Below are 57,671 nucleotides of genomic sequence, written 5' to 3'. Positions count from 1 at the left end.
TCCAGCCCGATGAGGGCAAAGATGTAGCGGGAGAAGCCATCTTTTGCGCCCGGTTGAAAGCGCCGGTAGTAGCGGTACTTGCGCCAGCCCTGATGCAACAGGGTGTGCAGGCGATGGTTGAAGAAGTTGAAGTACGCCGGACGCAGCCCGATGCCATGAGCGTGTTCGTAGGCAATGTCGTCGAGATAGTAGGTGGGCAGCGGCGAATCTGTGCCATGCAGCCCCAGGAAGCTGGCCTGAATCCGATAGCGATCGTCCTCCAGGCGGTCAGCGCGCAGTACGTCGGCAACCGGGAACGATAAACTGGGAGAAACCTCCAGCCGCAAGCGGCGCCGAGCCTCCCGGGACAGGGGGCGTTGTTCGAGATCGTCCCCGTGCAGCTGGTGCATCAGTTCCAGTAATTGGAAGTAGGTGTACTGGTGCGCGCTACGTAGAACAATATCGGCTCGTTCACGACGTGTTTCTTTATCGAGGTTGTCCATAGCGTATTGCATATCCCACTGTGTTTGATTATGCCTGTCGTGGCGCTATTTGATCTGTGTTGATGTAAGTCATGTTGTTGGATGATGGTTGTGTTCGATCGGTATATGTTTAAAAGTTTGTAGGAAAATTCGCTATCGCGTTCTTCTAAATTAAACGACTCGAACACTAGAGTGCATTCTTCCGGAAATCCACGATGTACTGGGTGATGGTTTCCTGTCGAGTATTTGGGTGTAAGAAAATGTGTGTTCGCTAGTCGTTTGCCGATCCAGCCTTTTTTGAATAAAGAGTGCATATGCCCATGAAATATAAATGCGCACGTTGAAGCGCCGACTTGCTGCCCGTGCCCGGACGACCCTCTGTCAGCAAGAAAACGAGTGTCGTTAGAGGGCGTAATAATAGGTAAACCATCCTCAGAAGGAGGGTTCTACCATGCGTAATCATCACTACGCCCTCGGTGCTGCGCTACTGCTCACCCTGGCCATGCCTTGGACGTTGGCGGCGGCTGCCGACCTCAATGCACCTATCGACATGCAGGCTGTCCAGCTGCAGCCGCAAGAGCAAAACGGCATCCGTTACCTGGAAGGCGGTATCGGCCAGGATGAAGCCAATGCCCTGCGCAAGACCAAAGGGTACGACTTGCATGTCGAACTCTCGGCAGGCCCGGGAAGCGAGTTCCAGAGTGGGGCCACAGTCGACATACAGAGCGCACAGGGCCAGCCCGTGCTGAGCGTTACCAATGTAGGCCCGCTGCTCTATGTGCAGTTGCCACCGGGCCATTACAAAGTCACCGGCAACGCCCAAGGTGAGACGGTACAACAACAGGTGGCCGTCGACGGCAAAGCGCCTGCCACGGTGAACCTGCACTGGCGTTGAATGGTACAGTCCGGGCAGGAGTACATCTGTACTCCTGCCGAATGGGAGCGCACCGCCATGAGCCTGGACCTTCAGCTGGAGATGTTGGACGAGCGGGGCTTTGTGTTGATCCCCGGTGTGCTCGAACCCCTGCGTATCGCTTTGCTGCGCTGCGCCATCGATGACTTGCAGCCCATTCACTGGGATTACCAAGGGCTGCTCGAACACTACAAGTGCGTGTTCAACCGCAACCCCCTGTGGTTGCCCTTTCTTGATCTGCCACCGCTTATCAACCTGGCCGAGGCCGCGCTCGGCGAGGACTGCCACGTGATCGGCCAGACCGCTTGGCGCAGCCACCCCGGCTACCCCGGCATGGCGCTGCACCTTGATCACCTGCCCATGCAACTGCCCGCGTGGATCAGCGAGCGAGGTGCCTTTACCCAGCCCATGCAGATCATCACTGCGCAGCTGTACCTCAGCGATATCGATCACAGCATCGGGCCGACCTGGATCGTGCCTGGTAGCCACCGGGCAGCACGCCCACCCGAGGCCGGCGAGTCCGAGTGGCAAGGGCGTGAAGCGCATCCGGTGTTGTGCAAGGCGGGGGATGCACTGGTGTTTCGCAGTGATGTCTGGCACAGCGGCGGCGCCAATTGCACGCAGTCGCGTGAGCGCGACATGCTGCAGGTGCATTACGGCCGACGCATGGTGGCGCAGAAGTTTTCGCCGTATTTGCACTGGCAATTCAACCCGCAGGTGTTGCAGGAGGCGACGCCGAGGCAGCGGCGGCTGTTGGGTGAGCATGAAGAGGCGGCCTACGACTGAATGGCGACAGGGCCCGTGATAAGGCGGTCGCCCTGGTATTAGCCAATGGTGGCAAACAGCTTTCAACTTTCTGATTATCTGGACAATAATCAGAGAAGTATTACTTGGTGTGACCGGTTTGGATGCGCCGGCCACCGCATAAGCTCGAGGGGCTCAAGCCCCCACTTTGCCCGTGTTGTAGACCATCAGGAGATGTCATTGATGAAAACCCGTCTCGCTGCTTCGCTGGCCGCTGCAGTGCTGGCCTTCGCGGGGGCCAACCTGGCCCAGGCCGCGCAGGTATCGGCTGCAGTTGGCGCCACCAGCCAAGGCGACATGACCTACCGTATCGGCCTGTCGTTCGACTGGGACAAGAAATGGCTGGAAAGCAGTACCGGTTATGTGACCGGTAACTGGGATGCGGCCTACACCTATTGGGAAGGCGGCGACGCCAGCGGCGCGCACTCGTTGTCGTTCAGCCCGGTATTCACCTACGAGTTCAGCGGTTTCACCTACACCCCCTACATCGAGGCCGGCATTGGCCTGGCGGCGTTTTCCAAGACAGAAGTGGGCGACCAGCGCCTAGGTTCGGCGGTCAACTTCGAAGACCGCATCGGTTTTGGCCTGAAGCTGCCGGGTGCGCAGAAGGTCGGCATCCGCGCGATGCATTACTCCAACGCGGGCATCAAACAGCCTAACGACGGGATCGAGTCGTACGCGCTGTTCTACAGCAAGGCGTTCTGAGTTTGATGCGCTTTTTGTAGGAGCAGCCTTGCGCTGCGAAGAGGCCGGTACTGGCACTGCATATATGTTGCCGGTACCGGCCTCTTCGCAGCACAAGGCTGCTCCTACAGTCAGCTAGAAGGTGTACGAAACCCCGGCCTGCACCGTTCGCGGTGCGCCCGGGTACACGTAGTTGTTGAACGCCCCTTCGTCATAACCCTTGTTGAAGACGTTCTTCACATCCAAGTTCAGCCGCACGTGTTCATTGACCTTGTAGAAGCTGAGCAGGTCAACCACGCTGTAGCGCTCCATGGTGTAGGTCGTCACGGCTGTCTGGCCGGCGCGATCATCCACGTATTTCAGGCCAACACCCAATCCAAGGCCTTTGACCGCGCCGTCCTGGAATTCGTAAGTGTTCAGCAGGCTGAAACTGTTGCGCGGGATGTTGGCCAGGTGGGTGCCGGTAGGCAAGCTGGTGTCCTTGGTCACTTCGGCATCGACATAGGCGTAGCCACCGATCACGCGCCACTCAGGGGTGATGTTGCCCGCAATGTTGATGTCCAGCCCGCGGCTGCGTACCTCACCTGCTGCGATGCTGTAGACCCCGGTGGGGTCGTTGGGGTCGCGTGCCAGCACGTTTTCCTTGACGATGTGGTACACCGCCGCATCGATGCTCAGTTGGCGATCGAGCGCTTCCCACTTCACGCCCAGCTCGTAGGATTTACCCTTCTCCGGGTCGAAGCTGCCGCCCCCCGGAGGGGCGCCACTGTTGGGCTTGAATGACCGCGCCGTGTTGGCATAGACCGCCACCGTGTCGGTCAGGTCGTAGATCAGGCCAACGCGCGGGGTGACGCCGTTCTCGCCTTTGCTGAAGTCACGGGTGTCGACCAGCTTGTCGTCATAGTCGTGCTCGAAGCGCTCGAAGCGGATGCCGGCCAACGCTTTGAGGCGCTCGGTCAACGCCACCTGGTCCTGAATGAAGAAGGCCCAGGTCTGCAGGTTTTCCTTGTCCCAGGTGGTGGTGCGTGTCAACGCGGGCCTTGGCTGGCCGAGCACCGGGTCGTAGATATCGATGGGGTAGGTGCCGACGGCTGCCGAGGAACGCTGGATGATCGAGTTGTAATCGTAGTTTTCGTACTCGATGCCGGTCAGCAGGGTGTGGCTGAAACCACCGGTGTCGAAATGCCCGGTAAGGTTCAACTGCCAGTCACGGTCAGTCCATTCCAGTTTGCGGTAGTTGAAGTTGCGCTGCAGGGTACGCCCGTCAGCGGGTGCGCCGTTTGCCTCCACCGCGTTGCCCTTGAGCGAGCCATCGAGAAACTGGAACCCGCCCCCCAACGTCCAGTTGTCATTGAGCAGGTGCTCGAAGCGCACCTGGGCCATGTTGTTGTCGTTGTGCAGCACGTTGTCGCTGCCTTTCTCCCAGATGTAGGTGTCGCGCGAGGCGCTGCCGGTTTGGGTGGCATAGCGGGTCAGGCCGCGGTCCAGTGGGTGGTTGTTGCGCATGAAGTCGCCTTCGAAGACGATTCTGGTGCTGTCGTTGACCTGCCAGCTGACCACGGGCGCCACGTCGTAGCGCTCGCTCTCGACATCATCGCGAAAGCTCTCGCCACCTTCGCCAAGCACGTTCAACCGGTAAGCGAGCGAGCCGTCCTCATTCAGCGGGCCGGTGGCATCGAGGGTGGCGCGGTGCATGCCTTGGTCGTCGATCTGGCTGCCCAGGGTGACCTTGCGCTCAGCCAGCGGCTGCTTGCTGACCACATTGAAGGTGCCACCAGGGTCGCCACGGCCATACAGGCTGGTGGCTGGGCCGCGGATCACTTCAAGGCGTTCGACGGTGTTGGCGTCGGGGGCGTTGGGGTAGCCGCGGTTGATCGGGAAGCCATTGCGGTAGAACTCGCCCGTGGTAAAGCCACGCACCGTGAACGTGGTCAGGCCCTGGCCGCCAAAGTTGTTGGCGCGGCCAACGCCGCCGGCGTAGTCCAGGCCATCTTGCAGCCGCGTGGCGCCGGTGTCTTCGAGCACGTCCTTGGGGACCACGCTGACCGATTGCGGGGTTTCGTGCAGGGCGGTGTCGGTGCGCGTGGCGCTTGCCGAACGGCTGGCCTTGTAGCCGACGACCGGGCCATCGGCGCGCTCACTGTCGGCAGTACCGGTGATACTCAAGGCCTGGAGTTCGATCCGGGCGGGGTCGCTGGGCGATTCGGGCTCAGCCCAGGCCAACGGGGAGACAGCATGAAGCACACAAAGCGAAACGAACGTGCGACGCATCGACGGTACGATCCTGGAGTAGGGCGCTGGGGGGAGGGGTAGAAAGCGTCGCGACACTACTACGAATCATTATCAAATGCATTCTTTTTAAATGGAGCGCGCGTGCCAAACTCCAAGCTCAGTCTCCGCCCATACGCGATCCCGGTAGAAGCAGCCTTGTGCTGCGAAGAGGCCGTAAACCCCAATACCTATCTGTTGCTGGAACAGGCCTCTTCGCAGCACAAGGCTGCTCCTACCGGGACAGGCAGTTCGCCGATTAATGCATCGCCTTGATCGCCAGCACATTGCACAGCGGATGCTCCAGCACATGTGCCGTGGTACCGCCCAGGAAGGTCTGCATGGCGTCGTGGCGGTGGCTGCCCATGACGATCACATCGACCCGGCTATGGCTGACGAACTGGGCAATCGCACGAATAGCTGGCCCCTCGACGAAATGCCTGCGCTCCAAGGGCACCTGGTGATGGTCGCCCAACCGGTTGAATGCTGACCGTTGCGCAGCTCGCACACTGCCATCGAAGCCAGGCATGGTGACGGTGCCGGCACCGAAGTCGGCGATGTGGGTCTTGGCCGCGTCGCACACATGCAGCAGGTGCAGTTCGGCATTGCACTGCAGCGCCAGCGCATGGGCGCTGTGAATAACCTGCTCGTCGAGGTGTTCACCGGCGCCATGGCTGTTCAGGTCCACTGCGGCGGCAATCTGCTTGGGCAGGGGCAGGCGGATATCACTGACCAGGTGCACGGCGATCGGGCTGTCCTTGAGCAACTGCCAATCCAGCGGTGTCACCAGCAAGCGTTTGAGCACCGGTTCGTGCTGCACGTCCTTGATCAGCAGGTCGCAGCCCAGGCGTTCGATGCGCTCGAGCACGCTGGCCAACGGGTCGCGGGTCAACAGCAGTTCGGTGGACACATCCAGGCCGGCGTCGGCCATCTGCTCGGCTTCATCGGCCAGCCACTGGCGATTGTCGCTGAGCAGCCGTTCACGCTCCCGGCCATCGCTCATCAAACCGAAAGTGTCGACATCGTCGACGAATACGTTGATATCGAGTAGCGCACCGCTTGACTCTGCCAACGCCGCCGCGCGCTGCAGAGCCGGCGTGTGGCGCATCTGCGGGCCGAGCATGACGAACAAACGCTTGAACTGGCTCATCTCACACCTCCGCGTGTGGAAGCCCCCCGGTTCATGCCTGGTGATCTGGCCCTGTTCAGTCTAGACCCACGTAGGCACCCTTGGGCGCCGCTTCGCTTGCGCTTGCCGCAGACGGAGCCTGGGTGTCAGCGGCCTCTTTCCACCCGCCACCCAACGCCGCGTACAGATTCACCTCTGCCACCAACTGCGCCAGGCGGTCATTGATCAGCCCCTGCTGGGCACTGAACAACGAGCGCTGCGCGTCGAGAAAGGTCAGGCTGCTGTCCACGCCGATCCGGTAGCGGTGTTCAGCAAGGTTGTAGTAACGCTGGTTGGAGGCCACCAAGTCGCGCTGCGCCTGCAATTGCCGCTGGTAAGTCGCCCGTGCCGCCAAGCCGTCGGCCACTTCCTGAAAGGCGCTTTGGATTGCTTTTTCGTACTGCGCTACCTGAATGTCCTTCTGCAACTGGGCATAGTCCAGGCTGGCACGCAGGCTGCCGGCGGTGAAGATCGGCAGGTTGATTTGTGGTTGGAACAGCCAGGTCCCTGACCCTGCATCGAACAGCCCACTGAGCGCCGGGCTGGTACTGCCGGCATTGGCGGTCAGGCTGATGCTCGGGAAAAACGCCGCACGCGCGGCGCCAATATCGGCGTTGGCCGCACGCAGCTGGTATTCGGCCTGGAGGATGTCGGGGCGGCGTTGCAGCAGGTCTGACGGCAGCCCGGCTTGCAAACCGGCGATCTGTTCGTCGGCCAGCGGCAAGGCGCCGAGGCCGTCGGCCACAGGGGCGCCCACCAGTACCGTCAGTTGGTTGAGGTCTTGGGCGACTTGGCGTTTGTAACGGGCGACGGCCGCCCGGGTACTGTCGACGCTGGTCCGCGCCTGGATCTGGTCCAGGGCCGACACTGTGCCGGCGCGGCGCTGGTTGGCGGTCAGGCGCAGGCTGCGCTCGTCCGCGGCCAGGGTTTCGTTGGCCAGCGTCAGCAGTTCCTGGTCGGCACGCCAGGTCAGGTACACGCTGGCGACACTGGCCACCAGGCTCAATTGGGTGCTGCGCCGGGCCTGGTCGCTGGCCAGGTAAGTCAACAGCGCTTGGTCACTGAGGCTGCGCAGGCGGCCGAACAGGTCCAGCTCATAAGCACTCACGCCTAGCGTCGCAGCAGTGGTGGAACTGATCATGCCCTGGTCGGTACCGGTCATGCGCCGCGGCAGGTACTGGCGTTGCCCCTGGCCATTGGCCGAGACCTTTGGCAACAGCTCGGCGCGCTGAATGCGGTATTGGGCGCGGTAGGCTTCGACATTGAGCGCCGCGCTGCGCAGGTCGCGGTTATTGGCCAGGGCGCTGTCGATCAGTTGGCGCAGGGTCGGGTCGTGGAACACCTGGCGCCAGTCCTCGACGGCCGGGTGCTTCTGCACATCGCCGGCGTAGGCCGGCCCCTGCGGGTACTGGGTGGCGACGGGGGTGTCCGGGCGCTGGTAGTCAGGGGCCAACGAACAGCCGCACAACAGCGCCGCGCACAGGATAAGGCTGGGTCGGGGCATCAGAGGGTCTCGCAGAGTCAGGCGCCTGCCATCCATTTGGTCAGCCCATGGCGGCCACTGACCCCCAGCTTGGCGGTGGCGCGCTTGAGGTAGGTTTCGATCGAGCTGTTCTTCACGTTAAGCCGCTGCGCCATTTCTGGCACCGTGCCGCCCGTCAGCAGGCCCAGGCAGACCTCCTGCTCACGCGTCGAAAGCCGCACGGCTTCCTGCACCAGCCGTTCGCCAAAGGAGTGGCGTAACGCGCCCGCCTGCAAATCGCACAGCGGCGAGCCGGCCTGCCGCGCGGCCCCTTGGTTGAGCAACTGGCCGTGATGCTCGACCAGGGGCAGCAAGGTGTCGGACAGGCTTTTCAACTGCGACAACTCACTCAACGAAAAGCCACGCTGGCTGGGCAGGCGGTGAAAGCAGATGACCCAGCGCCGGGCGCCGCTGCAAGACACCAGGTTGCACTGGTGGGCGCTGTGGCGCGGGTGGTCGGTGTCCGGGGGGGCCTTGAACTCGATCAGCAGCGGGTCCTTCATCTGCATGATGCTCTGCAGCAAAGGGTGGCGCAGAGGATCGACGCCGGGCAGTTCAGGGGCCGGGCCGGCGCTGCCGAGTACCCTGATGCGGCTGATGCTGGCGCCGCGTGGCTCGAGGGTCCATTCGCTGAGGTCGAGCCTGTGGATCGGCACTTGGGCATCGACCAGGTGCAACATCTGTTCGGCAAAGCCCTCGGCGCCGGTACTGGCGATCAGCTCGCCAAGTTGCAGATACAGCTGGGGGTCGGGGCGGTGTTCGAGGCTGTCGGTCAGCTTCATAGCGTTGTCATCCTTGATCCAAAGCGTTACGGCGGGTGGTGTCGCTGGCGAGTCCTCCGGGTGGCGAGTGGTTTGTGGCGGTATTCAAGCCCGGCCTGGGGGCCGCGTCTGTAATGGAAAACAGGGACAGAAAGTGCCACCGATTACGGATCAGTGGGGCAGGGCACTTACAGGCGAGACGCTGCACATGAACGGATCAGCCAGCCAATTGACGTCAGAAGGGTGGCGATCAACGCCTGATCCCGACCGATGGCCCCTGGCGTAGGCCAAACCGGGCAGCCGCTGTGGCAAATCTCCTACATGTTTTTCAGCAGCCATCGACAGGCCCGGTGCGTGTCCGGGTTTCGGGGGCCATACAGCCTGAAGGTGGGGTGCTTGAATCCGCGGATGATCAACCAGAAGGACCTGCCGAACCATGCCTGCCGCCCAAACCTTTGCCCTGACCGTTGCCCAGCGCGACATCTGGCTGGACCAGATCAGCCACGGCGACTCGCCGCTGTACAACATCGGCGCGTACGTCGAACTGGCCGGCGGGGTGGATGCCGAGCGGCTAAACCGGGCACTGGCGCACCTGGTCGCCCAGCATGATGGCCTGCGCACCGTGCTGGTGACGCACGCGGGCCAGGGTGGGGTAGCCCGCCAGTACTTTGCCGAGGCCCTCGATGTGCCGCTGGTGCAGCACGATGTCCGCAGCGCGGATGACCCGTTCGGCGCTGCCCAAGGCCTGTTGCAAACACAGATGCAGACACCGTACCGCCTGGATGCCAGCCCATTGTGGGGGGCGACATTGATCCGCCTGGGCGAGCAGCGGTACCTGTTTGCCGTGCAGGCCCATCACCTGATTCTCGATGGCTGGGGCGTGGACCAGTGGTTCAAGCAGATCGCCGACCATTATCGCCTGCTTGAACAAGGGCTGGCATTGCCAGACAGCGCCCCGTCTTACCGCGCGTTCATCGAGGACGATGCCCAGTACCAGGGTTCGCCACGCCATGACCGCGACCGCGATTACTGGCTGGCCAAGTACCAGCAGCTACCCGATGCCTTGCTGGCACCCCGCGAGCGCAATGCGCAGCACGTGTCGCCGCCCAGTGCGGTACTCGAACAGCCCTTCGATACCCGCTTGCTGGCACGTATGCGGGCCCTCGGCACCACGCTGCAGGCCTCGCCCTTCCATGTGCTGCTGGCGGCGTTGCATGTGTGCAGCGCACGTACCTGGCAGCGTGACGAGTGGGTAGTCGGCCTGCCGGTGCGCAACCGTGGCAACGCCCAGTTCAAGTCGACCCTGGGGCTGTTTACCCAAGTCAGCGCACTGCGCATGGACTTTGGCCGTGAACGCTCGTTCAGCGCGCTGGTACAGGGGATCCGCGATGCGCTCAAGCAAGACTTTCGCCATCAGCGTTTCGCCCTTAGCGAACTCAATCGCAGCCTTGGTGCATTGCGTGAAGAGCGGCCGCACCTGTTCGAGCTGATGGTGTCGTTCGAGGAGGATGGCAACGACCTGCGCTTCGGTGACGTGCCCGGCCACACGGTGATGGTCTGCAATGGCCACGAGCCCACGCCCTTGAGCATCCACCTGCGCTGCAACAGCCAACGCGACAGCGCGTGCCTGCACCTGGTGCACAACCGCGCCTGGTTCAGTGAAGAGGACGTGACAGCGTTGGCCGAGCGCCTGCTGCATGTGCTGGAGCAAGGCCTGGAGCAGCCCGAACAAAGCATCGCGGCGTTCGACCTGCTGACCGCCCGCGAGCACGCCCGCCTGCGGCAGTGGAATGCGACGGCGCAAGCAGCGCCTGAACAGGCTGAGGCGTTGATCCATCGTCGTATCCAAGCCCAGGCCAACGCCACGCCACACGCCGTGGCAGCGCTGCACGACGGCCAGCGCCTGAGCTATGGCGAACTCGACCGGCGTGCCGACGCGCTGGCCCGGCACCTGGCAGCCCTTGGCACCAAACCTGACCAGCGGGTTGCGGTGGTCGCCCAGCGCGGCCTGGACACCTTGGTCGGCCTGCTGGCCGTGCTCAAGGCCGGGGCCGCTTACGTGCCGATCGACCCAGCCCACCCGCAGGAGCGCCTGGCCTATCTGCTGCAAGACAGCGCGCCAGCCGTGGTGCTGACCCAGTCGCGGCTGCTCGACCGCCTTCCGCCCCATGGCCTGCCACAAATCGTGTTGGACCGCTGGGACTGGAACACGGCAACCGCCGCAATGCCAGCGCCTGTGCAGCCGCAAGCGAGCGACCTGGCCTATGTCATCTACACCTCCGGCTCCACCGGCCAGCCAAAGGGCGTGATGGTCGAGCACCACATGCTGGCCAACCTGGTCGACTGGCACTGCAACGCCTTCAACCTGGGCCCCGGGCGCCACCAGTCGAGCCTGGCCGGCTTCGGCTTTGACGCCATGGCTTGGGAGGTGTGGCCCGCGCTGTGCAGTGGCGCTACTTTGCACCTGGCACCGGTGCGTGACGGTGCTGAAGACATCGACGCCTTGCTCAGCTGGTGGCGCGCCCAGCCGCTGGATGTCAGCTTCCTGCCCACCCCGGTGGCTGAGCATGCCTTCGCCCAGGGCGAGCTGCACCCAACCTTGCAGACCCTGCTGATTGGCGGCGACCGCCTGCGGCGCCTGGCCCGCGAGCGGCGCTACCGGGTCATCAACAACTATGGCCCCACCGAAGCCACGGTGGTGGCGACGTCGGGCGAAGTAAACGCCGGCGGCCCGCTGCATATCGGCCGCCCGGTGGCCAACACCCAGGTGTACGTCCTCGATGAGCAGTGCCGCCTGCTGCCGATCGGCGCCCCAGGCGAATTGTATGTGGGCGGCAAGGGGGTGGCCCGGGGTTACCTCAACCGGCCGCAGATGACCGCCGAGCGTTTTCTCGACGACCCGTTCAGTGCGCTGCCAGGGGCACGCATGTACCGCACGGGCGACCTGGTGCGCTGGCTGCCCGATGGCACGCTGGAGTACCTCGGGCGCAATGACGACCAGGTGAAAATCCGCGGTGTGCGGGTTGAACTGGCCGAAATCGAAGCTGCCCTGGCCAGCCATGCGGCAGTGCGCGAGTGTGTGGTGATGCTGCGCGAAGGCCAGTTGCAGGCTTGGTTCATTGGCGGGGCGGCGGTGGAGCCCAGGGCGCTGCATGACCACTTGCGCGAACGCCTGCCAGTCGCTTTGTTGCCGGTGGCCTATGTCAACCTGGCCAGTTGGCCATTGACTGCCAATGGCAAACTCGACCGCCGTGCCTTGCCGACAGCGGACGACGCCGCCAAGGTGCGTCGCGAGCACGAGGCGCCGATCGGCGACGTCGAGCAACGCCTGGCCTTGCTGTGGGCCGAATTGCTGCAGGTCGAGCGGGTAGGGCGCCAGGACCACTTCTTCGAGCTGGGCGGCCACTCGCTGCTGGCCGTGCAACTGATCGAGCGCATGCGCCAGCAGGGCCTGCAAGCCGATGTACAGGTACTGTTCGGCCAATCGACCCTGGCCAGCCTTGCGGCCAGCGTAGTGGTCGGCGAAGCCGCGCGCGTGCCGGCCAACCGGGTTCCGCCAGGGTGCCAGCACATCACGCCGGGCATGCTCACCCTCAGCGAACTGTCGCAGGTTGATATCGACCGCATCGTTGCCACGGTGCCGGGCGGCGCAGGCAACGTGCAGGAAATCTATCCGCTGGCGCCCCTGCAACAAGGCCTGCTTTACCACCACGTCACCGATGCTCGCGACCCGTACCAGCAGCAGGCTTTGTTTACCTTTGCCAGCCGCATGCAGTTAGAGGCCTTCACCGAAGCGTTGCAGCAGGTGATAGACCGTCACGACATCTTGCGCACCAGCCTGGCCTGGGAGGGGCTTGAACAGCCCCAGCAGGTGGTCTGGCGCCAGGCCCTTCTGACGGTCGACAACTGGGTGGGGGAGGCACGCGCAGGCAACATTGCCGGGCAAATGCGCAGCCACTTCGACCCCCAGCAACGGCCCTTGGACCTGCGCCAGGCACCGATGATGGCGCTGGCCTGCGCCGAGGATGCCCAGCACGGGCGTTGGTTGGGCTTGCTGCGCTTCCACCACTTGGTCAACGATGCTGTTTCGCTACAGGTGCTGTTGGGCGAGCTGGACGCCTTCATGGCGGGGCGCGGCGAGCCGTTGCCGGCACCTGTGCCGTATCGTGACTACGTGGCGCTAAGCGCTGCCCCCGAGCGCCAGGCCCGGCACGAAGCCTTCTTCCGCGAGCAACTGGCTGGCATCGAACCGCCAGCGCCGATTGCCGGGCTGGGTGGCGAGCCGGTCGACGAGGGTGACCTGCACAGCCACAGCCAGGTGATCGATGCGCCGCTGGCAGGGCTGTTGCGCGCTCAGGCCCGGCACCATGGCGCGAGCCTGGCCAGCCTGCTGCACCTGGCCTGGGCTCAGGTGCTTGGCGCCCTCGGTGGGCGTGATGAGGTCACCCTGGGCACCGTGTTGCTGGGCCGCAGCATGGCTGGCAACGGGGCTGATCGTGCCCTGGGCATGTTCATCAACAGCGTGCCCTTGCGGGTAGGCCTGGCGAATCGCTCGGTCGACCAGGCGCTGAGCGAGACCCACGCGCGGCTGGCCGCCTTGCTTGGCCATGAAGATGCGCCGCTGATCCTCGCCCAGCAGTGCAGTGGCTTGCCCGCCGGCACGCCGCTGTTCAACAGCTTGATCAACTACCGCCAAGGGGCAGTAATGCTCGGTCCGGTATTGCCGGGCGTAGAGCTGGCCGAAGCCAGTGAAGTACACAGCCATGGCCTGGTCCTCACGGTGGACGACCATGCCGACGGGTTACAGTTCGCCCTGCGCGCGCCGCGTGCGATTGGCGCGCAGCGAGTGCTGAACTACCTGTTGACCACCTTGCGCCAACTGGGCAATGCCCTGGCCGAGCGCCGCAGCACGCGCCTGGATGCACTGTGCGCGGTGCCAGACGGCGAGCTGCACCGCTTGCTGCAGGGTTTCAACGCCACCGAAGACCCACAAAGCCCGGTCAGGCAGACCTTGCCGGCGCTGTTCCAGGCCCAGGTGCGGCGTACACCCCGTGCCATCGCGCTGCAGGCTGAGGACGGCTGCCTCGATTACCAGGCCCTCAACGCCCAGGCCAACCGCCTGGCCCACCACCTGATCGCCCTGGGTGTTAAGCCCGATGCGCGGGTGGCGGTTTGTGTCGAACGTGGCGCTGCACTGATGGTCGCCTTGCTGGGCGTGCTTAAGGCCGGCGGCGCCTACGTGCCACTCGACCCCGCTTACCCGGCCGAGCGGCTGCGCTTCATGCTGGAAGACAGCACGCCGTCGGTGGTGCTGGTGCACGGCGCTACCCTGGGCCTGTTCGAGCAAATGCCAGGCCCTGTGCTTGACCTTGACCGTGGCGATTGGCACGCCTGCTCGGCAGCCGACCCGCAAGTGCCGGGCCTGGGCCCGAGGCAGTTGGCCTATGTGATGTACACCTCGGGCTCCACCGGCACCCCGAAGGGGGTGATGGTCGAGCACCGTGGCCTGTGCAACCTGATGCACTGGGGTTCGCGCATCTGCCCGCCACGCCCGGGCGATGCCTTGCTGCAACGGGCGCCGTTCACCTTCGACGGTTCGGTCTGGGAGCTGTTCTGGCCGCTGACCGCCGGTTTGCGCCTGGTCCTGGCGCGCCCTGACGGGCACCGCGACCCGGCGTACCTGGTGCAGTTGGTGCAGGCCAGGCAGGTGACCACGATCAAATTCGTCCCGGCGCTGCTGCATCAGTTTCTGGAAGAGCCGGGGGTTGAGCGTTGCACTAGCCTGACGGACATCTTCTGCGGCGGCGGTGAACTGACATTGGCGCTGGTACAACGCCTGCGCGAATGTCTGCCCACGGTGCGCCTGCACAACGTCTATGGCCCGACCGAAGCGACGGTAGACAGCACCGCCTGGACCCTGCAGCCGCACGAACCGCTGCCGTTGATCGCGCCGCCGATCGGCCGGCCGATCGCCAATACCCGCCTGTATGTGCTCGATGCGCATGACCGCCCGGTGCCACTCGGCGCGGTGGGCCAGTTGCACATTGGCGGCGTCGGCGTGGCCCGCGGCTACCTCGGGTTGCCGGCATTGCAGGCTGAGCGCTTCATCGCCAGCCCGTTCGTCGAGGGCGACCGCCTGTATCGCACGGGGGACTTGGTGCGGTACCGCCTGGACGGTGAGCTGGACTTTGTCGGCCGCAACGATTTCCAGGTCAAGCTGCGTGGGTTGCGGGTCGAGCTGGGGGAAATCGAAGCGTCGCTGACGGCGCACCCGGCCATCGGGCAGGCCGTGGTGCTGATGCGCGAAGAGCGCCTGGTTGCCTACTTCACCTGCCGCGAGGGCAGCAGCGCACCCGCGCTTGAAGTGCTGCGCAGCCACGTGCTGGCGCGCATGCCCGATTACATGGTGCCGCAGGCGTTCGTTGCCCTGGGCGAGCTGCCGTTGAGCAACAACGGCAAGGTCGACCGCCAGGCCTTGCCAGCGCCTGGGGCCGAGTCGGTGATCAGCCGCCAGTACCAGGCCCCGCGCGGCGAGCTGGAAACGGCGCTGGCCGAGATCTGGACCGATGTGCTGAAGATCGAGCAGGTTGGGCGCGACGACAACTTCTTCGAACTGGGCGGCCACTCGCTGCTGGCGGTCAGCCTGGTGGCACGCATGCGCCAGGCCGGGTTGCATGTGGATGCCCGCACCTTGTTCAGCCAGCCGACCCTGGCTGCGCTGGCCGCCAGCACCCGCCTCGAGCAGGTCGAGGTGGTGATACCGCAGACCACCATTCCCAGCCTGGGTAAACGCAGGCGCATCTAAGATCGCCGGGGCCGCGTTGCGGCCCATCGCCGGCAAGCCCCACAGGTGCGGCGCTAGACTTGGAGGCTACACAGTTCAGGTGGGAGCGGGCTTGTCCCGCGAATGGGGCTACGCGGTGCATGGCACCGGCTTCGCCGGTGTTCGCGGGGCAAGCCCGCTCCCACGTAATGCGTTCCTTTTTCAGAAATTGCGCAAGACAGTTGCTCTCACCCGAACTGTTTAGCCTCCAAGGCTAGCGCCGCACCTGTGGGAGCCGTCTTGCCGGCGATGGCGCTTTCCGAAATTGTCCCCGCTTCCCATGTCAGACCGACCGGTCACGATCCTTTAGCGTGTCCACGATTCCCATTCCAGGCAAAGCAGGATGCTTACCGATGCACTTCAGCGAACTGATGGCTGCTCTTTCCACCCGTGCGATCCGACTCCAGCGTGAAGACCAGGACCTGATCGTCCTCGGCGATGACGATACCCTGGACGACAGCTTGTGGGAGGCGTTGTCACGGCACAAGCCGGCGTTGCTGGAGATGCTCGCCGAACGCGATGACGATTGGCTCAGCCCGGCCTTCCGGATCACCCCCGACATGCTGCCGCTGGTCACGCTGGACCAGGAAGCCATCGACCGCATCGTCGCCAGCGTGCCGGGCGGCGCAGCCAACGTTCAGGACATCTACCCGCTGGCCCCGCTGCAGCAGGGCATGCTGTACCATCACCTGTCCGCCACCGAGGGCGACCCGTACCTGTCGCAGGTGCAACTGCGCTTCGCCAGCAAAACCCACCTGGAAGCCTTCGCCGAGGCGCTGCAGTGGGTGATCCAACGCCATGACATCCTGCGCACCGCGCTGCACTGGGAATACCTCGACCAACCGGTGCAGGTGGTCTGGCACGAGGCGACGCTGGTCCGCGAAGCAGTGCCAGTCGCGGGCAGCACAGCCCTCGCCGAGCTGTGCGCGCGCTTCGACCCGCGCCAGTATCGTCTCGACCTGCGCCAGGCACCGTTGATGCAACTGATGCACGCGCAAGGCGAGGGCACTACGTGGGTGGCGCTGCTGATGTTCCACCACGTGGTGATGGACCATACCGCCCTGGATATCGTGCGCCGCGAAATCCAGGCGCACATCGCCGGCCAGTCCGACCGACTGGCGGCCCCCATGCCGTTTCGCAATGTGCTGGCCGCCGCTCGCCAGGCACTGGATGAGGACGCCCATGAGCGCTTCTTCCGCGAGATGCTGAGCGACATCGATGAGCCCACGCTTGCCTTCGGCCTGCAGGACAAAGGTGATGTGCAACTGGAGCAAGCACGCCTGACCCTGCCACCTACGCTCAGCCAGCGCCTGCGCAGCCAGGCCCGGCAACTCGGCGTGAGCCCGGCAAGCGTGTTGCACCTGGGCTTTGGCCGGTTGATCGGGCAACTGTCGGGCCGCCAGCAGGTGGTGTTCGGCAGCGTGCTGCTGGGCCGCATGACCACCGGCGACGGCAGCGAGCAGGCGCTGGGGATGTTCATCAACAGCCTGCCGTTGCGCATCGACCTGGGCCCAACCAGCGTGCGTGACGCCCTGCTGGCCACCCACCGACGGCTCAGCGCCTTGCTCGGCCACGAACAGGCGTCGCTGGCCCTGGCCCAGCGCTGCAGCGGTGTGGCCGCGCCGGCGCCGCTGTTCAATAGTCTGCTCAACTACCGGCACAGTGACGCCGGTGATGCCGCCGAGATCATCCCGGTGGCTGCTGGCATCGATATCGTCGGCGCCGAGGAACGCACCGATTACCCGCTGACTGTCAGCGTCGACGACCTGGGTGATGCGCTGCGCCTGACCGTGCAGAGCCTGCCGGCGTGGAGCGCGTCACGCCTGTGCGCGCAGTTCGAACAGGTGTTGGCAAGCCTGGTCGACGCCCTGGAACACACCCCCGCGGCAGCGCTGCAAGGGTTGCAGGTATTGCCGCCTGCCGAGCGTGATCAGGTGCTGCAACAGTTCAACCACACCGCTCAGCTTTACCCGCAGGGGCAGACCGTACACGCCATGGTCGAGGCCCGCGCCGCCACCGCGCCAGCAGCGGTGGCGCTGTTGCAGGATGGCCAGGCGCTGCGTTACGACGAACTCAACCGCCGTGCCAACCAACTGGCTCACCAGCTGATCGAACGCGGCGTTCACGTGGGGGACCGCGTGGCCCTGTGCCTGCCGCGCAACAGTGGGCGCGTGGTTGCGTTGCTGGCAGTGCTTAAAGCGGGCGCGGCCTATGTGCCGGTGGACCCGGCGTACCCAGCAGAGCGCATTGCCTACCTGCTGGCTGACAGTGCCCCGGCACTGGTCGTGAGCGAGACTGCGGTAAATGGGCTGCCGGCCGAGGTGCCGCGCCTGGACCTGGACCACATCAGCACCTGTACTGCGCACGACAGCAACCCACAGCGACCTGGGCTGGACGTGCAGCAACTGGCCTATGTGGTCTACACCTCCGGCTCCACCGGCCAGCCCAAGGGGGTGATGATCGAGCACCACACGCTCGCCAACCTGGTGCATTGGCACTGCCAGGCCTTTGCGCTGGACGCCGATGCGCACACGTCAAGCGTGGCTGGTTTCGGGTTTGACGCCATGGCCTGGGAGGTTTGGCCAGCCTTGTGCGCCGGGGCCACGTTGCACCTGCCACCCGCGCACATCGCCAACGAGCATGTCGATGAGTTGCTCGACTGGTGGCTGTTGCAGCCACTGAAGGTCAGCTTCCTGCCCACCCCGGTAGCGGAGCAGGCCCTGCGCCGCGAACATCAGCACCCGACCCTGCGCACCTTGCTGGTGGGCGGGGACCGCCTGCGCCAGTTCGAGCGAGCGCCAGGCTTTGCCCTGATCAACAACTATGGGCCGACCGAAACCACCGTGGTCGCCACCTCTGGGCAGGTCTTGCCCAACGGCGCACTGCACATCGGCCGGCCCATCGCCAATACCCGCGTCTATGTACTGGACGAAGGCTTGCAGCCAGTCCCGGTTGGCGTCGCGGGTGAGCTGTTCATCGGCGGCGCGCAAGTGGCGCGGGGCTACTTCAATCGCCCGGCGTTGACCGAACAGGCTTTTCTTGTCGACCCGTTCAGCGAGCAGCCCAACGCACGCATGTACCGCAGCGGTGATCGGGTGCGCTGGAATGCCGACGGCACCCTCGACTACCTCGGCCGCAACGACGACCAGGTGAAGATCCGCGGTGTGCGGGTTGAGCTGGGTGAAATCGAGGCCACCCTCGCGGCGCAGCCGGGTATCGACGCCGCCGTGGTGCTGGTGCGGGGCGAGCGTTTGCTGGCCTGGTTCACCGAGACCGCCCCTGTCGCCCTCGACGCCTTGCGCCAGGCCCTGCAGGCCCGCTTGCCGGCGCACATGGTGCCGCTGGCGTTCGTGCGCCTCGATGAGCTGCCGCTGACCAGCCATGGCAAACTCGACCGCCGTGCGCTGGCTGACCCAGAGACCTCGCAGTTGTTCGGCCAGGCCTACGAAGCGCCCGCAGGCGAAACCGAAGCGACGATGGCGGCGATCTGGGCCGATGTGCTGGGTGTGCAGCGGGTAGGGCGCCATGACAACTTCTTCGAACTGGGCGGCCACTCGCTGCTGGCGGTGACGTTGGTCGAGCGCTTGCGCAAGGCTGGCCTGCTGATCGATGTGCGGGTGCTGTTCGCCCAACCGACCCTAGCTGCCCTCGCCGGCGCGGCGGGCATCGGCCACGAAGTGAAGGTGCCGGCCAACCGGGTGCCCGCGCAGGCCCAACGCATCACGCCGAGCATGCTCAGCCTGATCGACCTGGACCAGGCAGCAATCGACGACATCGTCGCAACGGTGCCGGGTGGCGCCGCCAATGTGCAGGAAATTTACCCGCTGGCCCCGCTGCAGGAAGGCATTCTCTACCACCACCTGAGCGCCGAGCAGGGCGACCCCTACCTGCTGCAGACCCGTCTGGCCTTCGACAGTGTCGAGCGCTTGCTGGCCTGGGCCGGTGCGCTGCAACAGGTCATCGATCGCCACGATATCCTGCGCACCGCCGTGCTTTGGCAAGGGCTGGCGCAGCCGCTGCAGGTGGTTTGGCGCAAGGCCGAGTTGGTGGTCAGCGAAATCGACGACCTGGCCGATGACGATGGCCTGGCGCGGGTTGAACAGTTGCATGCCCGGTTCGATGCGCGGCACCACCGGTTGGACCTGACCCAGGCGCCATTGACCCGCCTGTATTACAGCCTGGACCCCGCCAACCAGCAGGTGGTGGCGATTCTGCTGTTCCATCACCTGACCCTCGACCACACGGCCATGGACGTGGTCGCCCGCGAGATGCGCGCCTTGCTGTTCGGCCAGGGGCACACACTGCCGGCAGCGGTGCCATACCGCAATTATGTGGCCCAGGCTCGCCTGGGTGACCAGGCGGGCCACGAGGCGTTCTTCCGCGAGATGCTGGCGGATGTCGAAGAACCGACCCTGCCACTGGGTTATGCCGATGTGCAGGGCGATGGCCGCGGCATCGAAACGGCGTTCCAGGCACTGGACGGCGAAGTTGCCCACGGTTTGCGCACCCAGGCGCGGCAACTGGGCGTCAGTGCCGCCAGCCTCATGCACCTGGCCTGGGCGCGCGTACTGGGCGTGCTGGCCAACCGCGATGATGTGGTGTTTGGCACGGTACTGATGGGCCGCCTGCAGGGCGGCGAGGGCGCCGACCGGGCGTTGGGGATGTTCATCAACACCCTGCCGCTGCGGGTGGACACCACGCTGGCCGTGCGTGCCGCCGTGCGCGCCACCCACCGCAACCTCTCGGCCTTGCTGGGCCATGAGCACGCGCCGCTGGCCTTGGCCCAGCGCTGCAGTGGCGTGGCCGCGTCCGCGCCGTTGTTCAGTGCCTTGCTCAACTATCGGCACAGCGCCGACGCGGCCACCGGCGAGGCAATCTGGGAGGGTGTGCGCCTGCTCGGTGGCGAGGAGCGCAGTAACTACCCGCTGACCCTCAGCGTCAACGACCTGGGTGAAGGTTTCACCTTCAGTGTGCTGGCTATCGCAGGAATTGGTGCGGCGCGGGTCGCCGCCTGGATGGTCAATGCCGTCACCCAGCTGCTGCAAGCGTTGCAGCAAGGGCAGGAGGCGCGGGTCGACAGCTTGTCGATCCTGAGCGACGAAGCGCGCCAACAGCTGCTGGGCAGTTTCAACGCCACCGCACAGCACTACCCGCAAGGGCTGACGGTGCACGCGCTGGTGGAAGCCCGAGCAGCCGAGACCCCGGATGCCACGGCCGTGAACCAGGATGGCCAGGCACTCAGCTATGGTGACCTGAACCTGCGGGCCAACCGCCTGGCGCATCAGCTGATCGCACGCGGCGTGCGCGGCGGTGACCGCGTGGCATTGTGCGTGGGCCGCAATGCCGAGCGAGTAATCGGCCTGCTGGCCGTGCTCAAGGCCGGCGCTGCCTATGTGCCGGTCGACCCGGGCTATCCTGCCGAGCGCATTGCCTACCTGCTGGCCGACAGCGTGCCCGCCCTGGTGCTGAGCGAAACGGGCATTGCCGGCCTGCCTGCTGACATACCCCGCCTGAACCTCGACCAGGCCGCCGCCGATGATGCCCTGTACAGCAACCCGCACGTACCTGGGCTGGATGCGCACCACTTGGCCTACTTGGTCTACACCTCCGGCTCCACCGGCCAGCCCAAGGGCGTGATGATCGAACACCACACCCTGGCCAACCTGGTGCACTGGCACTGCCAGGCCTTCGCGCTGGAGGCCGGTGTGCGTACCTCGAGCGTCGCAGGCTTTGGCTTCGACGCCATGGCCTGGGAAGTATGGCCGGCGCTGTGTGCCGGTGCCACGCTGCACCTGCCACCTGCGCACATCGGCAATGAACATGTGGATGAACTGCTCGACTGGTGGCTCGAGCAGCCGCTGGCGGTCAGTTTCTTGCCCACGCCGGTGGCCGAACAGGCGCTGCGCCGCGAACGGCAACACCCGACCTTGCGCACCTTGCTGATCGGTGGCGACCGCCTGCGCCAGTTCGACCGCGATCCAGGCTTCGCGCTGGTCAACAACTATGGGCCGACCGAGACCACGGTGGTCGCCACGTCTGGCCAGGTCTTGCCGGGTGCGGCGTTGCACATTGGCACGCCCATCGCCAATACCCGCGTCTATGTGCTCGATGCCCATCGCCAAGTGGTGCCCGTGGGCGTCGTGGGCGAGCTGTACATCGGCGGCGCGCAGGTAGCGCGGGGCTATTTCAATCGCCCTGAACTGACCGAAGAGCGCTTCCTCGCCGACCCGTTCAGCCGCAAGCCCGGCGCGCGCATGTACCGCAGTGGCGACCTGGTGCGCTGGAACGCCGATGGCACGCTGGACTACCTCGGCCGCAATGACGACCAGGTGAAGATCCGCGGCGTGCGCGTGGAGTTGGGTGAAATCGAGGCGGCGCTGACGGCCCAGGCCGGTATTGCCGATGCTGTGGTATTGGTGCGCGGCGAGCGCCTGGTGGCCTGGTTCACCGAACAGGTGCCGGTGGCGGTCGAGGCTGTGCGTCACGCGCTGCAGGCCAGCTTGCCGGGGCACATGGTGCCGCAGGCGTTCATCCGCCTGGACCAATGGCCGTTGACCCGCCATGGCAAGCTGGACCGCCGGGCCCTGCCTGAGCCGGACGCGGCCCAACTGATCAGCCAGGGCTATGAAGCCCCTGCCAGCGAGACCGAAGCGGCCATGGCCAGCGTCTGGGCCGACGTGCTGGGCGTGGAACGGGTAGGGCGGCACGACAACTTCTTCGAACTGGGCGGCCACTCGCTGCTGGCTGTGACCCTGATCGAACGCTTGCGCCAACAGGGCCTGCAGACCGACGTGCGGGTGCTGTTCGGCCAGCCCACCGTGGCTGCACTGGCTGCCGCGCTGGGCAAAGGTCGCCAGGTCAGCGTGCCCGAGAACCGTATTCCAGCGGGCTGCACCCACATCACCCCCGCCATGCTGCCTTTGCTGACGTTGGACGCCAGTACCCTCGAGCGCATCGTCGCCACGGTGCCAGGCGGTGCTGCCAACGTGCAGGACATCTACCCGTTGGCACCGCTGCAGGAGGGCATTCTCTACCATCACCTGAGTGCCGCAGACGAAGACCCGTACCTGCTGCAGTGGCGCGTCGCATTCGACAGCCAAGCCCGCCTGCTGGCCTTCGCCCAGGCCTTGGACAAGGTCATCGCGCGCCACGATATCCTGCGTACCGCCGTGCTCTGGGACGGCCTGGTGCAGCCGGTGCAGGTGGTATGGCGCAGCGTGCCGGGCTCGGTGCTGGTCAATAGCAGCGAAGCCACCGGCCCTCTCGACCTGAGCCAAGCCCCACTGATCCGCCTGCTGCAGACCCCACAGCCAGGCACCGAAGGCCTCGAAGCCACTCTGCAGTTCCACCACATCGCCCTGGACCACACGGCCATGAAGGTGGTGCTGGAAGAAATCCGCGATCACCTGCACGGCCAGCAGCCCAGCCAACCGGCCGTGCCGTACCGCAACTACGTGGCCCAGGCGCGCCTGGCCATCAGCGAGGCCGAGCACGAGGCGTTCTTCCGCGCCGAGCTGGCCGACATCGACGAACCGACCTTGCCCTATGGCCTGGCCGACCTGCAGGGCCAGGCCAGCGCCTTCGAGTTGGCCACGGTGCAACTGGCCCCTGAGCAATACCGGCGCCTGCGCAGCCAGGCCCAGCAGTTGGGCGTGAGCGCTGCCAGCGTGCTGCACCTGGCCTGGGCGCGGCTGGTGGCCGCCACCAGTGGCAACGACTGCGTGGTGTTCGGCACTGTGCTGTTGGGGCGCCTGCAAGGGGGCGCCGGGGCTGATCGGGGCCTGGGCATGTTCATCAATACCTTGCCACTGCGCCTGGACCTGCAAGGGCTAGGCGTGCGCGCAGGGGTGCGCCTGGCCCATCAGCGGCTGAGTGCATTGCTGGTGCACGAGCACGCCTCGCTGGCCTTGGCCCAGCGTTGCAGCGGCGTGGCTGCGCCGACGCCGTTGTTCAGCGCCATGCTCAACTACCGGCATGGCGCCAGCCAGCCCGAGCAGCAAGCGCAACGCGAAGCCCTGGAAGGCATCCAGGCACTGCCCAGCGGCGGCCACGGCAACTACCCGCTGAGTGTCAACGTGGACGACCTGGGCGATGGCCTGCGGCTGACGGCCCAGGTCAGCGCTCAGGTGGGCGCGCAGCGTGTCTGCGACCAACTGCTGCAGGTGCTGCACGGGTTGCTGGATGCACTTGAGCACGCGCCTGACACGCCAGTGCAGCAGTTACCGGTACTGACGCCTGATGAGCGCCGGCGACTGCTGGCCAATGCCCAACAAACGCCTCACGACACGGCGCAACCGCTGCACGGGCTGTTCGAGGCCCAGGTACGGCGCACGCCCACTGCCATTGCACTGGTCGCCGAGGAAGGCGAGCTGAGCTATCGCCAGCTCGATGAGCAAGCCAATCGGCTTGCCCATCATTTGATCGGCTTGGGCGTCAAACCGGATGATCGTGTAGCGATCTGCGTCGAGCGCGGGCTGTCGATGGTGGTCGGGTTGCTGGCCATCCTCAAGGCAGGCGGCGCCTATGTACCAGTTGACCCAGGATACCCGGCTGAACGTATCCGCCACATGCTGAGCGACAGTGCGCCGCTGGCCGTGCTGATGCACAGCGCTACCCGTGAGGTCGTACACGGCACCCCGGTGCAGCTGGTCGACCTCGATCAACCTTGCTGGGAAGCCCAGCCGATCAGCAACCCTCGCGTAGCCGCGCTGAACGCGAGCCACCTGGCGTATGTGATCTACACCTCCGGCTCCACAGGCCAGCCCAAAGGGGTGATGGTCGAACACCGCAACGTGGTCAACCTGGTGCGCTGGAGCCAGCGCCTTTGCCACCTACCTGGCAAAGGCGCTGTGCTGCACAAGACCCCGGTCAGCTTCGATGCCTCGGTGTGGGAACTGTTCTGGCCGTTGTGCAGCGGCCTACGCCTGGTACTGGCGCGCCCGCACGGCCAGCGTGACCCGCACTACCTCGCGCAATTGATTGAGGCGCAGCAGGTCAGCGTGGTGCAATTCGTGCCGGCGTTGCTGCAGCAGTTCCTCGAAGCACCTGCGAGCGCTCGCTGCACCAGCCTCAGCGATATCGTCTGCGGTGGCGGTGAGTTGACCCAGGCGCTGGCCGCCCAGGTACGCGAGCGTCTGCCGGGTGTGCGCCTGCACAACGTATATGGCCCGACCGAGACCACCGTCGATTGCAGCGCCTGGACGCTGGAACCGGGCGCGGACCTGCCGCACGGGGCGTTGCCGATTGGTACCGCCATCGACAATACCCGGCTGTATGTACTCGACCACTACGACCAACCCGTGCCGTGGGGCGTGGTCGGCCACCTGCATATCGGCGGCGCGGGCGTAGCGCGGGGTTACCTGGGTTTGCCCGAACAGCAGGCCGAACGCTTCATCGCCAGCCCCTTCGTTGACGGTGATCGCCTGTACCGCAGCGGTGACCTGGTGCGCCAGCGCGAGGATGGCAACCTGGTCTTCCTTGGCCGTAACGACCACCAGGTCAAAATCCGCGGCCTGCGCATCGAGCCGGGCGAGATCGAAGCCTGCCTGGTGCGTGTGCCCGGTGTGCGCGAGGCCGTGGTACTGGCTTACGATGCCCCGGCCAGTGGGCCGCGCCTGGTCGCCTACCTCACCGGTGAGCCATCCGAGGCGGACAGCCTGCGTCAGGCGCTGCTGCAGGACCTGCCGGAATACATGCTGCCGGCACAGTACATCCACCTCGACCAGTTGCCGTTGACGCCCAATGGCAAGCTCGACCGTAAAGCGCTGCCGGCGCCGGATGCCGCCTTGCATGAACGACCCTACCAGGCGCCGCAGGGGCAGACCGAAACCCTGCTGGCCCAACTGTGGGCGCAACTGCTGGGCGTCGAGCACGTGGGCCGTCACGATAACTTTTTCGAGCTGGGTGGCCATTCGCTGCTGGCGGTAAGCCTGACTGCGCGTCTGCGCCTGGAAGGGCTGCAAGTCGATGTACGGACCCTGTTCGGCCGGCCTACCATTGCGGCCCTGGCCGAGACCTTGGGTCGCAACCAGCAAGTGCTGGTACCTGAAAACCGCATCCCTGCCGGTTGTACTCATATCACCCCAGACCTGTTGAGCCTGATCGACCTCGACCAACCCGCGATCGACCGCATCGTCGCGCGCGTGCCGGGCGGTGCGGCCAATGTGCAGGACATCTACCCGCTGGCCCCGCTGCAGGAAGGTATCCTTTACCATCACCTGAGCGCCGAGCACGATCCCTATGTGCTGTATTCCCGGCTGCGTTTTGACAACGGCGAACGCCTGCAAGCCTTCGCCAGCGCGCTGGACCAGGTCATCGCCCGCCACGACGTGCTGCGCACAGCTGTGCTATGGGACGGCCTGCCGCAGGCTGTGCAGGTGGTCTGGCGTCACGCACCGCTGCAGGTCCTGCGCGACGACGATGCGGCTACCGTTGGCCTGGACTTGAGCCAAGCGCCGCTGATTCGTCTGCTTCATCGCCAGGCACCGGGCAGCGGGTGCATCGAAGCCACCTTGCAGTTCCACCACATCGTCCTCGACCACACCGCCCTGGAGGTGGTCGGTGAGGAGTTGATTGGCTTCCTGCAGGGCACGCCGCCGGTCCAAACCCCCGTGCCGTATCGCAACTACGTGGCCCAGGCGCGCCTGGGTGTCAGCCAGGCCGAGCATGAGGCGTTCTTCCGCGAGCAGTTGGCGGATGTCGACGAGCCAACGTTGCCGTTCGGCCTAAGCGATGTGCAAGGCGATGGCCTTGGCATGCAAGAAGCCAAGCTGGCGCTGTCGGCCGAGCTGGCCGCAGGGCTGCGGCGCCAGGCACGGCACCTGGGCATCAGTGTCGCCAGCCTGTTCCACCTGGCTTGGGCGCGCCTGTTGGCCGCTGCCAGCGGCAAGGACCGCGTGGTGTTCGGCACGGTGTTGCTGGGGCGCCTGCAAGGCGGTGAGGGCGCCGAGCGGGCACTCGGCATGTTCATCAATACCTTGCCGCTGCGGGTCGACCTGGGCGAGGTGAGCCTGCGCGAAGGGGCGCAGGCTGTGCATCAGCGCCTCAGTGCACTGCTGGCGCACGAACACGCGTCCTTGGCGTTGGCCCAGCGCTGCAGTGCTGTGGCTGCACCGTTGCCGTTGTTCAGCGCCATGCTCAACTACCGCCATGGCGCAGAAGCCAGCGCCGAACAGCGGCAGGCGTGGCAAGGCATCGACGTGCTCGAAGGCCAGGAGCGTACCAACTACCCGTTGAGCCTGAACGTCGACGATTTGGGGGAGGGCTTCCGCCTGGTTGCCATGACCCCGGCCGACGTAGGCGCGGCGCGTATCTGTGGGCAGATGAACCAGGTGCTGGAGGCCATGGTCGAGGCGCTGGAGCAGACGCCGGAACTGCCGGTGCAGCGCTTGCCGGTGCTGGAAGCGCAGGAGCGTGAGCGTGTGCTGCTGGGCTTCAACGATACGGCGGTGGATTATGACCTTGAGCAGACCCTGCACGGGATGATCGAGGTACAGGTGTTGCTTACGCCGGATGCGGTCGCGGTTAAGGCCGAAGAGGGGGCGCTGAGCTATCGCCAGCTGAATGAGCAAGCCAACCGATTAGCGCATCACCTGATTGATCTGGGTGTTAAACCTGATGATCGGGTGGCGATCTGCGTTGAACGTGGGCTGTCGATGGTGGTTGGCTTGCTGGCCATCCTCAAGGCGGGTGGCGCGTATGTGCCGGTTGACCCCGATTACCCAGCGGAACGCGTGCGGCATATGCTGACTGACAGCGCGCCGGTGGCGGTGCTGGTGCACAGTGCTACCCGCCATGTATCGGATTCGACCCAGGTTATCGACCTGGATCAGCCGACCTGGATCGCCCGGCCTTCCAGCAACCCAGTTGTCACCGACTTGACCCCGCGTCACCTGGCCTACGTGATCTACACCTCAGGCTCCACCGGCTTGCCGAAAGGCGTGATGAACGAGCATGCCGGCGTGGTCAACCGCCTGCTGTGGATGCAAGAGGCCTACAACCTCGGCGCTGACGACGTGGTCTTGCAGAAGACCCCATTCAGCTTCGACGTATCGGTATGGGAATTCCTCTGGCCGCTGCAAACCGGCGCACGTCTGGTCATGGCGCGCCCCGGCGGCCATCGCGATCCGGAGTACCTGCGTCAGGTGATCCGTAACGGAAATGTCACCACCTTGCACTTTGTGCCTTCGATGCTGGATGTATTCCTGGCTCACGGCCAAATATCGGCAGATGGTCTCAAGCGCGTCCTGTGCAGCGGCGAGGCATTGCCGGGCAGCCTGGTCCGACGTTTCCACACGCAACTGCCAACTGTCGATCTGCACAACCTGTACGGCCCGACCGAAGCAGCGGTGGACGTGAGCGCCTGGCATTGCGTGACGGCGCCGGACAACACCCCCATCGGCAAACCCATCGCCAACACCACGCTGTATGTACTCGATACGCTGGGTCAACCCGTACCGCAAGGCGTGGCTGGCGAGCTGTTCATCGGCGGCGTGCAAGTCGCCCGAGGCTACCTGAACCGCATCGAACTGACCGCCGAACGCTTCCTCGACGACCCGTTCAGCACCCGCCCTGGTGCACGACTGTACCGCACCGGCGACCTAGCGCGGCACCTGGCCGATGGCAACATCGAATACCTGGGCCGTAACGATGACCAGGTGAAGCTGCGCGGCCTGCGCATCGAGCTGGGTGAAATCCAGGCTGGCCTGACGGCCATCGAAGGCGTGAAGGAGGCAGTTGTTGTCGCCCGCGACCAGCGTCTGGTGGCGTACTACACCGGTGAACAGCAGGCCGCAGACGTTCTGCGCACGGCATTGCTGGCCCACCTGCCGGAGTTCATGGTGCCCGCGCTGTTCCTCCACCTGGACGCACTGCCCCTGAGCCCCAACGGCAAACTCGACCGCAAGGCTTTGCCACTGCCGGACACCGAAGCCCTGCAAAACCGTGTGTACGAAGCCCCAGAAGGCGAAACCGAAACCCTGCTGGCAACGATCTGGGCCGAGCTGCTGGGCGTGGAGCGGGTAGGGCGCCACGACAACTTCTTCGAACTGGGCGGCCATTCGCTGCTGGCGGTGACCCTGACCTCGCGCCTGCGCCAACAAGGCCTGCATGCCGATATCCGCGTATTGTTCGGCCAGCCGACCTTGGCAGCGCTCGCCGCTGCGGTAGGCGGTGAAACCCGCATCAGCGTGCCAGCCAACCGCATTCCGGCAGAGGGCACACGCATCACGCCGGACATGCTGCCGCTCGCCGAGCTGTCCCAGGCGGCCATCGACACCTTGGTCGCGCAGATCCCCGGTGGCGTGGCTAACGTCCAGGATGTCTACGGCCTGGCCCCGCTGCAGCAAGGCATCCTCTACCATCACTTGGCCAGCGAAGGCGCAGACCCCTACGTGCTGCAGGCACGCTTCGCCTTCCCGACGCAAGCCGAGCTCGATGCCTTTGCCGCAGCGCTCGACCAGATCATCGCCCGTCACGACATCCTGCGCACCAGCATCCACTGGCAGGGCCTTGAGGAGCCCGTGCAGGTCGTCTGGCGCACTGTGCCGGCAGTCGGCGCAGCCGTGCGCGGTGATGAAAGCAGCACCACGCTCGACTTGAACAAGGCCCCCTTGATCCGCCTGCTCCCTAGCCACGGCGAGGGGCGCGTGGAAGCCACGCTGCTGATCCACCACATCATCCTCGACCACGCAGCCGTCGAACAGCTGGTGGCCGAGATCACCGCTGTGCTGCAAGGCCAGGCCCTGTCGCAGGCCAGCGTGCCCTACCGCAACTATGTGGCGCAGGCACGTCTGGGCGCCGATACCCAGGCTGACGAGGCACTGTTCCGCGAGCTGCTGGGTGACATCGACGAACCCACCACGGTATTCGGCCTACGCGATGCGCTCAGTGACGGCAGCCGTGTATTGGACAGCCGTCTGGCCCTGGACACGGCGCTGGCCGGCCGCTTGCGCGAGCAGGCCCGCCTGCTTGGCATCAGCGTCGCCAGCCTGGTGCACCAGGCCTGGGGGCAGGTGCTGGCGCAACTGTCAGGGCGCGAGGAAGTGGTGTTCGGCACGGTGTTGCTCGGTCGCCTGCAAGGCGGCGAGGGGGCTGAACGGGCCCTGGGCATGTTCATCAACACCTTGCCGCTGCGAGTGAGCGTGGGTGCCACGGCGGTGGCCGAGGGCGTACGCCTGACCCACCAGCGGCTTGCCCGCCTCCTGGCCCATGAGCAAGCCTCGCTGGCGTTGGCTCAGCGTTGCAGCGCAGTGCCGGTGTCTCAGGCGCTGTTCACCAGCCTGCTCAACTTCCGCCACAGTGCACCGGCCAAGGCTGAGCTGCGCCAGGCCTGGCAGGGTATCGAGCAACTGGCCGCGCATGAGCGCAGCAACTACCCATTGGTGGTCAACGTCGACGACGTGGGCGACGCCTTTGTGCTGACCGTGCAAGCGGTGCCGGAGGTCGATGGCGCGCAGGTCTGCCGCCTGCTCAGCACCGCCCTTGAGCAACTGGCCCAAGCCCTTGCGCAGGCGCCGAGCACGGCCCTGCACAAGGTGAGCCAGCTGGCAGCTGCCGAGCGCGAACTGGTGTTGCAAGGCTTCAATGCCACCCGCCGCGATTACCCACGGGAACATGCGCTGCACACCCTGTTTGGCACCTATGCCGCGCTCAGCCCAGCTGCACCGGCGGCGGTTCACGGTGGCCGGCAGTGCAGCTATGAGCAGCTCGAACAGCACGCCAACCGCCTGGCTCACCACCTGTTGGCCCTGGGCGTGCGCCCTGGCGATCGTGTGGCCCTGCTGCTGCCCCGCAGCATCGAGTTGTTGGCTGCGCAACTGGCGGCGAGCAAATGCGCGGCGGTGTTCGTGCCGCTGGACAGCAACGCGCCTGCCGAGCGCCAGGCCTTCATGATCGAAGACAGCCAGGCGCGTGTCTTGCTCACCTTCAGCAGCGAACAGCGGGTAGGCAATGCCCTGCGCGTCGAGCTGGACCGCCTCGACCTCACCGGGTACGCGCAGCAGTCGCCGGGCCTGGCGGTAGCTGCCGAAAGCGCCGCCTACATCATGTACACCTCCGGCTCTACCGGCACCCCCAAGGGCGTGCAAGTGCCGCACCGGGCCATCGTGCGCCTGGTGATCAATAACGGCTTTGCCGAATTCACCTGCCAGGACCGTGTCGCGTTCGCCTCCAATCCTGCGTTCGACGCCAGTACCCTGGAAGTCTGGGCGCCGCTGCTCAACGGCGGCACGGTGGTCGTCATCGACCAGGATCAGGTGCTGTCGCGTCAGGCATTGCGTGAGGTGTTGCTGGAGCAGCGCGTCAGCGTGCTGTGGCTGACTGCCGGCCTGTTCCATCAGTTTGCCGATGACCTGCTGCCGGCATTCGCCAAGCTTCGCTACCTGATGGTGGGCGGCGATGTGCTGGACCCGGCCATCGTCGGCCGGGTGCTGCGTGAAGGCGCCCCACAACACCTGCTCAATGGCTATGGCCCGACTGAAGCTACCACCTTCAGCACCACCCACCTCATCGCCACGGTCGGCGAGGGCAGCATCCCGATTGGCAGGCCGATCGGCAATGCCCGTTGCTATGTGCTCGACGCCCGTCAGCAGCCGTTGCCGGTTGGCGCGGTCGGTGAGCTGTACATCGGCGGCGCTGGCGTCGCCTTGGGGTACCTCGGCCAGCCGGCTCTTACCGCTGAGCGCTTCCTCGACGACCCGTTCAGCCGTGAGCCGGGTGCGCGCATGTACCGCAGTGGCGACCTGGCCTGCTGGCAGGCCGACGGCACGTTGCGTTACCTGGGCCGTGCCGACCAGCAGATCAAGCTGCGAGGCTTCCGCATCGAGCTGGGTGAAATCGAAGCGCGCCTGGGCGCGTGTGCCGGTGTGCGTGACACGGCCGTGGTGGTGCGTGAGGACGTGCCCGGTGACAAGCGCCTGGTGGCCTATTTCACCGCCAACAACCCGGCCCCTGGCATTGCCGAACTGCACCAACAGCTGCAAGGCCAGTTGCCGGACTACATGCTGCCAGCGGCCTACGTGTGCCTGGATGCATTGCCGCTGACTGCCAACGGCAAGCTCGACCGCCGTGCCTTGCCGCAGCCCGGCAACGAGGCAGTACTCAGCCGCGCCTTCGAGACGCCACAGGGTGAGGTCGAAACCACCCTGGCGGCGATCTGGGCCGACCTGCTCAAGGTCGCGCAGGTCGGGCGCCACGACCACTTCTTCGAGCTGGGCGGCCATTCGCTGCTGGCCGTGACCCTGGTTGAGCGCATGCGCAAGGCCGGCCTCAGCGCCGATGTGCGCGTGCTGTTTGCCCAGCCCACCTTGGCGGCGCTGGCCGCCGCGGTGGGCAGCGGTCGCGAGGTGCAGGTGCCCGCCAACCGTGTGCCACACACGGCCCGCCACATCACCCCGGACATGCTCAGCCTGATCGAGCTCGACCAGGCCAGTATCGACCGTATCGTCGCCACGGTGCCGGGCGGCGCTCTTAATGTGCAAGAGATCTACCCGCTGGCCCCGCTGCAGGAGGGCATCCTGTACCACCACTTGAGCGCCGCACAGGGCGACCCGTACCTGCTGCAGTCGCGCCTGGCCTTCGACAGCCTGGCGCACTTGCAGCGCTGGGCGGGCGCCTTGCAGCAGGTCATCGACCGGCACGACATTCTGCGCACCGCAGTGGTCAGCGAAGGGCTTGCACACGCAGTACAAGTGGTCTGGCGGGAAGCGAGGATGCAGGTGAGCGCAATCGAAGGCCTGGCTACCGGGTCGGTGATCGATGCCTTGCAGGCCCGCTTCGACGCCCGTCACCAGCGCCTCGACCTGTCGCGGGCACCCTTGCTGCGCCTGCTGCATGCCGATGACCCGGCCAACCAGCGCGTGGTGGCGATTCTGCAATTCCATCACCTGGCCCTGGACCATACCGCCATGGAAGTCATCGCCAGCGAGATGCAGGTGTTGCTGGCGGGCCAGGGCGAACGCTTGCCGGCGCCAGTGCCTTATCGCACCTATGTTGCCCAAGCCCGCCTTGGGGCCGACGATGCCAGCCATGAAGCGTTCTTCCGCGAGATGCTGGGGGACCTTGATGCCCCGACCTTGCCGTTTGGCCTGAGCGACGTACAGGGTGACGGCCACGCTATCGAAGAAGCCCACCTGGCCATCGACACTAGCGTGGCCCGCGGATTGCGCGAACAGGCTCGGCAGCTTGGCGTGAGTGCCGCGAGCCTGGCGCACCTGGCCTGGGCACGGGTGCTGGGTGTGCTCGCCAACCGCACCGATGTTGTGTTTGGCACCGTGCTGATGGGGCGCTTGCAGGGCGGTGAAGGGGCCGACCGGGCATTGGGCGTGTTCATCAACACCTTGCCGCTACGCATCGACTTGACTGCACCGGTGGCGCAGGCGGTGCGCGCCACCCATCAGCGGCTTTCGGCGCTGTTGGCGCACGAGCATGCCTCGCTGGCGTTGGCCCAGCGCTGCAGTGGCGTGGCGGCGTCCACACCGTTGTTCAGCGCCTTGTTCAACTACCGCCACAGCACGGCAGGGGTGCCTGCCGACGGCGATACCCACAGCCAGGGTGTTCGTCTGCTGGGCGGTGAGGAGCGTAGCAACTACCCGCTGACCCTCAGTGTCGACGACCTGGGCGAAGGCTTTGCCTTGAGTGTGCTGGCCCAGGCAGGCATTGGCGCCGAGCGGGTCGCTGGCTGGATGAACCAGGCCCTGGTCGAACTGCTGCAGGCACTGACGCAGTCTGCGGCCAAGCCGGTCGAGGCATTGTCGATCCTGGACCCGGTAGCCCGGCAGCAGGTGCTGGAAGCGTTCAATGCCACTGCACGCGACTACCCGAAAGGGCAGGCCGTGCACACCCTGGTCGAAGCCCAGGCGGCCCGCGCACCGCAAGCGGCAGCGCTGGTGCAGGATGGCCAGGTACTGAGTTACGGCGAGCTTAATCGCTGCGCCAACCGCCTGGCGCATCACCTGATCAGCCGCGGGGTGAAGGTCGGCGACCGGGTGGCATTGTGCTTGCCGCGCACCCTGGAGCGCCTGGTCGGCCTGCTGGCCATCCTCAAGGCCGGTGCGGCCTATGTGCCGATCGACCCGGCCTACCCAAGCGAACGCATCGCCTACCTGCTTGAAGACAGCACGCCGGCATTGGTGCTGGTCGATGCGGCCACCCTGGCGCTGGTGGGGGACACCCCACGTGTCGAGCTGCACCGCGATGCCTGGCAGGGCGCAGCCGACAGCAACCCCTGCGTGGCAGGCCTGAATGATCGCCAACTGGCGTATGTGATCTACACCTCCGGCTCCACCGGCCAGCCGAAAGGGGTGATGGTCGAGCATGCGACCCTGGCCAACCTGGTGCACTGGCACTGTGAGGCCTTTGCCTTGAAAGCCGGCAGCCATACCAGCACGGTGGCCGGTTTTGGCTTCGATGCGGTGGCCTGGGAGGTGTGGCCGGCGCTGTGCACGGGGGCCGTGCTGCACGTGCCGCCCGCACGCATCGCCGGTGAGCACGTCGACGAATTGCTCGACTGGTGGCTGGAGCAGCCGCTGGCTGTCAGCTTCCTGCCCACACCCGTGGCCGAACAGGCGCTGCGCCGCGAGCGTCAGCACCCAACCCTGCGCACGCTGCTGGTCGGCGGCGATCGCCTGCGCCAGTTCGAGCGCGACCCAGGTTTTGCCCTGGTCAACAACTATGGCCCGACCGAAGCCACCGTGGTGGCCACGTCGGGGCAACTGCTACCCGCGGGGGCGCTGCATATCGGTAAGCCTATCGCCAACACCCAGGTGTATGTGCTCGACGAGCGCCGCCAGCCGGTGCCGGTGGGCGCCGTGGGCGAGTTGTACATTGGCGGCGCCGGGGTGGCCCGCGGTTACTTCAACCGCCCGGCACTGACCGAGGAGCGCTTCATTGCCGATCCGTTCACCGCCCAACCCCATGCGCGGCTGTACCGCACAGGTGACCTGGTGCGCTGGAGCGCTGACGGCACCTTGGATTACCTGGGCCGTAACGACGACCAGGTGAAGATCCGCGGCATACGGGTGGAGCTTGGCGAAATCGAAAGCGTACTTGCCGCGCAGCCTGGTATCGGCGATGCGGTGGTGCTGGTGCGTGGCGAGCGGCTGCTGGCCTGGTTCACCGAAACCACACCGGTGGCAGTGGACACACTGCGCCAGGCTTTGCAGGCAAGCCTGCCCGCACACCTGGTGCCGTTGGCCTTCACCTGCCTGCCAGCACTGCCGTTGACCAGCCATGGCAAGCTCGACCGCAAGGCGTTGCCCGACCCGGAGCCGGCGCTGCTTGCAGGCCAGGCCTATGTCGCCCCGCAGGGCGAAGTGGAAACTGCCCTGGCGGCGGTGTGGGCTGACATGCTAGGCGTTGAGCGAGTGGGCCGGCACGATAACTTCTTCGAGCTGGGTGGCCACTCGTTGCTGGCGGTGAACCTGACCGCGCGCTTGCGCCGCGAGGGCGTGCAGGTGGATGTGCGTACGCTGTTTGGCCAGCCGACGGTGGCGGCACTGGCGACGACCCTGGGCCAGGTGCAACAAGTGCAGGTGCCGGACAACCTGATCCCGGCCGGCTGCCCGCACATCACCCCCGGCATGCTGCCGCTGGTGGCGCTGGAGCAGGCGGCCATCGACCGTATCGTTGCCCAGGTACCCGGCGGTGCCCGCAATGTGCAGGACATCTACCCGCTGGCACCCTTGCAGGAAGGCATCCTGTACCACCACCTCAGCGCGCAGGGGCACGACCCTTATGTGCTGCAGTCGCGCTTCGGGTTCGCCAGCCGCGAACACTTGAACAACTTTGCGGCAGCGTTGGACAAGGTCATCGCCCGCCACGACGTGCTGCGCACAGCGGTACTCTGGGAAGGCCTGCCGCAGCCGGTGCAGGTGGTCTGGCGGCAGGCGCCGTTGTCGGTCATGGCGCGTGGTCGCGACAGCGAGGCAATGCTCGACCTGAGCAAGGCACCGCTGATCCGTCTGCTGTACACGCAGCAGCCGGGCGCGGCCCGCATCGAAGCCACCTTGCAGTTCCACCACATCGTGCTCGACCACACGGCCATGGAAGTGGTCGGCGAGGAGCTGATCGGTTATCTGCAGGGTGCGGCCGAGCCGGCCCAGGCACCGGTGCCGTACCGCAACTACGTGGCCCAGGCGCGGCTGGGTATCAGCCAGGCCGAGCATGAAGCGTTCTTCCGCGGGCAACTGGCGGATATCGACGCGCCAACGCTGCCGTTCGGCCTTAGCGATGTGCAGGGTGACGGCCGTGACATCGAGGAGGCCCAGCTGTGGCTGCGTGACGACCTGGCACAACGGCTGCGCCAACAAGGCCGGCAATTGGGTATCAGCGTCGCCAGCCTGTTCCACCTGGCCTGGGCGCGCCTGCTGGCGGCCGCCAGTGGCCAGGACAGCGTGGTGTTCGGCACCGTACTGCTGGGCCGCCTGCAAGGCGGTGAAGGCGCCGAGCGGGCGCTGGGCATGTTCATCAACACCTTGCCGCTGCGGGTCGACCTGGGCGGTATCAGCCTGCGTGAAGGGGCCCGTGCTACCCATCAGCGCCTCAGTGCCTTGCTGGCCCACGAGCATGCATCGCTGGCGTTGGCCCAGCGCTGCAGTGGCGTGGCTGCGCCCTTGCCGTTGTTCAGCGCCATGCTCAACTATCGGCACAGCACGCAGGTCACTGACAGCCAGCGGCAGGCGACGCAAGGTATCGACAACCTGGAAAGCCAGGAACGCAGCAACTACCCGCTGGGGTTGAACGTGGATGACCTGGGGGAGGGCTTCCGCCTGGTTGCCATGACCCCGGCCGACGTAGGCGCGGCGCGTATCTGTGGGCAGATGAATCAGGTGCTGGAGGCCATGGTCGAGGCGCTGGAGCAGACGCCGGAACTGACGGTGCAGCGCTTGCCGGTGCTGGAAGCGCAGGAGCGTGAGCGTGTGCTGCTGGGCTTCAACGACACGGCGGTGGATTATGACCTTGAGCAGACCTTGCATGGGATGATCGAGGCGCAGGTGTTGCGTACGCCGGATGCGGTCGCGGTAAAAGCCGAAGAAGGCATACTGAGCTATCGCCAGCTGAATGAGCAGGCCAACCGCCTTGCGCATCACCTGATTGAACTCGGTGTAAAACCTGATGATCGGGTAGCGATCTGCGTTGAACGCGGGCTGTCGATGGTGGTTGGCTTGCTGGCCATCCTCAAGGCAGGCGGCGCGTATGTGCCGGTTGACCCCGATTACCCAGCGGAGCGCGTGCGACATATGCTGAGCGACAGCGCGCCGGTGGCGGTGCTGGTGCACAGTGCTACCCGTCATGTACCGGATTCGGCCGAGGTTATCGACCTGGATCAGCCGACCTGGAACGCCCAGCCGTCCAGCAACCCAGTTGTCACCGACTTGACCCCGCGTCACCTTGCTTACGTGATCTACACCTCAGGCTCCACCGGCTTGCCGAAGGGTGTGATGAACGAGCATGCCGGCGTGGTCAACCGCCTGTTGTGGATGCAAGACGCCTATTACCTCGGCGCTGAAGACGTGGTCTTGCAGAAGACCCCGTTCAGCTTCGACGTGTCGGTATGGGAATTCCTCTGGCCCCTGCAAACCGGCGCGCGCCTGGTCATGGCGCGTCCCGGCGGCCATCGCGATCCGGAGTACCTGCGTCAGGTGATCCGCAGCGAAAACGTCACCACCTTGCACTTCGTGCCTTCGATGCTGGATGTATTCCTGGCCCATGGTGACGTCTCGGCGGCTTCGTTGAAGCGCGTCCTGTGCAGCGGCGAAGCCTTGCCGGGCAGCCTGGTCCGACGCTTCCACACGCAATTGCCGACTGTCGAACTGCACAACCTGTACGGCCCGACCGAAGCAGCGGTGGACGTGAGCGCCTGGCACTGCGTGACGGCACCGGACAACACCCCCATCGGCAAACCCATCGCCAACACCACGCTGTATGTACTCGATACGCTGGGTCAACCCGTACCGCAAGGCGTGGCTGGCGAGCTGTTCATCGGCGGCGTGCAAGTCGCCCGAGGCTACCTGAACCGCACCGAACTGACCGCTGAACGCTTCCTCGACGACCCGTTCAGCACCCGCCCTGGTGCACGCCTGTACCGCACCGGCGACCTGGCGCGGCACCTGGCCGATGGCAACATCGAATACCTGGGCCGCAACGACGACCAGGTGAAGCTCCGCGGCCTGCGCATCGAGCTGGGTGAAGTCCAGGCTGGCCTGACCGCCATCGAAGGCGTGAAGGAAGCCGTCGTGGTGGCCCGCGACCAGCGTCTGGTGGCGTACTACACCGGTGAGCAACAGGCCGCAGACGTTCTGCGCACGGCATTGCTGGCCCACCTGCCGGAGTTCATGGTGCCCGCGCTGTTCCTGCACCTGGACGCACTGCCCCTGAGCCCCAACGGCAAACTCGACCGCAAGGCTTTGCCACTGCCGGATACCGACGCCCTGCAGAACCGCGAGTACCAAGCCCCAGAAGGCGAAACCGAAACCCTGCTGGCTGCGATCTGGGCTGAGCTGCTGGGCGTGGAGCGGGTAGGGCGCCACGACAACTTCTTCGAACTGGGCGGCCATTCGCTGCTGGCGGTGACCCTCACCTCCCGCCTGCGTGATCAAGGCCTGGAAGCCGACGTGCGCGCCCTGTTCGACCAACCGACCTTGGCGGGCTACGCAGCCATCACAGACAGAATGGAGATCGTCCTGTGAGCATCAACCAACTACTGGCAACACTGACGGCCAAAAACGTGCAACTGGCGTTGAAGGACGGCCAACTGGCCGTCCAGGGCAACCGTCAGGCCCTGACCGACCCCGCGTTGGTGGCGCAACTGCGTGAACACAAGCCAACGCTGGTGGCGATGATCGAGCGCGGCGAGTACGTGGCCGTGAAACAGGGTGCGGTACACGTGCCGTCCAACCTCATCGAGCCGGGCTGCACGCGCATTACGCCGCAGCACCTCAACCTGATCGATCTAGACCAGGGCACCCTTGACCGCATCGTCGCTTGCATCCCCGGCGGCGCGGCCAACGTGCAAGACATCTACCCACTGGCACCGCTGCAGCAGGGCATGCTGTTCCACCACGCCAGCGCCACCGACAGCGACCCGTACGTGATGCAGGCGCGTTTCGTGTTTGCCAGCGAAGCCCGCTTGCAGGCGTTTGCCGATGCGCTCCGTGGTGTAATTGGCCGCCACGACATCTTGCGCACCTCGGTGCACTGGGAAGGGCTGGAAACGCCGGTGCAGGTGGTCTGGCGCCGCGCTGACCTGCAGGTGGCGACGTTACCCGACAACGACCCCACGCGCGGCAGGCTCGACCTGACCCAGGCACCGCTAATCCGCCTTCTGCGTGAGGCCGAGCAGGCCGATGGCGCACTGACCGCCACCCTGCAGTTCCACCATATCGCCATGGACCACAGTGCCTTGGAAGTGGTGCGTCACGAACTGATCGCGTTTCTGGCCGGCGAGGGTGATCGGCTCGGCACCCCGGTGCCGTTTCGCAATTATGTGGCACAAGCCGTGCTGGGTATCAGCGAGGCCGAACACGAGGCGTTTTTCCGCGACATGCTGGGGGGGATCGACGCGTCGACCCTGGCCTACGGCATCCAGGATGTGCAAGGCGTGGGCGAGGTGCACAACGAGCACGCGCTCGACCTGCCACTTGCGCTGTGCCAGCAGCTACGCAGCCAGGCGCGTAGCCTGGGCGTGAGCGTCGCCAGCCTCTTCCACCTGGCCTGGGGCCGCGTGCTGGGCGGGCTGACGGGGCGCGAACAGGTGGTGTTCGGCACAGTGCTGATGGGGCGCTTGCAGGGCGCCGAAGCCACCGACCGGGCGCTGGGGATCTTCATCAACACCCTGCCGGTACGCGTTGACCTGGACAGTGCTGACTTGCCGACGGCGATCCGCGCCACCCACCAACGGCTGAGCGCATTGATGCGCCATGAACACGCGCCACTGGCCCTGGCCCAGCGGTGCAGCGGTGTGGCGGCGCCGGCGCCGCTGTTCAATGCCTTGCTCAACTACCGCCACAGCGCAGTGGACAGCACTCAGCCACGCCGCGCAGCCCTGGCCGGCATCGACATCGTCGAGTCTGCCGAGGCCACCAACTATCCCTTGACGCTCAGCGTCGACGACTTGGGCGAAGCGTTTCGCCTGACCTTGCTGGCCAGCGCCGAAGTGCCGGCGCAGCGCGTCTGTGCTTACCTGCAGCAGACCCTCGAAAGCCTGGTGCAAGCACCGCAGTCGTCGGTCCTGGCGCTGGCCATGCTCCCCGACAGCGAGCGCGCGGAGCTGCTGGAAGCGTTCAACGATTATCCGGCCCCGTATGAGCGGCAACTGACCCTGCACCAACGCATTGCACACCGCGCCGAACTGCACCCTGACGCCGTCGCTGCCACCTGTGACGGCGCGCGCTTGAGTTACGCCGAGCTCAACCGCCAGGCCAATGCCCTGGCGCAGCACCTGATCAACCTGGGCGTGCGGCCTGACGACCGCGTCGCCGTGGTGGCGCGGCGCAGCCTTCAGACGCTGGTGGGCTTGTTGGCGGTACTCAAGGCCGGAGCCGGTTACGTGCCGGTAGACCCCGCCCACCCGGATGAGCGCGTGCACTACCTGCTGAATGACAGCGGCCCGGTAGCGGTGCTGACGCAGCAGGCGCTGGGTGAGCGCCTGGGGCCTGTCGCGGTGCCCGTGGTGCTGCTCGACCAGCCGCACTGGCCTGTATGCGAGAGCGACCCGGTTGTGCCGGGGCTGAGCGCGAGCCACCTGGCCTATGTGATCTACACCTCCGGTTCCACCGGGCAGCCCAAGGGCGTGATGGTCGAGCACCAGACCGTCAACAACCTGGTCGACTGGCACTGCCGCGCCTTCGACCTGTGCCATGGCCGACACACTTCGAGCCTGGCCGGTTTTGGTTTCGACGCCATGGCCTGGGAAGTCTGGCCGGCGTTGTGCGCCGGGGCCACGTTGCACCTGGCGCCGGCGTCGGAGGGCAACGACGACCTGGATGCCATGCTTGCCTGGTGGCAGGCGCAGCCCCTGGACGTGAGCTTCTTGCCGACGCCGGTGGCCGAGTATGCCTTCAACCATCAGCTCGAACACCCGACCCTACGCACCCTGTTGATCGGCGGTGACCGCCTGCGCCAGTTCAACCGCACCCAGCGCTTTGCCGTGGTCAACAACTACGGCCCGACCGAAACCACGGTGGTGGCCAGCTCCGGCGTGGTGGAAGCGGGCGGGGCGCTGCACATCGGTCGGCCGGTCGATAACGCCCGTCTGTACGTACTCGACCCACACCTGCAGCCTGTCGCGCTGGGTGTGCCAGGTGAGCTGTACATTGGTGGCGCCGGGGTTGCTCGAGGCTACCTGAACCGCCCGGCGCTCACCGCCGAGCGCTTCCTGGACGACCCCTTCGTCGCCCGTGGGCGCATGTACCGCACAGGCGACCTGGTGCGCTGGCTGGCGGACGGCACCCTGGACTACCTGGGGCGCAACGACGACCAGGTGAAGATCCGCGGCGTGCGCATCGAACTGGGCGAGATCGAAAGCCGGCTGAACGCCCTGGCTGGCATCGATGAAGCCGTGGTGCTGGCCCGCGAGGACCAGCCCGGCCAGCCGCGCCTGGTGGCCTACTTCACCGCCCAGGCAGGCGTCGAACCGCTCACCCCAGAAGGCCTGCGCAGCCAATTGCAGGCGCACCTGCCGGAATACATGGTGCCGGTGGCCTATGTCGAGCTGCCGGCGCTGCCGCTGACGGCCAACGGCAAACTCGACCGCCGCGCATTGCCACGCCCGGAGCGCTCGGCGCTGTTCGAGCAGGGCTACGAGGCCCCCGAAGGGGCGTTGGAGCAGGCGCTGGCAACACTATGGGCCGAGTTGCTGCACGTTGAGCGAGTCGGCCGTCGCGACCATTTTTTCAGCTTGGGCGGGCATTCACTGCTGGCGATGCGCATGGTCTCCCAGGTGCGCCTGCGCCTGGGTGTCGAACTGAGCCTGGCCGACCTGTTCGCCAACCCCGAGCTGGCCGCCGTGGCCGAGGTACTGGCCCATGCCGGGCGCAGTGAGCTGCCAGCGATACGCCCGGTGCCGCGCGACGCGCCGCTGCCGATGTCGTTCGCCCAACAGCGGCTGTGGTTCCTGGCGCAAATGGAAGGCGGCAACCAGGCTTACAATGTGCCGCTGGCCCTGGGCCTGCGCGGGGCACTGGATGCCGATGCGCTGGAAGCGGCCTTGCTGGGCATCATCGAGCGCCACGAGACCTTGCGCAGCCGCTTCGTACCACGCGATGACAGTGCCGAGGTGGTGCTGGCCGCCACCGCGGGTGCCGATTGGTTCCAGCGTGAAGACCTGAGCGTCGATGCGCTGCCGGCCCGCTTGCATGAAGCGGCCAGTGCGCCTTTCGACCTGGCTCACGGGCCGCTGTTGCGAGCGCGTTTGCTGCGTCTAGGCGCAGAACACCATGTGCTGGCCCTGACCGTGCACCACATCGTTGCCGACGGCTGGTCGCTGGGCGTGCTGACCCGCGAACTAAGCGCGCTGTATACCGCCTGCTGCCAGGGCCAGGATAATCCGCTGCCGGCCCTGGACATCCAGTACGGCGACTATGCCGTGTGGCAGCGCCGCTGGTTGGCCGGCGCCCAGTTGCAGCGCCAGGCCGATTACTGGCGCCAGGCCCTGGACGGTGCACCCAGCCTGCTCAAGCTGCCCAGTGATCGCCCACGCCCCGAACGCCAGGACTTTGCCGGCGCAAGCCTGCCACTGCAGTTGCAGCCCCGCCTGGCGGCTGGCCTGCGCAGCCTGGCCCAGCGCCACGGGGTAACCCTGTACATGGCCGTGCTCAGTGCCTGGGCCGCCGTGTTGACGCGGCTGTCCGGCCAGGGCGAAATCGTCATCGGTTGCCCTGTGGCGGGCCGCGGCCGTGCCGAGCTGGAGCCGCTGGTGGGCCTGTTCGTCAATACCCTGGCCGTGCGCATCGACACGGCTGCCGCACCGACGGCGCAAACCCTGCTGGAGCAGGTCCGTACACGCGTGCTGGAGGCTCAGGCGCACCAAGACCTGCCATTCGAGCAGGTGGTGGAAATCGTCCGCCCAGTGCGCAGCCTCGGCCACACCCCCTTGTTCCAGGCCACGCTCAACTGGCAGGCGATCGAAGGTGGCGCCTTGCAACTGCCGGGCCTGCAGTTGGAGGCCGTGGCCCAGGCTGGCCAGGTCGCCAAGTTCGACCTGACGCTGAACCTCGGCGAGTTCGGCGACACGCTGGCCGGCAGCCTGGACTACGCCACCTCGCTGTTCGGCGAAACAACTGTGCGGCGCTTTGTTGGCTACTTCGAGACCTTGCTCTGGGCCATGATCGGCGATGATCAACAGCCGCTGGCACAGGTGCCGTTGCTTGGCGACGCCGAGCGCCAGACCTTGCTGCACAGTTTCAATGCCACGCAACGCGATTACCCCCGTGACCTGGCCGTGCAGCAGCTGTTTGAGCAGCGCGTGGCGCGCCATCCCCTGGCCGTGGCGGCAGTGCAGGGCGACCAGGCGCTGTGCTACGGGGCACTCAACGAACGCGCCAACCGCCTGGCCCATTACCTGATGGGTGCAGGTGTGGCACCGGGTGCCTATGTGGCCGTGCTACTGCCGCGCTCGTTGCACCTGCTGGTCGCGCACCTGGCTGTGCTCAAGTGTGGCGCGGTCTATGTGCCGCTCGACATTCATGCCCCGACCGAGCGCCAGGCCTTCATGGTCGAGGATTGCCAGGCCACCGCGCTGCTGACGCTTGCTGGCACACCGGTTGAGTATGCGGTGCCGCGGGTCGACCTGGACCAACTGGTCCTCGATGACCAGCCTGGCCACAACCCTGGGGTGGCCCAGGACGCTGGCAGTGCGGCCTATGTGATGTACACCTCTGGCACCACGGGCAAACCCAAGGGCGTGTGCGTGCCGCACCGGGGTATTGCGCGGTTGGTGCTGAACGAGCGGTATGCCGGGTTGCTGGCCAGCGACCGCATCGCTTTCGCTTCCAACCCGGCGTTCGATGCCAGCACCCTGGAAGTGTGGGGCGCGTTGCTCAATGGCGGGCAGGTGCGGGTGATCGACCACCGCACGCTGGTCGACCCAGCGCTTTTCGCGAAGGCGCTGGCGGAGCAGGGCATCACCGTTCTGTTCTTGACCACGGCGTTGTTCAACCAGTACGTGCAGTTGATGCCCGAGGCCCTGGCCGCGCTGCGCGTGCTGATCAGCGGCGGTGAGCGTGCCGAACCTGCAGCCTTCCGCACGCTGCTGCACAAAGCACCTGGGCTGCGCCTGCTCAATGGCTACGGGCCCACCGAAACCACCACGTTCGCGGTTACCTGCGAAGTGCGTGAATTGGCGCCCGATGCAGCCCAAGTGCCGATTGGTCGGCCGATCGGCAATACCCAGGTGTATGTGCTGGACGCCTGGCAACAGCCCGTGCCGCAAGGCGTGGTCGGTGAACTGTATATCGGCGGCGACGGCGTGGCCCTGGGTTACCTGAACCGCCCAGAACTGACGGCGCAGCGGTTTATCGATGACCCGTTCAGCCCGCAGCCGGGCGCTCGGCTGTACCGCACCGGCGACCTGGTGCGCTGGCAGGCCGACGGCCAACTGGAGTGCCTGGGGCGCAATGACGACCAGGTCAAGATTCGCGGTTACCGGATCGAGCTGGGTGAAATCGAGCAGCAGTTGGCACTGGCACCGGGTGTCGGTGAAGTCGTGGTGATGGCTGTGCCGAACGAGCAGGGCCCACTGCGGCTGGTGGCCTGGTTTACCCGGCACGAGGCCCCAGTGGAGGCTGCTGACCTGCGTGCCTTCCTGCGTGGGCGCTTGCCGGATTACATGGTGCCTACCGCATTTGTGGCATTGCCGCGGCTGCCACTGAACAACAATGGCAAAGTTGATCGCCAGGCCTTGCCGGCGCCGGCGCCCCAGGACCTGGCGGTGACAGCGTACGAAGCACCGGAAGGCGAGCGCGAGCAGGCGCTGGCCACGTTGTGGGGCGAACTGCTACAGCTGGAACGCGTCGGGCGTCACGACCGCTTCTTCGAATTGGGCGGCCATTCACTGCTGGCGATGCGCATGCTGGCCCAAGTTCGCCAACGCCTGGGGCTGGAGCTGGCATTGGGCGACCTGTTTGCCGATGACAGCCTGGCAGCGGTGGCCGCCTGCCTTGCGCGTGACGGTGATGCCTTGCCGGCCATCCAGCCGGGCACACGTGACGGTGCTTTACCGCTTTCGTTCGCCCAGCAGCGGCTGTGGTTTCTGGCGCAGATGGAGGAGGCCAGCGCGGCCTATCACATTCCCCTGGCCCTGCGCCTGGAGGGCCGTTTGGACTCTGGGGCGCTGGAGCGCGCGTTAAGGCGCCTGGTCGAGCGCCATGAAAGCTTGCGCAGCCATTTTGTTGAACAGGAAGGCGAGCCGCAGGTGGTGCTGGCAACCGGTAACGAAGGCTTCCAGTTTGGCCGGGACCTTTGCCAGGGCCTGGATGAAGCCGCTATTGCGGCGCTGATCCGCCAGGAGGCGAGCCAACCCTTCGTGCTTAGCCGCGACCTGCCGGTGCGTGGGCGCCTGCTGCAGCTGGCCGAGGACCACCACCTGCTACTGCTGACCTTGCACCACCTGGTGGCCGACGGTTGGTCGCTGGGGGTGTTGGTGCGCGAGCTTGGCGAGTTGTACCAAGCCTTCAGTTGCGGTGGCGACGACCCCTTGCCGGCCTTGCCCGTGCAGTACATCGACTATGCCTTGTGGCAGCGGCGCTGGCTGAGCGGCGATGCGCTGCGCCAACAGGCGGATTACTGGATTGGCCAGCTGGCCGGGGCACCGGCGCTGCTCAGCTTGCCTTGGGATCACCCACGGCCAGAGCGTCAGCAGTATGCCGGTGACAGCGTCGCGCTGAGCCTGGACCCGCGCCTGAGTGCCGAGCTCAAAGCCGTGTGCCGGCGCCATGGCGTCACGCCTTACATGCTGTTCATGGCGGCTTGGGCAGTGTTGTTGAGCCGGCTTGCCGGCCAGGATGAAGTGGTGATCGGCTCGCCGGTAGCCAACCGCAGGCAGGCTGAAGTGGATGGCCTGGTCGGCATGTTCGTCAATGCCATGGCGTTGCGCGTGGACACCTCGGGGGCACCGGATGTGGCGACCTTGCTGGCCCGGGTAAAGGCCGTGGTGCTGGGCGGGCAGGCGCATCAGGACTTGCCGTTCGAGCAGGTGGTCGAGTTGCTGCGCCCGCGCCGAAGCCTTGCGCATACGCCGCTGTACCAGGCCACCCTGGACTGGGACGCCAGCCCGGAGCGCCAGGCGCTGCAACTGGCCGACCTGTCGGTGAGCGCAGTGAGTGGGCCTGCGTGCATCGCCAAGTTCGACCTGAGCCTGAGCCTGGGTGAGCGCGCCGAAGGTTTTGCCGGCGGTATCGTGTTTGCCACAGCCCTGTTCGAACGCTCGACCATCGCGCGTTATGCGGGGTATTTCCAACAACTGCTGTGGGCCTTCGTGGAGAGCGATCGGGCCATTCCGGGCCATGTCGGTTTGCCGGATGCCGATGAGCGCAAGCGGTTGTTGCAGGGCTTTAACGACACGGCGGTGGATTATGACCTTGAGCAGACCCTGCACGGGATGATCGAGGCGCAGGTGTTGCGTACGCCGGATGCGATCGCGGTTAAAGCCGAAGAAGGGGTACTGAGCTATTGCCAGCTGAATGAGCAGGCCAACCGATTAGCGCATCACCTGATTGAACTGGGTGTTAAACCTGATGATCGGGTGGCGATCTGCGTTGAACGTGGGCTGTCGATGGTGGTTGGCTTGCTGGCCATCCTCAAGGCGGGTGGCGCGTATGTGCCGGTTGACCCCGATTACCCAGCGGAGCGCGTGCGGCATATGCTGAGTGACAGCGCTCCGGTGGCGGTGCTGGTGCATAGCGCTACGCGGCACGTACCGGATTCGGCCCAGGTTATCGACCTGGATCAGCCGACCTGGAACGCCCAGCCGTCCAGCAACCCAGTTGTCACCAACTTGACCCCGCGTCACCTTGCTTACGTGATCTACACCTCAGGTTCCACCGGCTTGCCGAAGGGTGTGATGAACGAGCATGCCGGCGTGGTCAACCGCCTGTTGTGGATGCAAGACGCCTATAACCTCGGCGCTGAAGACGTGGTCTTGCAGAAGACCCCGTTCAGCTTCGACGTGTCGGTATGGGAATTCCTCTGGCCCCTGCAAACCGGCGCGCGCCTGGTCATGGCGCGTCCCGGCGGCCATCGCGATCCGGAGTACCTGCGTCAGGTGATCCGCAGCGAAAACGTCACCACCTTGCACTTCGTGCCCTCGATGCTGGATGTATTCCTGGCCCATGGCGACGCGTCGACCGATGGCCTCAAACGCGTTCTGTGCAGCGGCGAGGCCTTGCCGGGCAGCCTGGTCCGACGCTTCCACGCGCAATTGCCAACCGTTGAACTGCACAACCTGTACGGCCCGACTGAAGCAGCGGTGGACGTGAGCGCCTGGCACTGCGTGACGGCACCGGACAACACCCCCATCGGCAAACCGATCGCCAACACCACGCTGTACGTACTCGACAGCCAAGGCCAGCCGGTCCCGCAAGGCGTGGCCGGCGAACTGTTCATCGGCGGTGTGCAAGTCGCCCGAGGCTACCTGAACCGCGCCGAACTGACCGCCGAACGCTTCCTCGACGACCCGTTCAGTACCCGCCCTGGTGCACGCCTGTACCGTACCGGCGACCTGGCGCGTCACCTGGCCGATGGCAACATCGAATACCTGGGCCGTAACGATGATCAGGTCAAAATCCACGGCTTACGCATCGAACTGGGCGAAATTCAGGCCTGCCTGACGCGAATAGAGGGGGTCAAGGAGGCCGTGGTGATCGCTCATGAGCAGCAGTTGCTCGCTTACTACACGGGCGAGTCGTTCCCGGTGGAGGCGCTGCGCTCGGCATTGCTCGGGCGCCTGCCGACCTTCATGGTGCCGGCGCTGTTCGTCCACCTGCAGGCACTGCCCTTGAGCCCCAACGGCAAGCTCGACCGCAAGGCTTTGCCATTACCGGATAGCGAGGCCCTGAAGAACCGCGAGTACCAAGCGCCAGAAGGTGAAACCGAAACCCTGTTGGCAACGATCTGGTCCGAACTGTTGGGCGTGGAGCAGGTAGGGCGGCACGACAACTTCTTCGAGCTGGGCGGCCACTCCCTGGCGGCAATCCGGCTGGTCGACAAGATGACCAAGGCGGGCCTGAAGGTGGCCATCAACGATGTGTTCCAGCACCCCAGCGTAGCGTTGCTGGCGGCCAGGCTCGGCAGCCCTGACGCTGCGCACCGCGGGGTGATCCGGGTGCGTGCAGGGGGCAGCCAGACGCCGCTGTTCCTGGTTCACGAATTCACCGGCCTGGATTTCTACTTCCCGGTGCTGGGCCAGCACCTGCCCGGTGATTTCGCGCTCTTTGGACTGCCCGGCATCCCGGCCGATCAAGCGCAGCCACAGACGCTCGAGTGCCTGGCCCGCTACCAGATCGAACAGATGCGCAGCGTGCAGCCACAGGGGCCGTATCGCCTGGCAGGCTGGTCGTTCGGTGGGGTAGTGGCCTTCGAAATGGCTAACCAATTGCTGGGTGTGGACGAGGAGGTCGAATTCCTCGGCTTGATCGACACCTATGTGCCGCGCCTGGCCGACCAGGGCAAGGCGCGCTGGCAGGGGCCACGTGCACTCGAACGGCAGTTGCTGTTGAACTGCAGCACGTTCTGGCGCACGCAAGACTCGGCAGGCGCCGACAAGCTGGCACGCCTGCAGCAACTGGAGGCCGGTCAGGCCGATTTTGCCACGCTGGTCGCCAGCTGCCGCGAGCAGCAGTTGCTCTATGGGCTGTGGGCGAACATGAGCGACGCGCAACTGCTGCACTACTTCACCCGTGAACTGGCACACGGCCATGCGCTGGCACATTACCGCCCTTCACCGTTGAGCGTGCCGGTGCACCTGCTGCGCGCCGAACAGGGCAGTGACAGCCAGTCGACATTGGGCTGGCGCGAGACGCTGCCGTCCCAGGCCCTGGTGCTCCTGGGCGTGCCGGGGGACCACCGCAGCATGATGCAGGCGCCCCACGTGGCCGCGCTCGGTCAGGCGCTTGGCCAGCTACTGGGCAGTGTGCCTAGCACGAACAGCACCAAGGCAGCGGCTTATCAGCCCTTGGTGGCGATCCAGACCGGTCAGCACGGGCATGCACCGTTGTTTTGCGTGCCGGGGGCTGGCGACAGCGTCACCAGCTTCATAGGCCTGGCCGAGGCCCTGGGCCCGGACTGGCCGCTGTACGGCCTGCAGGCGCGGGGGCTGGACGGCTGCTCGGTGCCGCACACTTCGGTGGAGGCTGCTGCCGATTGCCATGTGCAGGCCATCGAGGCGCTTTATCCGCAAGGGCCGCTGAACCTGGTCGGGCATTCGTTTGGCGGCTGGGTGGCACATGCCATGGCTGCCCGGTTCGAGGCCAAGGGGCGGCAGGTGCGTTCATTGACACTGATCGACAGCGAAGCGCCGGGTGAGGGCGGCACCTGTGGCCAGCCCTACACCCTGGGCGCAGCCTTGCAGCGGCTGATCGAGGCGTTGCAGCTGTCCACCGGCAAAACCCTGGGTATTTGCTCACGCGCCTTTGCCGAGGCCAGCGACGACCAGCAGTTGAGCCAGCTGCACGCGGCCATGGTGCGGGTCGGATTACTGCCGGCGCGGTCGCAGCCAGGGGCGCTGGACGGCACCGTACGGACCTTCGCCACGGCGTTGCGCACGGCCTACCGGCCAACGTTGAGCTACCACGGGCCGGTCGGCCTGGTGCTGGTAGATGACCCGGGCCTGGATGCCTTGGGCAATGCCCGCGAGCATGCCGCCATGCAGGCCGGTTGGCAGCAACTGATGCCCAAGCTTGCGCTGTGGCAGGGGCCCGGTGACCACTTCAGCATCCTCAAGGTGCCGGATGTGTTCAGCCTGGCGGCCTGGTGGCACGACGGGCAGGCGCTGCACCACGGCAAGGTTACCCCTTAAAGATGGGCCTTCCCGGCCCCACTGGGGCCGGGTCATGCGAACCCGAAGAGATAGTGAGTGTTCATGGAAAAGTCCAGATTCCGCAAATACAGCCTCGGCATCGCCGTGGCCCTGGTCGCCGGCATCACGCTGTATGCCGTCCAGGCCCCGGCCAAGCCGCCGCAATACATCACCGCCACGGTCGAACGTGGCGACATCGAGAACGCCGTGTTGGCCACCGGTACGTTGCAGGGCATCAAACAGGTGGATGTCGGCGCCCAGGTGTCGGGCCAGTTGCGCTCGTTGAAGGTCAAACTGGGTGACAAGGTCACCGAGGGCCAGTGGCTGGCCGAAATCGACCCGCTGGTGCTGCGCAATACCTTGCGCCAGGCTGAGGTCGACGAGGACAAATTGCAGGCCGAGCGCCGTTCTAGCCTGGCCCAGCTCAAGCAGGCCAGGCGGGTGTATGAGCGCTATCGCGAACTGCAGGCCGACGAGTCGGTATCGCGCCAGGACTTCGAGAACGCCGAGTCCGAATACGAGGTACAGCAGGCCGCCGTGCGCTCGCTCGATGCGCAAATCCAGAGTGCCCGGGTCGAGATCGACACGGCCAAGGTCAACCTGGGCTACACCCGTATCAATGCACCGATCAACGGCCATGTGGTGGGCATCGTCACGCAAGAAGGGCAGACCGTGATCGCCAACCAGTTGGCGCCCGTGCTGCTCAAGCTGGCCGACCTCGACACCATGACCGTCAAGGCGCAGGTGTCGGAAGCCGATGTGATCCACATCAGCCCAGGCCAACCGGTGTACTTCACCATCCTCGGTGAAGACAAACGCTACTACGCCAAGCTGCGCGGCACCGAACCGGCCCCGCAGAACTACGCGCAAAGCACCGACAACAGTGATGGCAGCGCCACGAAACCCAATGGCGCGGTGTTTTACAACGCCCTGTTCGAGGTGGCGAACCCCGAGCACCGCCTGCGCATCTCGATGACCGCGCAGGTGCACATCGTGCTCGACACGGCCGAAGGCGTGCTCACTGTGCCGGTGGCCGCCCTGGGCGCGCGCAATGGCGACGGCAGCTTCCCGGTGCGGGTGATCGATGCCAAGGGCTTCGCTCAGGTGCGCAACGTGCAGGCGGGGATCAACAACAACGTCAAAGTGCAGATCAAGGATGGCCTGGCCGAAGGTGACCGTGTGGTGATCGGCGAACCGGTGTCTGGCGAAGCAGGGGCGTGAGCATGAACATGAATGTCGAGCTGAGCGCACACAGCGCCGTTGCCTGCAGCAACGGCGAGCCATTGTTGCGCCTGCAGGGGGTCAGCCGCAGTTTTCTGGCCGGTGACCGCGAGTTCCTGGCGCTGAAGGGTATCGACCTGCAGATCCACAGTGGCGAGCTGGTGGCGATCATCGGCGCCTCCGGGTCCGGCAAGTCGACCCTGATGAATATCCTCGGCTGCCTGGACAACGCCAGCAGTGGCAGCTACCAGGTCGGCGGCCAAGAGACGCGCACGCTGGACGACGATGCCTTGGCGGCGCTGCGCCGCGACCATTTTGGCTTCATCTTCCAGCGCTACCACCTGCTGCCGCACTTGGATGCCCTGCACAACGTCGAGATTCCAGCAGTGTATGCCGGCACTGCGCACGGGCAACGCCACGACCGGGCACGTGAGCTGCTCACGCGCTTGGGGCTTGCCGGGCATCTGGAACACCGCCCCAGCCAGTTGTCCGGCGGGCAGCAGCAGCGGGTGAGTATCTGCCGGGCGCTGATGAACGGTGGCCAGGTGATCCTCGCCGACGAGCCGACCGGTGCGCTGGACACGGCCAGCGGTAAAGAGGTGATGAATATTCTGCTGGAGCTGCACGCAGCCGGGCACACGGTGATCCTGGTGACCCACGACCCCAAGGTCGCCGCGCATGCTGAACGGGTCATCGAGGTCAGCGACGGTCAGATCGTCAGCGACCGGCGCACGGGCACCGCAGCCATGCCCACCCCGGTGGCCGAGCCAGCACCGGCCGCTTCGCCAGCAAGGCGCCTGGTCGCTAGCCTGGGGATGTTCCGCGAGGCCTTCAAGATGGCCTGGATCGCTTTGATCTCGCACCGCATGCGCACCTTGTTGACCATGCTCGGGATTGTCATTGGCATCACCTCGGTGGTGTCCATCTCGGCCATCGGCGAAGGGGCCAAGGGCTACGTGCTCAAGGACATCCAGGCAATTGGCAGCAACACCATCGATATCTATTCGGGTAGCAACTTCGGAGACAGCCGGGCGAAGACCATCGAAACCCTGGTGCCCGCCGACGTCACTGCGCTCAACGCGCTGTACTACGTCGACAGCGCCACCCCGGTGATCGGCCAGAGCACCTTGGTGCGCTACCGCAACCTCGATGTCGATGTGCAGCTCAATGGCGTCAGCGAACACTACTTCCAGGTGCGCAACATTCCCCTGGCCGCCGGTATCGTGTTCAGCGCCGAGGACGCACGGCGCCAGGCCCAGGTGGTGGTGATCGACCACAACACCCGCAAGCGCCTGTTCGGCCCCAACGTAGATCCGCTGGGGCAGGTGATCCTGGTGGGGAACCTGCCGTGCACGGTGATCGGCGTTACCGCCGAGAACAAGAACCTGTTCGTCGCCAGCAACCAGCTGAATATCTGGGTGCCGTACGAGACTGCTGGCGGCCGCGTGCTTGGCCAACGCCACTTGGACAGCATCAGCGTACGCATCAAGGACGGCGTGCCCAGCAAGCGGGTCGAGGAGGAGGTGACCAAGCTGATGCTGCAACGCCATGGCACCAAGGATTTTTTCACCAACAACCTCGACAGCATCATGCAGACCGTGCAAAAGACCAGCCGCTCGCTGACCCTGCTGCTGTCGCTGATCGCGGTGATTTCGCTGGTGGTGGGCGGTATCGGGGTAATGAACATCATGCTGGTGTCGGTGACCGAGCGTACCCGCGAAATTGGCATTCGCATGGCGGTGGGAGCACGGCAGTCGGACATTCGTCAGCAGTTTCTGGTGGAGGCAGTGATGGTCTGCCTGTTTGGCGGGCTGGTCGGTATTGGCTTGTCGTATGGGATCGGCTACCTGTTCGAGTTGTTCGTCAAACAGTGGGAGATGGTGTTCTCACCGGCGTCGATCGTGATGGCGTTTGCCTGTTCGACGTTGATTGGGGTGGTGTTCGGTTTTGTGCCAGCGCGCAACGCGGCCCGGCTTGACCCGATCGAAGCGCTGGCACGGGATTGAGGTGCCCTGTACCTCAACCCTTGTAGGAGCAGCCTTGTGCTGCGAAGAGGCCGGTAATAGCAACGAAGATTCACGGTGTTATCACCGGCCTCTTCGCAGCACAAGGCTGCTCCTACACGGCGATTCGTGCCCCAGTGGTGATTACAAGATCAAACTGCCGTATACATCCAGCGCATCAACGAATGCCGCCCGCTGATGCCAAGCTTGATCGCCGCCCGGCGCAAATAGCTTTCGACCGTATTCACCTTCAACTCCAGCCGCTCGGCCTGCTCCGGTGCGGTATGCCCGGCCAGCAGGCCAAGGCACACCTGGCGCTCCCGTTCGGACAGCTTCAGCCCCGATTGCGCCAGGCGGTCGAGAAAACGCTGTTCGAGGCTCTCTTGCGTGGCGCGCTCGGCGGCGGGTTGCAGGGCATCGATGTGCTTTTCCAGCATCGGCAGCAGCAGGGGCGAGATGTCGTCCAGGCGGTTGCGTTCGAAGGCGGAGAAGCCGTAGGTGGAGTCAGCGCGCAGCACCTGGATTTCGTAGCGGGCGTCGCCTTTGCGGCGAATCAGGTGCAAGCGCGTCGGGTCGCTGCAGTCCCTGCTTGGCTGCACGTCCGAGGAAAATACGGTCTCGTTGATCACGGGCGCGTTGGCGTCAGGGCCGGCCGGGGCCACGGGCAGCAGGCGTATGTGCGTGGCGTCGATGGTCAGGTGGGCCTGGATCAGGTCGTGCAGCATGCGCGGGAATTGGCGGCTGCCGGTGCTGGCAATGACTTTGCCGATTTGTGGGTAGAGCAGGTGCGAATTCATCGTGTCGTCCATGAGGTCCGGTGGTGCAATTTCCCGTCTGGCTGTTGGCCCGCATCCTGGGCCGCATTCGGGAGGTGATGGGTATCCTAGTACAACGATTGAGTGACGGTTAAATGAAGTAGTGATAGTGGCATAATAATGGCTTCTATGGCAGGCGACTGCTGTGGCGCGGGTTGTCGGGTATGATGCTGGCCTCCATCATCTTCAAGAGGCCTGCCCCATGTCCCTGAGTGCTGAACAGATTGGCGAATTCCGCGCCTTTGCCGAGCAGTTGGCCGATGCCGCCGCTGTGGCGATCACGCCGTATTTCCGTGCCAGCCTGGACGTCGAGGACAAAGGCGGGCGGTTGTACGACCCGGTGACGGTGGCCGACAAGGCGGCTGAAGATGCCATGCGCGCGCTGATCCAGGCGCGCTATCCCGAGCACGGCATTTTGGGTGAAGAGCAAGGCGTGGCAGTGGGCACCAGCCCCTTGACCTGGGTACTCGACCCGATCGACGGTACCCGCGCGTTCATCACCGGCCTGCCGCTGTGGGGCACCTTGATTGCCTTGAACGATGGCACGCGTCCGCGGGTAGGGGTGATGAACCAGCCCTTTACCGGCGAACGCTTCGTCGGCACCCCGGAAGGGGCCTGGCGCAGTGGCACGCCGCTGAAAACCCGTGCCTGCGCCGACCTGGCCTCGGCCACGCTGATGTGCACCACCCCGGACATGTTCGACACCGCAGCGCGCAAGGCGGCATTCGAGACCGTGGCCGGCAAGGCTCGGCTGATGCGTTACGGCGGCGACTGCTATGCCTATTGCATGCTGGCGTCGGGCTTTGTCGATGTGATCGTGGAGGCGAGCCTGCAGCCGTATGACGTGCAGGCCTTGATGCCGATCATCGAAGGGGCGGGCGGTGTGATCACGGCCTGGGATGGCAGCTCGGCGCAGCATGGCGGGTGTGTGGTGGCCTGTGGTGACCCGGCGTTGCATGCGCAGGTGGTGGAGATGTTGCGTCACGCCATGTGACCATCGCACTTTTTCGGTTTCTTGGGCTCTATGCTTGGCCAGGCTGCACTGATCCCCGGTGCGGCCGCCGAATATCGACCCGGTGCCGATGGTTGCAAGCCCTTCCAGAATAGTCCCCGGCCTGCTGTTGGCAGGCGCACTGACGTGCCTGTGCGCCTGTACCCAAGAGCAGGGCCGTGACATCGTCAGCCAGTTCGGCAATGGCAAGCCCAGCGAGCTGTTCCAGACCAGTGTCGACCGCCTGGCGACGTTGTCGATGCGCGACAACCTGCAGAGCTTGTACCTGCTGATGAACAAGCTGTACCTGCGCAACCCCAACCAGTGGAAGATGTCTGGCTACGTCGATGCCGCCACGGCCGAGCGGCAGATCCGGATAGCCATCGAACAGCGCCAACCCTTGGCGCAACTGGGCAATCGCCGCGACCTTGCCGCCTTGAGTTACGCGCTGAGCCCCGAGTTTCGCGGGGACCGGGTCGGCGCGTTCATCTATGCCATCGGCAGCATGCTGATTACCGCCCATGGCGGGCGCACCGAGTTCTACATGACGGACACTATCGACCCGCTGTTCGTCAATAACGCGGCACGCAATATCGAGAAAGCCACCTGGATGCTTAGCCAGCGGCAGGATGCGAATGGCGTGCTGTTGCTGTTCTCCAACGAGATTTCGGAGGAGGGCAGCAACCTGAGTTTCGCCGTCGAGTTCGGCAAGATCGTGGCGCGGCTGGATTTGCTGGCAGAGCTGCTGGACGAGCGCTATCGGCGGATCGGACTCAATTATGCGCAAAGCCTGTTGTTGATGAATTTCTTGCCGGTGCAGTGAAGTACGGTTTTAGTACGTTTCCGTACGAGCGAGTTATGCGTTGCCTGGTATTTTTGCTAGTTGCACAAAGTAGAATAGTTACTATCGTATTTGGCATTATTCATCAAGCACGGTGCTTGTGTCATGGGAAAAGAAAAAAGTAATAGATTCAATTACTCACCCTATGGGTATAGCCATTTCGGGCTAAGCAGTATCCCGCTTGTTCGTTACGTGGGTGAACGACAGGATAGCAAATGGGATGGATATGTTTTAGGCAATGGTTACAGAGTCTACAGCCCCTGTAGGATGCGTTTTAATTCACCCGATGGATGGAGTCCCTTTGATGAAGGAGGGTTCAATGCGTATGCATATTGCAACAATGATCCAATAAACTATGCTGACCCAACCGGTCATGAGCTTAAACCTATCTATGCCAAAGCTGCTGCGGAATGGGCGTCGAGAGCCAGAAATAGGGTTAAGATCCACAGCAAAATCATCGAAAATCAAGCTCGAACTCGTCTTCGCAACGGTTTGAGGGGCGGTACGGATGCTAATCTGCCAGAGCATGTAAAAAGCAAAATAATTAAGCGGTCTGAAGATATCCATGCTGATTATGTTAGGCAGTTGTCAAAGGTGGGGTCGCGGTCAATGGTGGATTTCGTAAAATTGAACCCCGGTTCAGAGTATTCGATGGTGTTAAACTCTAGATTGACGGCGTTGCAGGCGATCCAGAACGGCCAGATAACACCTGGCAACTTGGGGATGATCGTCGGAGATGCCGGTTGGGCGGCGGCGGCAATTGGTCTGCACAACATTGAAGTTAAAACCAGGGTGGAATCCACTTTTATTGCATTGGTTGCAGCTTTGCGAGGAGGAGATTTTGATTTCGGGATGCTTAGCCTAGACGACGCTTATACTAGACTTTATAACAACAAGCCGCCACCTAAGGGCTTGGAGCGGAGGAAGCGCCTCCGCTGACGAGTCATTGCCAGATCGAGCGTCTATCAGGCAATCAATGTGCAGGCGTCAGGTGGCAGCCTCCAGCAACGGTTGAAATTCTACCAACAACCAGTCACGCAACCGTCGGCAACTGGCGTCATGCTCCTTGTCTTCGTTGAAGGCCAGGAAATGGAAGGTGTCCTTGAGCACCAACTGCTGTTCGACCGGCCGCACCAGCAAGCCTTGCTCCACCAGCGGGCCCACTAGGTGGTGCCAACCCAATGCCACGCCCTGGCTACTCAGGGCAAGCTGCACCAGCAGGTTGTAGTCATTGGCATTGAAGAAATGCGGCGCCGTGCTGGCACGGCTCTTCAGGTCGACGTCATGGAACGCCAACCAGACATTCCAGTCGACGTGCTCGGCCACCTGTGAGCGCCCATAGGGGCTGAGGTTGAGCAGCGAGCCATCGCGAATTCCTTCCAAGGTAGCCAGCTGTGGGTGCTGTGCCAGGTATTGCGGGCTGCATACCGGGTAGACCACATCATGGTTGAGCGGGTGGCAGCTGTAGCCGGCCTGGATCTTGCCCAGCTTGGTGATGTAGATGTCCGGCCGTACGCCAGGCTCCATCGACAGGAAGTTCTGGGTGGTCACCAGGTTGATGTCGATGTCCGGGTTTTGCTCGAAGAACTTCGGCATCCGTGGCCCCAGCCACAGGGCGGCAAACGCAGGCGAGCAGCATAGGGTAACCACGTGCTTGGGGTTGATGTTGCTGCGGATTCGCTCGGCCGCCTGGGAGATGTTGACGAACGATAACTGCACCGCATCGAAGAAGATTGAACCCGCCACGGTCAGCTCTACCGCGCGGCCGACACGGGTAAACAGTTCGGCACCCAGGTAGGTTTCCAGTTCACGGATCTGCCGGCTCACGGCGGCCTGGGTGACGCACAGGGCCTCGGCGGCACGGGTGAAATTCTGGTATTTGGCGGCCGCGACGAAGACTTTGACCGCGCGCAGCGAAGGCATCTTGATCAAGGTCTGATCGGGTTCGGAGTGTCTGACCATGTCGGTAGGGTTCAGGTCCTGTGTAGGAGCAGCCTTGTGCTGCGAAAGGGCCCTTACCGGCATCCCATAACCAGTGTATGAGCGGGCCTCTTCGCAGCACAAGGTTGCTCCTACAAAGGGCGGGGCGGGTTAGGGCCCTGATTGATAACTTCAGGTAATGATTAGCGCCCTGCAAATGTCGTTGGACCCACCCTGGGCCAAGGCATAACGTAAATCCCACGGCGCGACATTGAGACATCGATGTCGAATAACTTTTTGAAGCAGGACTTTCTGCGTGCCGGTGTTGACTCACGTTCGCTCTTGAACGGACTGCCAAGCGTACTCGCACTGATCTACCCGCCTTACCGAACAGTGCGATGTTGATAGATTGGTTAATAAGCATAATAACGAGGGTCGTATGAGCCATGCCGATGAGATTCTTTCGGTAA

Annotated in this window: 18 protein-coding genes (1 of these 18 running past the window's edge); 11 read left to right on the top strand and 7 right to left on the bottom strand. The window is 64.9% G+C overall.

Annotation, left to right across the window (positions count from 1 at the left end):
- Positions 1 to 482 carry the 5' portion of a type VI secretion system baseplate subunit TssG gene (gene tssG, locus AC5PZ0_RS09560; RefSeq protein WP_412764773.1) on the bottom strand. The gene continues 529 nt to the left of window position 1, outside the view, so the window shows 482 of its 1,011 coding nt (coding positions 1–482); its start codon is at positions 480 to 482; the stop codon falls past the left edge of the window.
- A gap of 430 nt (positions 483 to 912) precedes the next feature.
- Here tssG and AC5PZ0_RS09555 point away from each other — a divergent pair, with 430 nt between their 5' ends.
- The 3 genes from AC5PZ0_RS09555 (at position 913) to AC5PZ0_RS09545 (ending at position 2,883) form a co-directional block, all read left to right on the top strand.
- Positions 913 to 1,356: a hypothetical protein gene (locus AC5PZ0_RS09555; protein ID WP_099429423.1), complete on the top strand. Its 444-nt coding sequence runs from the start codon at positions 913 to 915 to the stop codon at positions 1,354 to 1,356.
- A 57-nt stretch (positions 1,357 to 1,413) separates the two neighbouring features.
- The gene (locus tag AC5PZ0_RS09550; protein WP_493854792.1) at positions 1,414 to 2,160 is read left to right on the top strand and encodes a phytanoyl-CoA dioxygenase family protein; all 747 of its coding nucleotides are present in this window, start codon (positions 1,414 to 1,416) and stop codon (positions 2,158 to 2,160) included.
- Positions 2,161 to 2,361: 201 nt separating this feature from the next.
- The gene (locus tag AC5PZ0_RS09545; protein WP_493854791.1) at positions 2,362 to 2,883 is read left to right on the top strand and encodes an acyloxyacyl hydrolase; all 522 of its coding nucleotides are present in this window, start codon (positions 2,362 to 2,364) and stop codon (positions 2,881 to 2,883) included.
- 114 nt (positions 2,884 to 2,997) lie between these two features.
- On the opposite strand, the gene AC5PZ0_RS09540 is transcribed toward AC5PZ0_RS09545, so the two are convergent.
- The 4 genes from AC5PZ0_RS09540 to AC5PZ0_RS09525 form a co-directional block, all read right to left on the bottom strand.
- On the bottom strand, positions 2,998 to 5,133 hold the full coding sequence (locus AC5PZ0_RS09540) for a TonB-dependent siderophore receptor (protein ID WP_493854790.1): 2,136 nt from the start codon (positions 5,131 to 5,133) through the stop codon (positions 2,998 to 3,000).
- A 256-nt stretch (positions 5,134 to 5,389) separates the two neighbouring features.
- A complete protein-coding gene (locus AC5PZ0_RS09535) occupies positions 5,390 to 6,280 on the bottom strand; it encodes a universal stress protein (protein ID WP_493854789.1) in 891 nt (296 codons plus the stop codon).
- Positions 6,281 to 6,335: 55 nt separating this feature from the next.
- On the bottom strand, positions 6,336 to 7,802 hold the full coding sequence (locus AC5PZ0_RS09530) for an efflux transporter outer membrane subunit (RefSeq protein WP_493854788.1): 1,467 nt from the start codon (positions 7,800 to 7,802) through the stop codon (positions 6,336 to 6,338).
- 17 nt (positions 7,803 to 7,819) lie between these two features.
- Entirely contained in the window at positions 7,820 to 8,602 is a 783-nt protein-coding gene (locus AC5PZ0_RS09525; RefSeq protein ID WP_027596795.1) for a helix-turn-helix transcriptional regulator, read from the bottom strand.
- Between the two features lie 415 nt (positions 8,603 to 9,017).
- Between AC5PZ0_RS09525 and AC5PZ0_RS09520 the strand changes: the two genes are divergently transcribed.
- The 5 genes from AC5PZ0_RS09520 (at position 9,018) to AC5PZ0_RS09500 (ending at position 52,637) form a co-directional block, all read left to right on the top strand.
- On the top strand, positions 9,018 to 15,386 hold the full coding sequence (locus AC5PZ0_RS09520) for an amino acid adenylation domain-containing protein (protein WP_493854787.1): 6,369 nt from the start codon (positions 9,018 to 9,020) through the stop codon (positions 15,384 to 15,386).
- Between the two features lie 371 nt (positions 15,387 to 15,757).
- Complete coding sequence (locus tag AC5PZ0_RS09515) at positions 15,758 to 38,089, top strand: non-ribosomal peptide synthase/polyketide synthase (RefSeq protein WP_493854786.1); 22,332 nt, start codon at positions 15,758 to 15,760, stop codon at positions 38,087 to 38,089.
- Positions 38,086 to 49,410, top strand: a complete 11,325-nt coding sequence (locus tag AC5PZ0_RS09510) for an amino acid adenylation domain-containing protein (protein WP_493854785.1) — start codon at positions 38,086 to 38,088, stop codon at positions 49,408 to 49,410. The genes AC5PZ0_RS09515 and AC5PZ0_RS09510 overlap by 4 nt, the downstream gene beginning before the upstream one ends.
- 63 nt (positions 49,411 to 49,473) lie before the next feature.
- Positions 49,474 to 50,631, top strand: a complete 1,158-nt coding sequence (macA, locus tag AC5PZ0_RS09505; protein ID WP_099430906.1) for a macrolide transporter subunit MacA — start codon at positions 49,474 to 49,476, stop codon at positions 50,629 to 50,631.
- Between the two features lie 2 nt (positions 50,632 to 50,633).
- Positions 50,634 to 52,637, top strand: a complete 2,004-nt coding sequence (locus AC5PZ0_RS09500) for a MacB family efflux pump subunit (protein WP_493854784.1) — start codon at positions 50,634 to 50,636, stop codon at positions 52,635 to 52,637.
- Positions 52,638 to 52,786: 149 nt separating this feature from the next.
- Here the strand turns inward: AC5PZ0_RS09500 and AC5PZ0_RS09495 are convergent, their stop codons facing one another.
- The gene (locus tag AC5PZ0_RS09495) at positions 52,787 to 53,431 is read right to left on the bottom strand and encodes a helix-turn-helix transcriptional regulator (RefSeq protein WP_454243677.1); all 645 of its coding nucleotides are present in this window, start codon (positions 53,429 to 53,431) and stop codon (positions 52,787 to 52,789) included.
- Positions 53,432 to 53,651: 220 nt separating this feature from the next.
- Between AC5PZ0_RS09495 and hisN the strand changes: the two genes are divergently transcribed.
- The 3 genes from hisN (at position 53,652) to AC5PZ0_RS09480 (ending at position 56,220) form a co-directional block, all read left to right on the top strand.
- A complete protein-coding gene (gene hisN, locus AC5PZ0_RS09490; RefSeq protein WP_085273361.1) occupies positions 53,652 to 54,443 on the top strand; it encodes a histidinol-phosphatase in 792 nt (263 codons plus the stop codon).
- 88 nt (positions 54,444 to 54,531) lie between these two features.
- A complete protein-coding gene (locus AC5PZ0_RS09485; protein ID WP_027596802.1) occupies positions 54,532 to 55,263 on the top strand; it encodes a hypothetical protein in 732 nt (243 codons plus the stop codon).
- 123 nt (positions 55,264 to 55,386) lie between these two features.
- Positions 55,387 to 56,220, top strand: a complete 834-nt coding sequence (locus AC5PZ0_RS09480; protein ID WP_493854783.1) for an RHS repeat-associated core domain-containing protein — start codon at positions 55,387 to 55,389, stop codon at positions 56,218 to 56,220.
- 48 nt (positions 56,221 to 56,268) lie between these two features.
- On the opposite strand, the gene AC5PZ0_RS09475 is transcribed toward AC5PZ0_RS09480, so the two are convergent.
- Positions 56,269 to 57,243: a LysR family transcriptional regulator gene (locus AC5PZ0_RS09475; protein ID WP_274888379.1), complete on the bottom strand. Its 975-nt coding sequence runs from the start codon at positions 57,241 to 57,243 to the stop codon at positions 56,269 to 56,271.
- Positions 57,244 to 57,671: the final 428 nt, after the last annotated feature.

The sequence above is a fragment of the Pseudomonas sp. 5.2 genome (assembly GCF_059025405.1).
The sequence above is the reverse complement of the archived record's forward strand: the minus strand, read 5'-3'. Positions and strand labels throughout refer to the sequence as shown.

Bases quoted from the DNA above. Each gene is read 5' to 3' on its own strand.
- AC5PZ0_RS09555 (WP_099429423.1), top strand. From the start codon at position 913: ATGCGTAATCATCACTACGCCCTCGGTGCTGCGCTACTGCTCACCCTG.
- AC5PZ0_RS09535 (WP_493854789.1), bottom strand. From the start codon at position 6,280: ATGAGCCAGTTCAAGCGTTTGTTCGTCATGCTCGGCCCGCAGATGCGC.
- AC5PZ0_RS09520 (WP_493854787.1), top strand. From the start codon at position 9,018: ATGCCTGCCGCCCAAACCTTTGCCCTGACCGTTGCCCAGCGCGACATC.
- macA (WP_099430906.1), top strand. From the start codon at position 49,474: ATGGAAAAGTCCAGATTCCGCAAATACAGCCTCGGCATCGCCGTGGCC.
- AC5PZ0_RS09500 (WP_493854784.1), top strand. From the start codon at position 50,634: ATGAACATGAATGTCGAGCTGAGCGCACACAGCGCCGTTGCCTGCAGC.
- AC5PZ0_RS09540 (WP_493854790.1), bottom strand. From the start codon at position 5,133: ATGCGTCGCACGTTCGTTTCGCTTTGTGTGCTTCATGCTGTCTCCCCG.
- AC5PZ0_RS09530 (WP_493854788.1), bottom strand. From the start codon at position 7,802: ATGCCCCGACCCAGCCTTATCCTGTGCGCGGCGCTGTTGTGCGGCTGT.
- AC5PZ0_RS09485 (WP_027596802.1), top strand. From the start codon at position 54,532: ATGGTTGCAAGCCCTTCCAGAATAGTCCCCGGCCTGCTGTTGGCAGGC.
- AC5PZ0_RS09545 (WP_493854791.1), top strand. From the start codon at position 2,362: ATGAAAACCCGTCTCGCTGCTTCGCTGGCCGCTGCAGTGCTGGCCTTC.
- AC5PZ0_RS09475 (WP_274888379.1), bottom strand. From the start codon at position 57,243: ATGGTCAGACACTCCGAACCCGATCAGACCTTGATCAAGATGCCTTCG.
- AC5PZ0_RS09525 (WP_027596795.1), bottom strand. From the start codon at position 8,602: ATGAAGCTGACCGACAGCCTCGAACACCGCCCCGACCCCCAGCTGTAT.
- AC5PZ0_RS09480 (WP_493854783.1), top strand. From the start codon at position 55,387: ATGGGAAAAGAAAAAAGTAATAGATTCAATTACTCACCCTATGGGTAT.
- AC5PZ0_RS09495 (WP_454243677.1), bottom strand. From the start codon at position 53,431: ATGAATTCGCACCTGCTCTACCCACAAATCGGCAAAGTCATTGCCAGC.
- AC5PZ0_RS09550 (WP_493854792.1), top strand. From the start codon at position 1,414: ATGAGCCTGGACCTTCAGCTGGAGATGTTGGACGAGCGGGGCTTTGTG.
- AC5PZ0_RS09515 (WP_493854786.1), top strand. From the start codon at position 15,758: ATGCACTTCAGCGAACTGATGGCTGCTCTTTCCACCCGTGCGATCCGA.
- hisN (WP_085273361.1), top strand. From the start codon at position 53,652: ATGTCCCTGAGTGCTGAACAGATTGGCGAATTCCGCGCCTTTGCCGAG.